Below are 57,671 nucleotides of genomic sequence, written 5' to 3' on the forward strand. Positions count from 1 at the left end.
TTTGTTATATATGAAATTGGTGTGCTTATGATTGCTTGAAAGGGGAAAAAACTTGTTAACTCTTTTAACCAATGGGGATATAAAGCAACAGGAATAAAAATACCACCAAAAATAATTAATAAGGCATCATAAAACTCCATTATACCCCAATAATTACCTGTGAAAATTGCTAGATAACTTATTAATTGTAAAATTAAAAAAGCTAAGATGTATGCATTTATATATGCTACCAAAAAAAGTAGCATTCTTTCAAATGTAATAATATTAAAATCTATTTGGAATAAAAACAATCTGCAAATTAATAAAGAAGGTAGTGCCAAAAATATTATTCTATATAAAAGTGTACCTAATTCATTAGCCATATTTATTAGAAACAAAGAAATGGGTTTAATTAACAATACAGTAATTCTACCATCTATTATTTTTGTTGCTAAAAATTGTACTGTACTGTGGCTTGGTAATGTCCTCAAAAGAATTGGAGTTAATACCACGTATAAAATTACTTCTATATTATTAGAGACATTAGGATTTTCATTTTCTATATTTATCCATATAAAGTATTGAATTAATATAATAATCCCTATTCCTATTAATTGAAATAAGGTATTTAATCTATAGTAATATTGTGTTTTGAATGCAGCCAAAAAGTAGCCAGAAATACTTTTAATCATACGCCAGAACCTCAAGATTATTTTTTAGAATACTTTCTAAATCAAGTTCTTTAAAAATTAAAGTAGCTTCACTATCGATCATTCTTACTATATCTTTAACTTGTTCATCATTATACTTACTTGAATTAAATATATATTCTACAGCATTAATTCTTGTATCTACCTTTTTAAATGATTTCGGCATATTTAAATCTATATTTTTTTTTTGATTTGAAATAAGTACCGATCTAAAACACTTAAATTCAGATAAAAATAAACTAGTTTTTCCATCATATTTCAAAATGCCCTGATCAATTAAAATAATTCGTTCACATACTTTTTCTATATCGTGTAAATCATGAGTGGTTAACATGATTGTAGTGTTTAAGTCTTTATTAATTTGAATAAGAAAATCCATCACATTTTTTTTAGTGCTGACATCTAATCCAAGAGTAGGTTCATCTAAATACACTAACTTTGGTTCATTAATAAAAGTAGCAACTAATTCTGCCCTCATCCTTTGTCCCAATGATAGTTGTCGGACAGGTTGTTTCAAATAATCAATATTAAGAAGGCTAATTAGATATTCTAACCACTGATCATTACTTTTAGTTTCAACATTATAAATTTTTTTTAAAATTTTAAATGATTCAAACAATGGTAAATCCCACCATAAATTTGTTTTTTGTCCCATTAGTACGCCTGTGTATTTTGCAATTTTCATTCTTTTCTTAAAAGGGTTTTCATTATTAATTACTACCTTTCCAGCTGTAGGTTCCATTAGCCCCGTTAATAATTTAATTGTAGTGGATTTTCCAGATCCATTGGGTCCAATATAACCTACAATTTCCCCTTTTTTTATGGTGAAATTTATATTTTGTAAAGCATCAACATACTTGTATCTAGGGTTTAAAAAATATTTTATTTTACTTTTCCATTCTTCCTCTCCAATTCTAACTTTATATTTATGGTATATCCCCTCAACCTTTATCATTACTACCCCTCCATACACTTAGACAATTGTATATTTCCTCAATATATCGCAGCCTTCCCTTCGATACCAATCTACCTTGATTAATATCATATTTTTCGCCATAAACCTTAGTTGAAAAAACTTCAGCAAAATCATCGAAATGGTTTTCTGCTCCATACTCTGTCGTACCTGTATCATTTCCACTATCACCTACAGGGTAATAAGAAATTCCTTGTTTATTCTCTAAATAATAACTTCCTGTTTTTTCAAATAAGATTTCAGATGCTTGAAAATTTAGTGCTGCATCATAAACATGTCCCATCTCATGTACAAAAGTTCCTTTTAAATAGTTCGATATATCATTGAATCTACCGCTAGAACCGTCTAAAGCAGAATTGAAAATAAATAAATAGATTATACTCTTATGAATGAAGGTGTATGCACTATCCATTCCACCATGGATTGGAACTTGTCTAATAATTAACTTTAAATTCGACTCCTTTAGATGTTTTTCTAAATAAGAATCGAAATCTTTGAATACTTCATTAATATCATAAATTGCTTCAAGTAAAACTCCCTTTTCAAAGTAAGTAAAATTTGATTCAAAAATAATATCTGCTAACATTTTAGTATTTCCTTATTAAAAAAACATTTGGTGTTCTTCAAGGCTTTTATCCATGTAATCAAGTGCTTTTTTTCCGAAACGCAATTCAATTTCTCTATTAGTTTTTAATGCAGAATAAATATCGTATCGTTCATTTTTACAAGTAAGTTTTTGCACTTCGAGTTTTTCTTTAATTTTCTCTTTGTCATCATTATTAGATATATAAAATTCTGGATAATCAATTTTACATAATCTCGAAGCCCAGCATTTGCTACAAGAACCTGAATTACAATATCCTTGGAAATTATCAATAATATTATTAATTCGTTCTTTACTAATTCCATATCTAAGATGACCTATTTTGTAATCTTCATGTTGATGTTCATAACTAGAATATATTGTCCCATCTGCTCCAATAGTTGTTATATGCATTCCTGGTGCCTCGTCCATACCAATTAATTTATTTAAAGTTGATTGTATAGTTTTAATTGGTCTCCATGTAACTGCCGAAAATGCTCTATGCAAAAAGTTAAACCCTGTTGAAAAGAAATAAAGAGACGAAGATTTTTTTTCTTCTTCTGAATAGGCATGCGTTTTCATAAATATTTTCCACAAATCATCTTTCGCTTCACATAGTTGTTCATAGTAATTAGAACCAATATCATTACCCGGCAATATCATATCAAAATCTAAATGTAAAGCTTGTGTTGCTGGTCCCCACTTTGTAAAAAAATCATATAGAAGAGGTATATTATATGGAGGGGTAATCACACAAACTATTCCAAAATGGGTGCTATAATATTCAGGATATGTTTCACTTACCCATTTTAATTTTTTGCTGACTATATCTAACGTTCCATTCCCATATTTATCTAACCTATATTTATCATGGTTTGGGCCATCTATTGAAACATTAATATAAAAACCCTTGTACTGACAAAAGTCCATCATTCTTGAATTTATTAAAGTACCATTAGTTGCAATTTGATACAGGATGTTATCAATATTAATCTTATACTTGATTGATATTTCATCAATATAATTCACAATATCTTTAATTAATTTAAAATTTAATAAAGGTTCTCCACCAAAAAAGTAAACCGCTCTTTGCTTTTCAATATTATTATTAGATAAAATAAATTTCTTCACTATTGGTTTTAAATCTTCAATATTTGCTTTCAATTTTCTATGAACACGTGTATCTTTATAAGCGCCTCCAAAATAACAATAAGTGCAACGTATATTGCATTCCTCTGTCGTATTTATCAATAAAACTTTCATTTCAAATTTCTCTATATTTCTTCTGAAATTAGGCTGTGTAAAAATATAACCTTCCCTATCAATGGGCGAAAACAAACCTTTTAATCTTTTGCAAGAAGTAACTATATCCGCTAGAGAACTTTCTTTAATATCTATTTTTTCTTTTAATGTGTACGGCTCTATGTCAAAACCGTATTCTAGAATTTGATATTCCAGATTATTTATCTCATGAATCATATTAGTAGATGTTATATAAACGAAGATTTTTTCATTAATTATGAATCTTTTGAATAGATGCAATTTATCATTTGAGATAAATCCTGTAACTTCATTTTCCCCACGAAGTTTAATAGTGAATATAGCGTCACTTTGCTTTGTAAATATTGGAGAATCAATCTCCTTAATTTGAAGAATTTGATTGTTATCTAACATTAATTATTCCTCCGTATAATATTAGAAATAAATCTTAAAATTATATTACTAACCATAGTTGCTGTTAATTGAAAATTGGAATTCAAGTTTGGAGAAAGCTCAACAAAGTCTACTCCTATCACCTTTACTGCATTTGCTATTTTCTCTAAAATAGCATTTAACTCTTTATCAGAAAATCCTTCTGGTACATAGGAGCCTGTATCAGGCATATATAGTGGGTCAAGGCAGTCGAAATCAATTGATACATAGTAAGGGTATGTTTTATCTAAGTTTTTAAGTATCTCATCTATTTTCTCTACTGTATCTTCATATGAAAAGGTACTAACCTTATTATGAGTAGGAGGACGATTTGGATTTCTAACCCCTAATTGGATAACTTCTTTAACTCGATTAGTATTAATTAATCTATTAACAATATTATTATGTAACAGTTCATATGATTTAACCTCAGAAAAATCATCATGAGCGTCTAATTGAATTACTCCAATTTTTTCATAGGGAATTGCTTCAATTATACTAGGAGTTATACTATGATCACCTCCTATAAAAACTGGTAACTTTGCCTTTTTAAAAATATAAGAAGCGGTATGTGAAATTTTAAACGCTGCATCTTCTCTAGATCCCGTATTTAAATCATATGGTTCTGCTACATTTCCAATATCCACAATTCTTTTTTTTACTATTAAGTCACTCTTTTTTGTCCAATCAAAGAATCCTGTGACACACAAATTATCATCATATTCCCAATCGATTGGCCAAGAATACGCTCTTAACCATATAGGGCCGAATCTTGTACCCGGCGTTGTCACTATACCTAAATCGTAAGGTATTCCAATTATTGCAGAGTCAAACACTATTGTATTATTATAAAATTCATCAAGTGAATATATAGGAAGGTTAAAAAAACCTTGTTGGAAGTCATTATAAGACTTCCTTAGGAAGTCTCTAGGTTTTTCAAAGTCTATAAAGCCTTGTTCATTTAAATATTTTATATATTCAGATTCATTACCACTTTTTATATTATCGATTAATTGCTGTTTAGAGATATTTTCAAGTTTTATTATTTTTCCATTCTCAATATTCCATAGTTTTAAGTAATTGAATTCTTCGATTACTAAAACTTCTTTTTTAAGAAACAAATTCCTCGCTCCTTATAAAATTATTCATTAGCTAAATAAAAAGCCACAATATATTTATCGCGGCTTTTTTGTTTACATACTCACTTACTTAAATCTTAGTTGGTAGTAGGATTTGGACGAGTATGTCTTTTTGCAAAACCTGCTTTTGTTCTAAGTGAATCAGGTAATACTTTTCTTTTTACCTCCTCAACTTTCACTTCAAAATCTTTTGTTTTTTTAGACTCTTGTTTCATTCTACTCACCTCCTTTCACGATATTTAGACTTACTTATATCTTTTCCAATTCAAATCTTTCTATGAAATCTAGAATATTGTGTTTATTTACATAATTTTCAGTTAATGCTATTGTTAAATCATTATTTATTACTTGATGCCACCAACACGATGGTATGATTAATAAATCTCCTTCTTCTTGAACAACTCTTTCATAATTGAATTTAGGAAACATGCTCAATATAGTTTCATCAAATAAGTCTAGGTTTGGAAACCTCTTTTTAGCTTCTATAATTTTCTCACTCTCGTCTGGCGATAAAAAAATCCACTCTTTTTCACCTGATAGTAACGCATTCCAACCATGCGTATTGTCTATATCAATATGTAATGGACTTCCACTCCCTTTTGGTCCCACATATATCCAACTATATTGTTTTTGTATTTTTGAACTGAAAAATTTTTGATTAAATAGATTAGTGATAAAATGAGGCTCATTATAATCATTAGATAACTCACTTGCTTCATACTGAAATTTCCAATTTAGATATAATTCAGGCATTGCCCTCTGATCAGCTGGAATCTCAGTAATATAACTAATATATTCTTTTAAACTTAGTTCATAAAATTGATTATTATAGGATGCATCTACTGTATATTCACCATACTGTTTTTTAAAAAAATCAAGATTCCATTTCTTAAACGCTTCCCATTTTGATGCATAATTTTTAACTAATAAAGGACGATTCATGTCTTCGAATTCACTTATATAGTCTATCTTTTCGATATCTTCCGTAATCCCTATCATTTCTTATTACCTCCTTTTGATTAAAATCTTCATCAAAAATACGAATGTTTTTTAAGCCTACAACTTCAAGTAAGTTATATATTGGATCCATTTTATAAATATAATTGTGTATTATACTATCAAGTCGTTTATACTCTCCGTTTATTTCTACGACACCCTTGAATTTAGTAAATCCAATATTATTTTTTAAATCAACCATTCCATTTCTAATAGCTATACCATACTTATCATTGCTCGCTACAAAGGAATCATTTATTGTTTTAAGATGATTAACTCCATCAGCAGTGCAAGTTACTACAGAGTATTCATTTTCAAAATCAACTTCCATTACATCTTTATTTACAAAAATGGTAGATTGATATTGGCCATGGCTTGGCTCAACCTTTAATACACCTCTATTAATTTTAAAGACATTCTACCCACCCTCTTTGAAAATAAATGTTATTTTTACAGTCAGTATAAAATGCCTTTTGCAAGATGAAAAGTGTCTATTTTTTGAATATTTTGTGAACAGAAATGATATATAAAATAATTTAACAATAAATAATATATACTATTTTTAAAAGTAATTTATTGTTTACAGGAGGTGATATCTTGAAAACGATTAATTATAAAAATCCTATTGTGGCAAGCTATCTATTTATCGGTGGAATATTTATAGTCTTAGGTTTTTCTCAAGGTTTAATCTTCTTTCTAATAGGGGCGCTTTCTGTTGTTGCTGGCATTAAAGAAAATAAAAAGGTTTCTTAATATTGCTGGAAATTAGCTTAAAGTTACTTTCTTATCCTCAAATCTAATTTTAATTTCATCTCTACTGTCGTACTTTTAAAAGCTGTTGCTATTTTCTGGTAGCCATTCGTTACAGACCTTGGGGTACCGGTAAAGGAAGATTTCATTCTATTAACACCTGATCAATCAGTACCCAATGGCACAAAAATTAGTTAAAGCACCCTATTTCCATTTTCACTGTCACTCTGCCATCCGTATAAAACATTTTATTTGATTGCACTGACAAATGGCTAAAGCTTGATAACTTCCTCTGCATATTAATAATAGTGTAAAGCTTAAAAAGCCTTTACAAAAACTCTCCTGTTTTGGGGTCACTTTCTTTAGGGAAGTGACTCTTTTCTATTTTTAGAATGTTAAAAATCGCCCACAATAACGTACGCTTTTTTTGTTCATTTCAATTATTGATGAAGTTGTGATAGACTTGAAGTTTAGTGCCTAGAGACATCTACAATTATTTGACCAATATCAAGTGATCAATAATAGAAAAGGATGATAACCCATTGATTAACGAACAACATACCAATAAATATATATACACATATGTCCATCATGTAGATGAATACGATTTATGTAGAATGGAGATGCGCTCTTTTTTCGGTGTAGATTCCTCATCATCAAACTATATGATAAGCAATCTAGAAGTTGACCCTAGTCGTAGTCCTTTTATACAAGATCGACTTGAAGTGCTGTTTGAAGACCATAGCATAGAAAATATAAAAAAATTAGTAAAGAATTTAATAGTAGGTGAAAAAACTTATAAGGTAGTTTGTTTAAATAATTTTGTTATAGGTCAAACAAAGAAAATTTCTCAGCCAGAGCGCCGAAGAATAGAACGCGAGCTAGGATTGTGTATCGAGGGAGACCCTGATCTAAATTATCCTGAAGTTATTTTTGGTCTTATTTTAATAGATGGAACATGGTATTTCGGTAAACATCTGAAAAGTGAGTCCATTTGGCGTAAACATTTACATAAACCAAATAGTTATTCAACAGCACTTAGTACAAGAGTTGCTCGCGCCGTTGCCAATATCGCCATCCCTCAGCCACAAAATATTCGTGCTATTGACCCTTGCTGTGGTATAGGTACGGTAATAGTAGAAGCTCTTTCTATGGGTATTGATATTGAAGGAAGAGATATCAATCATTTTGTTTGTAGCGGTTCTCGCGAAAATATAGCCTATTTTGGTTTACAAGGAAAGATTACTTTAGGTCCCATTTCAGAAGTAACAGAACACTATGATGTAGCTATTATTGATTTACCATATAATTTGTTTACGCATTCATCACGTGAAGATCAATATAATATACTTAAACATGCTCGTCGAATTGCGGATAGGGTAGTTGTCGTTACTATTGAAACAATTGATGATTTAATACATGATGCTGGTTTCACTATTGCCGATCGCTGCATTGCGAAAAAGCAGTCTTTCTTACGTCAGATTTTATTATGTCAATAAGGTCTTCTCTATCACAATAAATAATTAATAACCCATTGGGGCTGATTGGAATTTATTTCATCGGCCTGAATGGGATTTCAAAATAAACATCCCAATAACCTATCAAGTAAAAAGCACCTATTAGTCCTCACTAATAGGTGCTTGCTTGTTTACAATTTATTAAAAATAAGTATTATTTCTCGCCGCTTAATTCTACTAAAATTTTCGCTTGTGATTTATCGTTTGTTAAAGCTTCAAAGCCTTTTTCAACGATATCATCTAATTGAATACGGCCAGTAATAATTCCTTGAGGTTTTAATTGACCACTGCCCATTAAATCAACTGTTTGTTGGAATGATGTTGGTGTGTAAGCAATACTTGAAGTAATTTTCACACCTGTATTTGTTAAATGAATTGGATTCCATTCAATTGGACGAGCAAAGATTGATACAATAACCATAGTACCACGAGCTCTTGTTGCATCGATTGCTTGTTTAAATGTTGGCGCAACACCTGCAACTTCAAATGATACATCCACACCATCTGGAACGATTGCGCGAATTGCTTCTACACCATCTACTTCACCAGAGTTAATCACGTGCGTTGCACCAAGTTCTTTTGCTTTTTCAAGACGTGTTTCAGATAAATCTAATACGATAATTTTACTTGCACCAGCTGCTTTAGCTGCAATAGCCGTTAATAAGCCGATTGGGCCAGCACCAAAAATCGCCACAGTATCACCGAAACGTAAATTACCCTCTTTTACAGCTTGTACTGCTACAGCTGTCGGTTCAACAAGTGCACCATCTTCAAGTGTCATTGTTTCAGGTAGTAAATAAACATTGCTTTCAGGAGCATTTGCATAAGTAGTGAAGCCACCATCGCCATGTAAACCGATGAAGCTAAAACCATCATAAGCGTCCATATCTTCAGGTTTGTTACCGTGCGTTAATGTTGGGTTAATTGCTACGCGATCACCCACTTTAAACTTAGTAACGTTTGCACCTACTTTTTCAATAGTTCCTGCAAATTCATGCCCCATAATCAGTGGAGCGATTTCACCAGTTAATTCATCTTTTTCTTTTGTTGGAATAAAGACAGGACCTTCTTGATATTCATGTAAATCACTACCACAAATACCAGCCCAAGCTACACGAACAGTAACCTCGTTATCTTTAAGAGCTTTTAATTCTCTGTCCTCAATACGAATGTCTTTTTCTCCGTACCAAACTGCTGCTTTCATAATGTCATAACCTCCGATGGAATTTATGTCTATTTGTTACACCTTCATTCTATCACTAAAATAAAATGATACAAATATAATGACTCAAAAAAATTATAGTAATACGATTATTTTAGTATACAACTAAACTAAAACAATATATTGATTCTCTAAAACAAATAACACTATATATTGTATATTATAAACTATGGTATTTCCTTTATAGAAATATACATATTTTATTAGTATATTAATAAACGTTTCAAATATTAAAAAGTTTGCTGTTTAATTAGGGTGCATTTTGCAGTGAAAAGAAGATTAACAATATGAATTGTTATTAAGCTAATCTTTTGGGCTTAAGGGAATTAAAAAATAATGTTATGATAATCGAGGATTTAAGAAATGTCGTTTCCATCATTGTCGGGAGCGTTGGAAAGAATGAACACTCTCTTTCGAAATCTCGAATGAGAACGACATGAAATGGGATAGTTTACAGAGGAATAAGAATGCAAAAAATGTTTTCCTAATTGTCTTGCTTCTCTTTATCTTTTTTTATTTTTATCATAATCAAGGTAATGATGAAACCAACAAAAATAACAATCCAATTATCTATAGCAGAAAAAGAAAATATTTTAGATATTATAAAAAACCCTACTAAATATGCAGTAATTATAAATGAACCATAATCTGTAATAAACGAACCGAGATCTCTTCTTTTTTTCATAAGACTTCCCTTTCTTTAGTATCATTGCGTTGTAGTATATAAGAATAATTTTTCTATATTACACCTCCATATTTGGCATTGTTATTCTCACAGCTAATTCTACTATTGGTTTTGAAAAAGTACTCGGAATCATCGGACTTGGTAAATCTCCATCATGGTTTGCAAGTCCAAAAGATGCTTCTCCTACTTGAATCCAATCTAAGTCATCTGTACCTTGAATAACACCTATAAAATGATAATCTGCAGTATAAGTATCAAAGCCGTCTTCATTCGGAATAGCTCTCCAAACTTCTGCCTCTTTTGTAGGATCAACTCCGAATTGTTCAAAGAATTTCAAAACTTCTGGACTCGTATTTAGAATCTGCATCGCAAAAAGTTGACAATCCTCGCAACCACAATGAGCTTTTTCGGAAACTTTCGGCAAGTCTTTAAACAATTCAATCGTTTTTTCCTTGTCTATTTTTACAATACAATCATTTAATATAATTTCTTCCATAGTAACACCTCAATTATAAATTTTCATGTAAGCTACACCATATTACAAGCTTCAATGATTAGATAAAGCAATACAAGAAAGTAACTTCCTATCTTTACAGTGATATAATTTCTAACAATGTATAAACATTCCACAAACCTTTTTAATTCTAATGACCTTGTGTATTTTAAGAAAAAGAGCCCCCGATTGTTCGTATATCTAACAATCGGGGGCGTTTTTTAGTACTTTGTACTATATAATAGGCAATTTTCAGCTCATTACATTTACTTGATTTAATTGCTTAATATCTTGTTTACGATCCCACTCAAATGTAATTAAATCTTGACTATTTAAATTTTCAGCCATTAATGAAACGGCTGAAATTCGACTATTGTCATACAGTTTAAAGTAATAGTTTTTACTTTGTGCACACATAGCTGAGGTATAGATGGTATAATCCGTTTTCCCCTCATTTGTCAAAACAACACCTTTTGGGATATTTACAGAAGATAGAATATGGAACAAGTTTGTTACGCCTTCTGTTTCATTTTTGGCTTTTTCAGTATATTTTTTCCAGTATGCTACCCGAAGAAAACGTGCTGACGGCGTAAAATCACCTGGTAATCCTAAGCCCCCTGCCCCTTGCCCAAACGGTGTCAAATCCAAGTCTCCCATCATAATATCTTGTGGCGGATTTGGTGTGACACCAATGTAAGCTCTTAAATTTGTCTGATGCCATTCATAGCCAGGGCTATTCGTCATGACGCCAATCGTTTTTCGATGAATGGTAATGCCTGTTTTATCCGGTTCAATAACAATTGATTCACCAGAAGCATCTGTAAATGTATAGTGAAGTGGGGGTGCAAAGCCAAGTATTATATTGGCCTCATTCAATAATGTATAAGAAGTTAATTTTTCAATAACATCATCGACAGTTACACAATTTCCTAAAACTTGAGAAATTACATACACGGGATTGATGCCTCTTGTGCCTTTTTTAGGTTCGTCAGCATAAGTCGCAAATGTAGCATAGTAAAGCATTGCGCCCATTAATCCCTTTTCGTTTACCCCATCATAGAGAACTGGTGATGTAATGTCAGTGCTTCCCATTCCAACAAAAGCATATGAATTGTTAATGACTACATTTTCTTTCTCTAACAATCGAATGCCGTAATTACGTGGGACAATAATCACTTTACTATCTGGTTCCATTGTAAAATCCATTGTGCGAGCGAATAAACTTTTATCATCTGTTGTACGAATTGATAAGCTACTGCAACCTAACATAAAAAACACTCCCTTGAAAAAGTATTTTATAAAAATGTAACGGAATTATTTTTAAATCAACTAACGTATCTTCATAATAAAGAATTTACTTCACTTATCACGAGTACCATAATTAACTAAAAATAGATTTATTCCGCTTCCAAAACCATACTATCACTTCCATTAATGGAAATTCAAGGATAAATTTACGCCGTTTTTTGGCGGTCATACCACCTTTTTTTAAGACTGAAATTTCCAATCCCATGCAATAACGCCACATCGCGCCACATACACCGTCATTTTTTGGCGTTACTATTATTTTCTAATACTATGAAAGTAGTATTTTTAAAAAATCCACTGTCTAACAATTGACTTTCTAATAAAATTTATATTTTTATAGACATGCATTTTTTCACTAAACTGTCAAATTTGATATACGTTTACACATATAAAAGACCAAACTTACATTAATAAATATTGTAAGTTAGAAGATTTAAATAAATTTAAGAAAATAATCGAGGCGCGTGAAAAGGAATTGCATGGAGAATAAACAAAAAAGACCAGGTACTCACTTTCAATTGAGCGCCTGGTTATTTATTTTAAGACTTAAAAGTAATCATAATTTTTTAAAACATTTCTAAGGATTTATCTCTTAAGAGACTCGTCAGCACAGTGCCCCACAAGAAAATTACTCCATAAAAGAGTCTTTGTAATAAACCTGCTGGCAAAGGAAAGAAAAATAATAAAACTATTAGTATAAACAAAACTATAAGTATAAATAGAATAAAATAGGTCCACCGCTTCCCCTTAGTTAATGATTTTGCATAAATCCACAGTCCAAATAAAATGGTAATCATGCCGATTTGTGCTACTATAGAATGCCAAAATAAATCAATATCAGCCGGTATAAAACCGGATACGATATTTCCTAAAGCAAAAATGAGAATAAATACTGTTGCCAATTTGTTTAACCAGTTCTTCTTTAGGTATTGTGAAAGATATAACACTCCTATTGAAAATGTGAAGCCATTTACTATAAACAATACATTCATCCAAAAATGATAAGGGGAACAAATTTCGTGAGGGGCAATTGAATAAGTATACCTTCCACATGATGTCACTCCTAAATCACTCATCGCTTGTTGCATAATATTATATGGTACATATGAAGTCATAATAAAAATCGGTTCTATTACAAAATATAAAATCGTAACAACCCAACTTACTATTCCAACTTTTTTTGATATCTGTAACAAAATTTATCCCCCTTTATATAATTATATACATAATCACGAAATAAATTGCCCATTGAATAATCGTAAATGAGAGACTTCACTTTGAACAATTTGATTACTCAATTAAACAGTTTATATTTATCAAAAATAGCATATCAAAGATTTTACCCTTGTATATATAGATATGCTAATAAACCCCCAGATTTTAGACTTATGTTTGATTATGATAAATAAACACAAAAAGCCAAAGCTTAAAATTAATTGAGTACCTGGACTTTAAAATTAACGAATTACAACATTTGCAAAATATAAAATAACAAGCATGTTAAGAAGTAATAGTGAAAACAACAATCTGTTATACTTTCACTTTTTTTTTACCTTTAAGATTTATGTTATAAGTGAATTATGGAATTTAAATTAAATTTACTAAGCAAAATAGTAAACAAAAAAATAATTTATCGGGGGAAATGATAATGTTAATGAGAAGTGCAAAAGTAAAAGATTGTAACATTTTAAGCAACTTAGCCTATAAGTCAAAAGCCTACTGGGGATATACAGAAGATTTTCTACAACAATGTAAAAATGATTTGACTGTGACTAAAGACTACATAGAAGAAAATCCAGTTTATTTGATGATGGAGAGTGATAACAAGATAGTAGCATTTTATAGCTTTACAATTAATGATCGAAAATTAGATGCATTATTTATAGATCCTGATTTTATCGGTCAAGGCTTAGGTCGAATAATTTGGGACCATGTATTAAATAAAGCAGAAGAGTTGGGAATAAACGAATTTACTCTTGATAGTGAACCGAATGCAGAAGGTTTTTATTTAAAGATGGGAGCAAAGAACATTGGCTCTACTCCATCTACAGTGTTCCCTGACCGTCACCTTCCTCTAATGAAAGTTAAAGTGTTTTAAAATGCAATAATTTTATTAAGTAAGACCAAGACGGCAATCTTGGTCTTTTGATATTAAAAACACCCTCGTAACAAATTACTAAACAGCATTAAAATGTTGCTTCTTCATAGAGAAGCTGCTCTTTACATAAAAAGGTGAATAAATAATATTCAAAAAAATCACAAACATTGATTTAACAACATTCGCCAATATTTCGTGTATGTCCAAACTTTCATTTGGGAACGTTATTTTGAATTGCTTTTGTATAAAATTAATTAAATGAACAACAATAAGTAATTATTTTTTATTTTTTCGTTCTAATAGGATAGGTGCTATATTTAGTAAAATTGAAACAATGGTTAGAAACCATAACGTTTTTTCCATAGTCGGTACAACATCCAATAAAGCCGCCCAATCTTCAACTTTTACCCAATTAGATACAAGGCTATGTTCTGCACAGAGTGTCAATGCTGTAAATGATAACCCCATTGCCATCGCAAGTTTATAATCTTTACCTGTTGTATACCTATATAGATTTATAAAAGTTGCTATTATAGTAATAAGACCTAATATTATCCACATAATGATACCTCCCTTTTTCAATATAGACATAAATTGTATTTAAATGGTTCCCACTTCCTCGTTCGGGCGCAGTATTGGCTTAAATTACAACACCCCTATTAAAATGGAAGAAAGATTTTAAACAACTATTTGAAAAAGAGCACCACAAAGGCACTCTTCAAAGATTCGTTATTGCAGTTCAGTTGTTTCACACTTGCAAAAAGAAGCAGCAGATTAAACGATTCTCCGCACATGTATTACTTCACACTTATGTAAGTATTTTAATTGCCGAAGGTATTCCCGTTACCAAGATAGCCAAAATGATTGGAGATACTCCAGAAATGGTTATGAGAGCATATGCTCATTCGTTGGCTTATGAAGAACTAAAACATGAATGACATTTGGTTAATTCCTATTTTTTACCTTCATTTGGGGTACAAACGATATTTGTACCCCTCCACTCTTGCTATATAAGCTTTTAACAGTCTATCTAAATATATTATGTTCATATAAAAAATCATAGGAAAGATCGACAAATAAATATTCGTGTTCATTAATGGCAATGGAAAATGTTCGCGTAATTTCTCCTGTCTCGATATCTCGATACAGTTCTGAAATTTCCCCATTTTGATCATTTCGCATTTTAATAATCGTTTGTAGGAAATACGGTCGCCAACTCCAATTTTTATTAATTGCATTTGGCTGTAATTCCCATATCCCTTCTACACGCATCACGTTAGGCGTTAATTGGAAACCATCCTCATTACAGATATATAATCGGAAAGAGTAATGATCTAAAAGCTCTGCTAAATGTTCTAATTGTGAGATATTATCGCTAGAAGGCTTTACTCGATGAACAATCGCTTCTAACTCTTCTCTTAATTTCTTCAACTCGAAATATTGTGCCTGAAGCATCTTCTTTTCAGATGTTATAAATTGCTGACATTCCTCTTTAAAACGTTCCTTTAATATATCTTTCTCCACAAATGTTTTCGCAGCATTTGCTAAATAAGAACCTTGATAGAATCGTCCCCCGTTTTTCCAAGCAAATTGCAATTGGTAAACAGTTCCTATTCCTTCAAACAATAAGTTAGCCCCGATTTTATAAGCTAAGCTGCCAATTGCTGAAATCATATCAGATTGTGCAGACCATGAGTCATAATTCAAATCACGTATATTAACCTTTAAAATTTGAGGTGATAATAATGCGATATGTTCTAAATGACTTTCAGCACCTACTTCTTGCACAGCAATTTTCATACCGAATGTTGTAAAATAGCGAAGAGCGTGGTGCAATTTATTAATATCGCCTAAAAATCGATGCTCGGAAACAACTAAGACAATACGATGTAAATCTTCTTCCCCTATATATTGTTGAATAATATTAAAATGACTTTCACCGAAATCTTGCATTAACAAGTTCGGATTACTTGGAATATAAATATCAATATCGGGTGCTACTGTGTCTATCTGTGTTAATGCAGCGTGTAAAATTTTATGCTCCATATCAATCCGATATTCTTCTGGAATATCTTCATTATTCACAAAATCTTTTAAATTGATTTGTTGACCTTCTATTTGTAACTGTCCGGAAATTTCGTAGGCAATCACCGTATGCGCATCAGCGCTAAATATAGGTTGAAAATACCCATGTATTTGATCTAAATTAGTTAACACTTCAATTGCGTCCATTGTCGAAACCTCCATACTTGAATAATCTATCATTATTCAAAAATAACATTACAACTACAGTTCATTTAATGAAAAAGCTCTCTGACTGTATAATAGTTTGTTTATAGGAATTTCGCAACTTCACATGCCATATTTTTGTTATTCGTTTGTTAGTTTAGACCGTCACTAATTCTTTTTCCTGTTGTTTTTGTGCGATTGTCTCCGGTCTGCGTACCCAACTCAGTCCAAGTGTGCCTTCTCCTGCATGCACACCGACACAAGCACTCAATGGCAGAACGTGAAAAATAATAAAAGGATACGCTTTTTCTAGGGCTAATTTCCAATTCATCGCACCTTCTTCATTATTACAATGAATAACAGCTACCTCTGGAATATGATGTGAGTCTAAATCATTTATTAGAAGGTTTTCTACATATGCTTTTGCTTTTGCTAGTGCACGTACTTTTTCCTTCATGACAACTTTACCATTATCAAAAGAAATAACGACTTTTATATTTAATAGTTGGCTCAAAAACGCTTGCGTCCCTGACACACGGCCACTTTTATGCAATTGTGATAAGCTCGCTGGGATAAAGGACAGCTCGCTATGATCTGCAAGTTCATTGATTTTTTCAACGATTTGTTGTGGTGGGACGCCTTCTCGTTCTAATTGCTGCCCGAGTTCTATCATTTTCATCATTGGGAAAGAACCGATTTTAGAATCAACTGGATATACTTCAAATTGTGCTTGTTGTGCTGCTGTGAAAGCGCTTAAATAAGTGCCCGACAAATGTTGCGAAGTATGAATAGCAATAGCACAGTCATAGCCTTGCTGTTTTAACGATTTATATAACGCTACCACTTCACCAATGGCAGGTTGCGATGTCTTTGGATGTGTTTTAGTAGTACGAAGTTTGTCATAAAATTCATCATGTGTCATATCAACAGTTTCTCGTAATACGCCCTCTTCAAAAACAATATTGAGTGGTAACACGTGAATTTGATTGTCCTGTATGAATTTTTCATCTAACAATGCTGCTGTATCTGTAACCCATGCTATTTTCTTGTTCATTAAATGCCGTGCTCCCTGTCTATTGTAAAGTATTAATCCTTATAGCTTATGCAACTATACATAGACAGAACCGTGATGAATAGTGACATTTATCATAATTGCACAATTTTTTTACAGCGTTCGACATTTTTTCGACAAAATTCACAATAAAAAACCGTATCCTAAAAGTAAAAAATGTACACACTTCTAGGATACGGTTATTATTCGTTATTCATTCATAAAGAAATACCAGACTACTGCTGCAATCATTAACGATACAAGGACTGCAATTGTTACACGCAATGGCGAAATCGGTGCGTCTCCTCCAACACGACCTGTCTGACCATTCACCATAAATCGATAAATTTTCTCTTTATATCTAAAAGAAGAAAGCCATATCGGTAACATTAAATACTTATATGTAATGTCATCATGTGTTGTAGAAAATCGCACATTGGAGACAACATCTGCAAATTTTTCTATACGAATCTTTGCTGTAATTTCCGCTTCTAAATGATCGTGAATTTCTCTCTTTGCTTGGTTCCAGCCATCCTGTAAACCAATGCTATAGCGTTCTGAGAGAAATCCTGCTACATACTCCGGTTTATAGGATTTATTATTTAATAAGTTAAATGGCTCTATTTTTCGCATCATCTGACGATCATAGCGAGTTGTTGCACTAATTAAATAATCATCTATAAATTCCTGATAGAAACCACTGGTAGTATACCAATCTGTAACTGTACGCTGATTGCCATCCTTATCAGTGACCGTTCGATGCTTACCATAGCTTGCCGAATAGCGTGAGCTTGTTTTTGTATCAAACGTCCAATAAGGTAGATAAACACCTTTAAAAGCATCCGGCTTTGCACTAATTTTAGCAGCCTTTGGCGTAAACCATTTACTTTTAATCCACTTTTGAAAATTTTCGCCTGCTTGTTTATCTGTTACTTCAAATGTACATACGCCATTTGGTGCAAGTGTATTTGAAGCACTCGCTTCCATTACTTGATTTGAGCCACAATATGGACAGCTATCTGCTACTTGTAATGCATCATAAATCGTTTCAGCAGCACAAGCTTTACAAACAACCGTTTTTTTCTCTACGCCCCAGTTAAAGTTTCCTCGCTCTTCGGCCTTTGCAAAATCCATTTCTTGGGCCACTTTTTCTTGTTCCTTTTCCGGTTTGGCAATCTCGGTTTCAAAGCCACAATATGGACAAGTTAGCTTGCCTGTTGCGGGGTTAAACTCAATTGATGCACTGCATGATGGACATTCAGCATCGAATTCTAGCTTTGCCTCTTTGACGTTTTCCATTTCTTGCGTCGTCATCATCAGTCATCTCCTTACTTTAGATCATTATCATCGAAAACATCGCCACATTCAGGGCAAAATTTCGGAGGATTTGCAGGAGTTTCTGGCTGCCAACCGCATTTATCACAAGCATATTGCAATGCGCCAGACGGTTTTTTTGCCCCACATTCACTACAGAATTTACCTTTATTGATTGTGCCACATGAACATGGCCAGCCTTCTTCTACTGGCTTTGCTGCACCACAGTTTGAGCAAAACTTACCCGTATTCTCTTGTCCACATGAACATGTCCAAGCATTGGATGGGCTCGATTGTTGTGGCGTTGTTGCTTGTCTCTGTTTATTTTGCTCGCTCATTTGGAATAGTTGGCTTGCATTGACGCCACCCGCTTGTGTTGCCATATTCATCCCCATGAACCCAGCCATTGCACCGCTTTCATTGTGCGCAGCTGCAATCATCGCCTCTGCTTGTGCCCCAGTTAAATGCGCAGCCGCCATCCCAGGATCACGCATCACTGCATTGCGCTGTAGTTGTTTTATCATCGCTTCATCTTCTTCAGAAGCTTTTAATGAACTAATTCCAAATGATACGACTGCTAAACCACGTGTTGCCAACCATTTTTCTGATAACACTTTGTTAAGGGCATCTGCCAGCGCCACTGTATGCGCAGGGATTTCACTATAGCGCACGCCACTTGCCGAAATTTGAGCAAATGCTGGTTGTAATGCCGTCATAAGCTCTGTTTTCAATTGACTATCAATAGCATCACGTGTATACTCACGCTCTACATTTCCACAGACATTTGTATAAAATAATAATGGGTCTACTATTTTATAAGAATATTCACCATGACAACGAATGGTAATATCAATATCTAAGCCAATATTGCGGTCAATGACACGGAAAGGAATTGGCGCAGGTGTTCCGTACTTATTGCCAACGATTTCTTTTTTATTGAAATAATACACACGTTGATCTTTAGCAGGCTCTCCACCAAATGTGAAACGCTTTCCAATTAGCTTAAACGTTTCCGTAATGTTTGCTGACAGATCATCCCCATACATAATAGATGGCTCTGTAGATGTGTCATAGACATATTCACCAGATTCGGAAGAAAACTCCACTACCTTGCCTTGCTCAACAATCATCATACATTGCCCTTCATTAATGGCAATGATTGAACCATTACTAATCAGATTGTCGTTTCCTTTATTTGAGCCACGTTTCGAAGTGCGTTTAATACCTTTAGCAACCAAAACATCTGCTGATAAGGACTCACAGTAGAAATACTCACGCCATTGATCTTCTAATACACCTGCTAATGCCCCAATACCTGCTTTTAATAAACCCATTCTATTTCCCACCTTTAAATAAATACTTAATGTTATTTTATCATTAAAAATATTGCTCTTCCTATTGTACTACGCAAGAAAGGACAATTTGTTTCAAAATTTTTACTTGGGCATTAGGATGCTTATTACTTCCCTACTGAAAAACCGTCAAATAATTTTCCACCATATGGTGCAAGGCGAAGCCAAGCGAATTAATAATTTTCGCTAAAGGTCTTGCATAACTAATTTTTATAAGAGTTCGGGATATTCTTTATAATCATCATGCTATGATTAACTTTGCTCAACTACACATTTATTGCACATATAGTTTTAATTAATAGCAATAGAAAATGACCAAATTCAATATTAATAGAGAACTTGGTCATTTTTAAATGTTAAGTAAGTTAATCATATTTATATTTATTTGTTAAATATAACTTCCCCTGTATCTGCTAATTTAATAATTACAGGTCTTTTATCACCTATTCCTATTTCGATATATTTGTTATTCGTCACCTCTTTCACCAATGCAACATGATATTCCTCATAGCCTTCGTCATGAAGTTCTAATCCGTTGTCTGTGTCATAAAATGTATCAATTTCGCATAAACTGGTCTGATTATTATCCCAAGTTATTTCTATTTTAGGCTTTGAAGTACTATACTCAAGTAATTTTAAAACTACATTATCAATAATCATCTTATCTAGCTCCTCATTAGGCTGTCTTTTGATTTTTATCAAAAACGACAATATCTAAATCCGAGGTCTCTGTCGCCTCTCCCCGAATGACACTTCCAGCCAATAAAGCCCCATCGGAATGAGGGAAATGTTTTGTAATAAACTGAAGTGCTGCTTCGACTGCGTGATCCCTTTTTAAATAATCCAAATTGCCACCTCTTCCTGAAAATTACTGAATTATATAGAATATACTTTCTACACTTGCAGAAAATCTCCTGTTAAAGCGAATCAAATTTTTACAAAGGAATTTGTAATTAATAACAGATTGCTAAAATCATGTATAATATATATAGCACGATGAAAAATGGTGCTAATACCGTTGTATGGTTAATTTTCTAAACAGAAAGGAGCTATAACATGGACCAACAAGAGATTTTAACGATTATGAACTTAACGAAGAGTTATGGCAGCAAAGAAATTTTAAAAGGAATTGACTTACATGTGTCAAGAGGCGAAATTATTGGCTACATCGGTCCCAATGGCGCTGGCAAAAGTACAACTGTCAAAATTATATTGGGGATTGAAGGGGAATATAGTGGTGAAATTAAGCTATTTGGGGAGGATATTAAACAAAATAGCATTGATTATAAACGGAAAATTGGCTATGTGCCTGAAATAGCCGATGTTTATGATAATTTAACTGGCTATGAGTATTTGACTTTCATCGGCCAGCTTTACGGATTGCATTTAGATGTAGCGACCGCCAAATCTAAATCATTAATGGAATTGTTCGGTGTTGGAGAAGCCTATCATGCAAGAATATCTTCTTATTCAAAAGGCATGAGGCAAAAGCTATTAATTATCGCCAGCCTTATACATAATCCAGATTTACTGTTCTTGGATGAACCTATAAACGGCTTGGATGCGAATAGTGTCATGATTTTCAAAGAGATTTTAACGCAATTAGCAGCCCAAGGTAAAACGATATTTTATTCCTCCCATATCATGGATGTGGTCGAAAAAATCAGCAGTCGCATTATATTACTGAATGATGGAAAAATCGCTGCTGATGGAACATTTGCTCAACTACAAGCCGCTAATACGGCCGGAACGTTAGAGGGGATTTTCAACCAACTAACAGGTTTTCATAATCATAAAGAAATTGGTGAACAATTCGTAGCGGTTGTCCAGGAGGTGTAGTAATGAAAGATTTCAAAGTCCTGCAACTACTTGATAAAATGCAATTTATTTTTCGGAAAATGGGCATTGATTATTCGATTATGAGACAAATCCTCCATATTAAACTAACGATGGATGAACGTAAAGTACCAACCATCTTTAACCAAAATAAAAAAGATCAAAAAAATAGCTACTTCAAATCTTTATGGATTTACGCCCTTTATGGTCTTATACTCATTCCTTTTATGGGGTTTGGTGATAACTATCATTTTCAAATGAGCATTGCATACGGCATAGTTATCTTTATCGTGATGACTACTTTGATTTCCGATTTTTCTTCTGTACTACTTGATGTTCGTGACAGAAGCATCCTGTCAACGAAGCCGATCAATGCTAAAACGATAAATGCCGCTAAAATATTGCATATCCTTATTTATTTAACTTATTTAACAATTGCCTTAACGGCAATTCCCCTTTTAGTCAGCTTGTTTACACAAGGAATATTATTCTTTCTATTAACCGTATTGGCACTTATCTTCATCAATATTTTCATTGTCGTGCTTACAACTATTTTGTATATTGTGATTTTAAGATTTTTTGATGGAGAAAAGCTAAAGGACATCATTAATTATGTGCAAATTGGCTTATCCTTAGTGTTAATGATTGGTTATCAAGTGCTTATTCGCTCCTTTGAGTTTGTCAACCTTGAAATTGTCGTAACGTTCAAATGGTGGAGTATTTTCATCATCCCTATGTGGTTTGCCGCTCCTTATGAGCTTATCCTAAATGGGAATAACTCTTACTTCACGTTAGTAGGCTCTATCTTCTCCGTCTTTATACCACTTATATCAATAGGGCTCTATGTAAAGTTAATTCCAACCTTTGAGCGCAATTTACAAAAGTTATTAAGTACGAGTAAATCAAAGAAGGAAAAGAGAAGTCGTTTAAAAGATTATTTCTTATCTTTTATATGCCGAACAAGTGAGGAAAGGGCATTTTACCGTTTTGCCTCTCTTATGATGAAACAAGAACGGGATTTTAAATTAAAAGTGTATCCATCATTAGGCTTTTCTTTCGTGATACCATTTATTTTTATGTTTAATATGATGCGGTCAGATAATGTTGACTACTCGACTAGTATAAGCTATTTAAATATTTATTTTAGTATGCTGATTATTCCATCTGCTGTGATGATGTTAGGTCATTCCGCAAAATATAAAGCCGCTTGGATTTACAAAGTCTTTCCAATTAAGGACTATACAGACTTACAAAAGGGTAGTTTAAAAGCCTTTTTAATAAAGCTATATATTCCGCTGTATATCGTTCTTAGCATCGTATTTTGCTTTATTTATGGCACGAGAATCATTCCAGATTTATTGATTGTTTTAGTAGCAAGCTGTTTGTACACAATCATTTGCTACATCGGCTTTGAAAGCAAAATTCCTTTTACGAAGCCCTTTGACGAAATCGGTGATGGGCAGAGTTGGAAGGCCTTAATATTATTTATTCCATTAGGTATACTTGCATTTATACACTATCTACTGGCAACAAGCATTTCTTATAGTACTTTTATTTATTTCTTTGTACTTGTCATTGTCAATTTCATTTCTTGGAAATTCTTGTTTAAACGAGCTAAGTAATACTTCAAAGAGATAGGCATTGCTTATATAACTAGTAAAAATCCACTTTGCTTATAATGGCTCAGTGGATTTTTTACAATTCGTTTTTACAAATCGTGGCTCATCACGATTAATTCCCCTTTTATTCCCATCACTCTTACACCTTTATCTGTATAACCACACTTCTTATATAGTCCCTGTGCCGCCTCATTCCTTACATTAACTGCCAACACAATTTCATTCACGTCACGATAATGCTGTTTTACAAAGTCAGGTAATAACATTAAAGCTTTTTTTGCATAGCCTTTCCCTTGATGTCGATAATCTGTAGAAAAAGCTCTTATTAAAATAGCATGATCATTTTCACAATATGGCTTTACACCCTCTTTTCGATGTAACACAAAGAAAACTACAAGCATCCCATCCTCAATTGCTAAAATGGCATATCGATTGACATCCTCTTTAGAAAGCGCAATACATTCTTGCGGTGTTCCTGTAAATTCAAGTTGTTCAGCTGTTAATTGATACTGGTCAATTAACGCGTTAAAGCGATTATCGTATATGTATAGTTGCATAATTTTCCCCATCCCCCGTGCAGAACGTTTGTTCTGATTATAACAATGTGACAAATTTTATGCAAGATAAAAAAATTTGATGGATTTAACATGATAAAAAGAAAAAAGACAGCACCAGTTATTATTCTGGTCCTGCCTTTGGCTTTCTTCAATTCAATTAACGTAAACATAAAGCTTCTGATATTATTTTGTTGCAACTGCAATTTCTTTATATTTGGCATCCCAAGCAGGGTCAATTTTACTTAAAGAAACAGGTCGTAACGATTCTTTATGCGCTAGAATATGTACGGACTGTGCTATTGCAGCAATCGTGCCATCTTCATGTAAAATTTCATAACCATATGTTGTACGGAGACGATCGTGTTTCTCTACCCAAGTACGCACTGTTGCCACCTGTCCATAGTGCATAGCAGCCTTATAGGAAATAGATAGATCCATTACTGGCGACACATACCCTTCCTTCTCTAATGCTGCGTACTCAAATCCCGCATCGCTCACTAACTGCGTACGTCCAATCTCCATCCAAATGATATAGTTGGCATGGTAGACAACGCCCATTTGGTCTGTCTCCGCATAGCGAATCTCAATCTGTTTTTCACTCACAAACATTTTCTTCACCTCGTCCTACATTATAGCGTAAAAATGCTGATTTGGCGGGGTTTAGGCTTTGGGGATGAAAAATAAATAAAAATATAAATTTACAAAATGTAGATAATTAATATTAATATTGGATTTAGTAAAAAATGGTGATATCCGTTTTCACCCTATGTACCCCACTTATTTGGGGTACATATTGGGGTACACTGGGGTACAAAAAAATATAAAATAATATAACACTGGGCAGGTGCTAAGTAAAAAAAAGTCACTCAAAAAATTCGAGTGACTTTTTGTTTTCTTAAAATTTAATATAGAACTTTATCAAAAGTGGCTCGACAACCAAAAGAAAAAGTTAGAAAACAAGTAGCTAGAGCTATTAAAATAGAAAGGTGAAAAAAGTATGTTTATTTCATCTTATGATATCCATATTAATGAAATTATCCACCCTAATATAGCTCTACCCAATCATTATAACCATCACTTAAAATAACGAAGATTTCTAATTAATAATCTTAATTACTTAAATTGTAATTGATTATTATATCCAATGCGCTTTCTTTATTTATATCATTATTATGGTGTTGTGGACATATTCTCTAAAAACTCTTTAATCTCTTTTAGAGAACTATTTGACAGTAAATAGATAGTGTAAAGGTCTTTTGAATTCATAATTCTTCCCGAATCATTTGAAATCCATAGAAAAAAAGATTCATCTTCAAGATTAAACGTATACTGGGGATACTCAACATATGATATTCCTTCTTGCTTAGTCATACCTCTAATTGCTTTGTTGAAAACAGCTGATTTTTCTGATCCCTTTCAATCTATAAACTTTATTATAGATTGAAACCTGGAAATTCCTTGTATACTGTTATTGATTGGTATCAATAATAAAGAATTAGGTCGCTCTGTGACCATGTTTTTTCAACTCCATAATTTCCAATATTTTTTTGCAAATTTGCAACATATATGTTGACTAAATTTAGCTAAGTAGTCTAAAATGGAGTTAACTAGAAGGGCTTGGTCATTTCGAAGGCTTACGTTTTACGTGAGCTACTCACGTAGGAATGACGGGGCCCATTTTTTTATGCTTAGATAGATATTGCTTGTTCTCAACTTTATTACCAGGAGCAAATTTCCAGTGCCTATAAGAGTGTTTCCACAAATTCGCTATATCACCTTGCTTTCCAGTTGTTTCCCCTATGTTGAAATTAGGATATATTTCCCTTATATGAGCATTTATATGTTTGTATAACTTTTCTTTGGCAATTGTTCGTTTTCCTCGGTTTCTTTTACCCTCTGGTTTTGCTTTATGTTTCTCGTTTAATCTAAATTCCATTGAACCTAAAATAAGATCTAAACACTGAAGGATAATGTGGTGATGCGATACTGCCTCTGCTATATCATCTTTACTATGGATAAATAATTTAGCATCTTTAAAGAAATCTTGATATTGCAAATTAAAAATATAGTCTTTAAATTTTTGATTCTTTTCTTTAGTATCAGGTAATTGATCAAAGAAAGGTTAAATAGAGATGGGTTCTTTTGTGGAATTCGAGTATTTCAATCCAAAAGCATGTTTAAAAAACTGATAGTACAATAAAAAGTATTCATTATCCCTTTGCTCTTTTGTTAAACCGACAGGAATAAAGGCATTATGTGTAAACATAATTCTGATTTTAATTTTATCTTGTTTTATGAGACCAAATACCGTATCTACTAAAGACTTATATTTTTCCAAATAATTAGCCGTTACCTTCTGCCACTTTACTTCACCATTTATATTCAATTCAGAAATTTTATTTTCCAAAACTGTTTTTACTTCTTGTAAATGAATAGATCTTACTAATGCGCCACCGTAAAAATTACTGTAGTATTCTCCGTTTTTTACTGATTCATCACAATAAATAATGTATTGCATACTTTATCACCCTCATTCGACTTTTTGCGCAACAATTAGATAATATTAGTTTCCATATTTATTATTGATTTTTTCATACTATACTTATATACATACTTTAAAATTCATTAAATGTATTAATAGACTGAAAGGTATTTATTTATATTATACCTATCTATTGGATAAATGACTAAAAAAGCAATAAAAAATACACTAGATAATAATTAGACAAAATAAACCCAAGCACAAAATTAATTAAGTGCCTGGGTATACATATCATTTACTACGTCTTTGTTGAATCGTAATATACAATCCTATTAATCGATCCGTAGTCATCGCACCACTTTGTAAATCCTTCAAATGTGAGGCTTGAATAATACCATCCTTCACCGCCTGTGCAATGAAGTTTTCTGTTTCAGTTCTCATCGCTGGCGAACCTGGATTCCAAATTGTATTAGCCACCTTAATCTCCTCCTTCCTGTCTTCCACAATTAATTGGACTTTCAATTTACTGTTGCTTGGCACAATTACTTGTCCTTCTAATTTGTACCCTCTAGGCATCTTCCAATTGGCCTTCACTTCGAAATGTGGTCGGTCAATTCTACGTGCCCAATCACCGCCCCACGTAATGCCCAACTTACGAGCTATTGCCCCTATTTTTGTTAATGTATCTACATCGTATAAGGGTTTCGGGGGAGCCACGGCAATGTCCCACGCTAAACGTGAAGTATGATTACTCTTCAGCGTCCACGTTACAATTTTCCCTGGTCTTGTTCTACCTTGTGCATATAGATAATTTTGCCGTGCTTGCGATCGGTATGTTTCCGTAACAAAGATATTTTTGATTCCCTCTTTATAGCACTCTTGAAAGAGCAATCTGCAGGCCGTTTGCGCCACTGGTAATAGTTCACCTAAATCTCGGCATGTTGTTGTGACACTCATTGTTTATCATCCTTTTTTTCATCGTTATCGATTTGTAACTGCTTAAAAGCACTCGTTAAAAACTTTGGTACTTTCAAACCTAACTTTCCAAGATTTTCAATCATACTGATTCCTTCCATCCCGATTAGAAAAAGAATCATGGCATTGCGCATAAAGTTCCCACTCTCGGTTGCCAAGTCCAGTTGCACTGCAGCAATGACCATTAAAATCATCGCCACTTTTTTAAACAGTCCGATTAAGGCTTTTCTGCTTTCAACGTTTTTCACAACAAAAGCAACCATAACGCCTAAAATATAATCGATCGCCATAAAGATAGTGAGTGCTTTAATTAAATGGTCAATCCCACCAACAAAATAGGCGACCCCTGCCACGGAGCCGCCTACGAGTGATGTATATAATGTGTCGGTTTTCATTGGTACCTTCCTTTTTTCCATAATAAAAGCCCTCCACAGATGATTGTAGAAGGCTTAAAATCTATTGTAATTTTACTTATTTTGAAACGATCAAGCATTTAAGTCTGTTATTGAAGGGATAGTAATTTCCTTAACACATGAAACTGGTGATAAATTAATCACACATTGCACAATAGATACAATATCTTGTACAGGTATACGTGTACCTTCATATAAATCAATTGCCTTTTCTGCACCTTCTTCATAAGGTACTTCTGCTGCTAGCTCCCCTGGATTAATACAAGTGACAGGAATTTTATCTCCTCTCAAATGTTCACGTAGAGCATTTGTAATGCCTCGTAAGCCGAATTTAGATGCAACAAATGAAACCTGTGAACTATTTGTATGTTCTAAGCCTGCCGTTGAACCAATTAAAATGACTTTTCCATTTTTAGCTTGTCTTAAGTTTGGTAGAAGCGCTTGAATATACGTAATAGTAGAAGTTAGATTTATATTGATTAAGTTGGAAATATCTTCGATTTCATCCTTATCAAATGTATAGTCATCTTCGAAACCACGCTTTTCCCATACGCCAACATTATATATTAATACATCTATTGCAATGTCTTTTAAGGTTTCCTTTAAAGCAGAGATTTGTTGTTGACTTGATAAATCTATGGAGAGCCATTTGCGATTTACACCATCATTAATATCCAAACTTTCTGGTCGTGTTCTTGACACCATCCATACTGTATCTCCCTCTATGGGTAGACCCTTTACAAAGGCGTCACCAAGCCCTTGACTTGCTCCAAAAATAATAAAGTCTTTACTCATCCAATCTTCCTCTCCAATAACTATCTTTTGATTATTTAAGATAGAAAACAATATAACAATTAAATCTATTATATTTACAATATTGATTATTTATCTTCATTCTTTTGACTGAAATTCATAAATTTACTATCATTTTCTTGTTCTAGTTTGCTATACACCACTTGGCGCAAATTCGATAGATTTGGTACTTGATTACGTTTATGTGGACGTGCTAGCACATAGTTATACCAGATAGCTACTAGTCCACTACGTTCATTAAACATTTTGTTCACCTCCTGACATTTGTTTTTCTATTAATGTAGAAAGCTCCATTATGGCCTTTTCTTGGCTAGCTAATCGTTGCTCTTGATTCGCTATATACGTTGACATCTCCCTCATACTGCTCAAAAGTAGTTGGTTTTCTTGTTCTAAACGTGCAGCCTTTTCTTCTGCTGTGTCTTCGTCACCGAACTTTTTCATTTCACCCATTGTGCCATCTGGATTACGTACTTTATATTGAAATGCCATTAGTCCACCGCCCCTGTTATCAGATGTATTTTGTAATTAGATGCCAAGTCCGTTCGCGTTGGCGTAATTTTTAACACAATTCGTTGTTTGGCTTCCATTCCTTTATGCTCAAAAGTGTCCTCCACGACACCTTGTTTGGCTGTAATGGGTGCTGTATTCACCGGTGATAACACCGTGTATTGTTCTGCTTCACCCTTTGCCGTCATGGATAGTTCCACCTTAATATTGAGCTCCTTATCACGTTGAATAAACAATAAAACGCCCTTTGCAGATCCGCTTGGCGGCTCGATTTGGTAACGAGCAACGGATTGTAAAATAGGCGTTTTCACTTCTTTTTTATTCAGTTTAATCGTTTTACTCGTCTTGGCTCCGTAATTATCTACGACCTCAAGAACAATCGTATTTTCACCAGTTATTAATTGTGCTAGCTTTACATCAAACTCCCACGCACCGCCTGTACCACTGTAAATTTCCACTGGTTCACCTGCATTAATACGCCTTGTCACTTTCACCGTGGCATTTGCATCGTCATCCGATGCTTTACCGGATATTTTGAATGTATCGGTATCAATGACACCCGAAGGCACGACCGCATCCACTGATAGCAAAGGGGCTCTATTCGGCACAACTGAAAATCTACGTTCTATTTTAGCAGAAATCCCTTTTTCGGTATCCTCAGCCCATACAACCAGTTTTTGAACGCCTTGCGATAGTGTGCCCGTAATAGCTGAATTACCGTTATAAAGCTTGCCACCTTTAAAAGTTAACTGCTTTGATAGTGTGAATCTTTGCTGGCTTACGTTTGTCGCTAACACCTTACGAGGTTCATCATTGATTTGATAATAAACCGTAACGGATTGGTCTGCATCAGGATCAAAGGCTGTTCCTTCAATAGTCAATGTGTCATTTTCATACAATCTCACGTTGCCAGATGGACTCCGTAACGACACAGTGGGTGCTACATTGTGTTCGATTGTCAATACGTCTGAATGGATATAATCGGAATACACATTGCTTGTATTTTTTGCTCGCACACGTAGTTCTAATGTTTTATGTGTTTGATTTGTACTTATCTGCAAACTACGTGTAAGTGTGTTGTTGTATGGAAGTGGTGTCCAATCGTCTGTGCTGTTGTATCGGTAATCTACTTCATAAAGTGCGAGATTAGCAGCGCGAGACGCACCAAATGTGATGTTCACCGTCTCGTTTGGTTTGAACTTTTTGCCTTGTATTGGGGATGTAAATGGACCAGGCGGTGCAATGGCTTGATTCACACGGCTACCTCTGACATACCAATAACCATCACTATGTTTTTTGTTCGTTGGATACGCTGTTTCCTCCGCTACAATTCCTGATTGAACTAAACCGCCTAAAGATGTCTGATATTTATTCCAATAATATTTTGGTTTTGTTACGGTATAAACACCACTTGTCCGATAGTTAGATTCTAAATTTCTAGCATCGACTGCTTTTACTCTAAATTGAATCCTTGAAGCAGTGGGGATGGTATACGAAAAACGATTGGTTGTCGGTGTACCGATTTGTACCCATGAGCCATTGTTTATTGCTACCTGTAGGATGTACCGAGAAAAATCATTATTTACATCAGAAGATGCTCCCCATGCGATGGCTTTGACATCACCAATTTCTAAAGTTCCAGAAGGTTGTGTAAAGACCCCTGGCTGTGTTGGTGCTATGTTTACCCTTGCTCTTCTCACATACCAATAACCGTCTGTATGTCGTCCGTTTGCCGGATATATTCCTGCGTTTGCAGGAACGTTTGATTGAATGAGTGAACCCCTACTATAACTTGTTGATGAAGTAGAATTGCTAGTAGACTTTTCAGACATCGTTACATTTTGAGGCGCACCAGACAAGTTACCTCCATATCCAATTGAATGTATGGTAAACCTCTGCACACTTCTCCCATTCAATCTATACCCAACATCACCCACAGACAGAGGAACACTATATCCTATTTGATTGGAAACGCTGTATTCGTTCCTAAATTCGTTAAACGTGTAGTTTCTGTATAAGTTGTTAAATGTTTGTGGTGTCCAAGAAGACTCCCTACTCCAAGGTTGTTCTTGCCATCTAGTTGTTGATTCCACTGTAAATACATCATAATAATATTGAGCCAACCTTAAAGCACCTCCACTAATTCAACGTTGTAGGTCCGCCAATCACCAAAACGCATTTCAGCCTTCACATAATCCATCTCAACATTACTACGCGCTACTTTTGCACCTTTTTTGTATGTTGTTGCAAGTGCTGATACCTTAATCATGTCTGTACCTACTTCTGTTATCATCACATCTTCACTATGTTCATCATCGTAGATTGTCACTTGTGTCAATGCAGTAAAGCCTTTCACACTCGCAACTTTTAAAGCAGTTGCGTCCTTTTCCACTGCCTCGATAATTTCTGTCATTGTTTTATCTAACTTGATTTTGTTTGTGTTGCCGTCCAGTGTATCGGCGAATGTACCAGAGTTACCTGGTACACGGCCGTCGAGTTCCATTTGGATTTGTAGACGTCTTATATTTGTTTGAAGTGCTATTATATATTCTCTATTTCGTTCAATATTTGAGTCTAGATGATTCATTACTTTTTCACTGTGAACAGTTCCTTGCTGCAATGGTTTCCAAACAGGCAATCTTGTTATACGGTCTATTTTTTGTTGTCCTGTGTCTTTATCTATTTCTGGAATAAAGTCTCCATTTTCATCAATAGCGAGAATATGATCTAAAAAGTTTATTCTTTCATAATTTTCAATAGCCATTATGCGCCACCTCCCTCAACGGTAATCGGTATATCAAACACATACATAAATCCTGTATGTTCTTTATAAAAGTTGGTGGGACCATCTACTAAAATTTCACCTTGATTATCTAAAAGCGCTGCATAAGTTACATGGCCATGATAATCATTTAAATAAAACATCACACGTAAGGTATTTCCTAATCGCTCTGTTCTAAATATTTCTATATTCCTTTCAGTTCCATCAATTAAAAAACGCCCCTTTCTTACATGTGAAAGAAGCGTTTGAAACAGTAAGTTTATTAGTCTTTCATGTACTTGCACATTATCACCTCATTCAATAACAAAATGCCATACCTGTTACTGGATAAATAACTTCATAACCATATGTTTTAGTTGGCATATGAATCTTAGATTCACTATTAACACCAACACCATTATCAGATGTAATGGACTGATTAGTCTTAGGATAGGAAACAGGATAAACATGTTGTCGAGCACCAACCCTAATCCTTGGTACTTCGAACACATACCTATATAAGCTTTGCAAATGTGCTGGCTTAACTTCCTCTACTGCTGTGAATAACCCACTATCTATTGATCCACTTGTATGAGGTATTCTTATAATAAATGCATACTCTCCAGGTACATCAATAACTGAAGCATTTCGATTTTCTACAAACGTATTCACGATTGTTTCCATCCGCTTTTTAGTTACTGGAAAATATTCATTCATTTTAAGTATTACGTTACGCCTACGTTGTTCAATTGTTTGAGTGTCAGTTGGCTTGATTCTAAATATAGACTCCCAATAAGGTAATGCCCAGGTAGCATTATTAATACGCGTTTCTGTACTTACCTTATTAATAAATTGAAGTACTTCTTCCATTATCATCCCATTTGCATTGAATATAGATAACTGATATTCATCGTTATACATCGGAGTTACGGCTCGTAACATCCTTTTTCCTGTTTCCGTTTGGATATAATTTTCACGATCCACTGTTGACCACCTCGCCGATGACCGCTCTCTGTCCCACGGTTAATACGATATTATCCGTTTGACTGTTGAGGTTTAGCTCTTGATAATCAAGCACACCTTCTGTTTCGATTAACGATGCGCCAACTTCTGTTGTACGAACAATCATGGCATTTAATAAACCACGATTCATATTGTTTTTAGCTCGTTCAAGTGTCAAAGTAGGGTCTGCTCCTTCTTCAAAGTAAATACGTGCCGTTATATTAATCACAACAGGCTCAATAGTTCCAACTGTCACGATAGCGCCAATAGGAGCTTTACCTTCACCCAACCCTTCGAATTCTTCTGGATCGATATACTCTTTAACACGTCTCATTAATTCATCATTAGCAAATTGATTATTTGCATCAGTTATCAATACTCGAACTGTTCGTGGACCTTTCCATAGAGGTTGGACAATTACATTACCAACACCATCTACCTCTTTCGCCCAACGCTCATAATCACGTCTAGCACCACTTAGCGGAGCTAATGCAATACGGTTTAATATACGTTCTCGAAGTGATTCATCACTTTCAGCTTCTGTTCCACCAGTTATCGGTTCAAGATTAATAATATTATCAACCTCATAACCTCGTTGAATCGTTACAACTGTTCGTGCTGCTGTATTACCTATATTTCCACTTTCAATCGCTTCAATTCTTACAATAGCCTCACCATTATTAATTACTACATTTTCGGTAGTTTTGTACTCTTTCGCACTTTCCGTATCATCACCCAATGTATAAACAATTGTTCCTGTTGGTATAACCTGTCCTTCTTTTTTACTCTTTAATTTGACTTTACCACTGGCGTTTGTTCCACCCCGCCTAAAAATATGATAGGGAGCACCATGCCATTCAAGAAACTTACCAGTAGCAAACTGTGGAAACATCATTTGCAATGTGATAGATAAATGAAATTGTGTGATTTCAGTCGCTATAATCGCAGTAGGCTTTGTATGATCGAAAAACATTTGTCCCTCGGAAGTGTCTATGCCAGTTGGGGCTTTACTTAATGCCATCTGTGTGAAATATTCTTCTGTTGCATTCTTCAAAAACTCCGGCATGATAAAATCAGTTGATTCTACCACTTAAATAGCCTCCCTTCTGCACTGTCACTGTATCAATTCCGTAGACACTTTCTACATCAAATGTTATATAACACTCATCTACTCTCCATTCAAATCTAAAATTTGTTACATTGACTGTTCGATTATCTACATGCAAAGCTTCTTTAATGGATCTTCTTATTTCACTTTCCGTTATACTGCGGGGGTAGTTTTGACGCAAGATTTTTAAAAATTCAACACCGAAATCCGTACTATATGCTTCATGGGCATATCTTTCTGTCGCCACACACTTAATTACCCAAAAAATATAAGCGTCCTTTGCATCGCAACGCTTAGTCTTTCCGCTTCCCGTCACAAATGTTTCCCTTGCATTGTAATCATACGTATATGATTCAACTTCTTGTAACACTTCTTCTTCCACATCAAACATAACATCTTCGACATCCCAAACAGGATAACTCATTATATTAACCTCCCTACTATAACGAATTGATTGCCGTCATTTGCAGGGACAATAAACAACCTGTCACCATCTTTATATTGCGGTTTCATTTCTGTTTGATTATCAACTACCAAATGGAACTCTGAATATGGAATTGGGGTAGGCAGTGCATCGATTAAGACAGAACCTCCAGAAAATGTGCCAACGACTGGAAATCTAAAAACTGTTGATTCCATTGCTTTCCCAGCTGCACCTAAAAGCTCTTGCACAATCAAATCTGTATACATTTGTGAACTCATGTCTACGCCTCCAATTCTAGTGTCATAGTTTTATTGACATAATCCCTTGAGATTGCTACAACATAACGTCTAATAGGAACTTGTGCATCATTTTTTATACCACCGATTGTACCTACTGCAACATCTACTGCGTCACCAACGCGAATCCACGGAATGTCCACGTGATCTTTAATCGTTTGATTTTTTTGTGGCTTCCCCTGCTCTTTTAAAATATTTTTAGCTGCAGTATTTGCTTCTGCAGGTGTGTTGTAATCAGAGCTATAAATAATTTTAGTATGGGTACCAAATGCAGTATCTCCTGTAACAGTTGTTTGCAATGGTGGCATTTTATCGCCTTTTACGACTCCATACACTTTCACAACCGTGACAAAATCATTAGATATGGTGTGAACGTCAGTGCCATCCTGCGCAGCCCTACTGTCTAGTACATAAATTTTTTGATTGCTACCACGTGTAACGATTTCAAATTTCCCTTTTGTATTGCGAATAACCGTCTTAACTCCTGTTTTCTGCTCTGACTTTTCTTTGTATTCCAGAATTTTAGTAGTTGCTTGGGATTTGACCATTTCTTTACTTAACATGCCACCTATACCTTCAAATTTGCCAACAGGCATACCAATTCCCGACAGTATTGTTTTGATTCTGCCGTCCGCTGTGCCGTCTGGAAAGTAGTAAATTATATCGTTTCCAACTAGTAGCTGATTGCTGTTTGAAACAGTGCTGTTTATCGTAAAATCAGAAGCATTAGTCTGCCAGGTTGTGAATGTACCACGGTAAACTTCCGTCCAATCTGTATCCTCATCTTTTGCTTCAATCATCATTCTGCGTGCCAAATATAAATCTTCATGAATCCATAATCCGTCTATCTTTTCATTTTTAACATGTAGATCAACCGTATCAACTAAGCCTTCATCAGTACTTGTAAATGTGGCCGTTTCAATCAAATCTGTTATATCTTTTCGTTTTCCATTCGGAGGAAAAAGCCAAAAGCGATATTGAACAAAATCTGTGTTGTAGGTCTTCACTTCAACCACCCTGATGGAATCACCAATTTTTCACCTGGATAAATTAAATTAGGGTCTTTGCTCTTTAAAGTAGATTTATTGAGATTATATAACTCAGTCCAATCAGCAACTTTACCTGTATAACTTCTAGCTATTTTTGATAAACTATCATTTTTTTTCACAACATAGGTTTTTGCTAACGGTGTTGTAGGTCGCTTTTTTTGTTCAGTAGACGTTTTGGTTGCGTCATATACCTTGATGTCAAAGTCACGCCATTCAGTAAATTCAACAGTATATCGTATCATTCTCCCTCCACCACTATAATCAATTGAGAAATTATTAAGATATACCATTTCATTAATAGTGGTTTCTGATACAATTAAGCGCAATTTTTTATTGTATGGTTGGCGACTTTCTTGCCAATCTCTAAGCAATTCTTCAAACTCAAAGGGAGTTATATCAGAATACATAGGTATATCAAAGCCTTCATCTGGAATAAGACCAGAAAGAGGGTATTGATAAGCATTCCTTCCCTTTGGTCGTGGCTTGTCACCACTTACAATGGTATCGAAGCCTTTTTCAACAGTTGAACCAGATAAACTTAATTCATTTGGTGTCATAGGTAATGTGATTTCTTTCTTATTTTGGTCATCTATAATTTTTACAAGGTATGATTCCATCACGTCACCACCTATCGTTTAGCCAGTGCAGCTACTATCTTTTCGTACAGTACAGGAATGATGGTATTTAATATTTCTTCTGCAGACATGTTGTTACCTTGTCCTACTGTGATGTCTCCTATGTTAAATGTTAGACTGTTTCCTCCACTATTAAAGCTGTTAGATGCCGATTTCGCCACACTTTTAGATGTACTTCTATTTGATGTATTATCATCAAACATGCCTAATGCTTCGCCTGTCTGTTGCCACAATGCTTTTGAGCGTGAAGAACCATCCCATGGAATCATTGCTTCTGGAACGCCAGCTTCAGCTACTAAACCAAGATGAGGTTTTGTAGCAATACCTCCTCTAGCATATGGAACAGGAGATCCATAAGGTGATTTATTAGAAGTTTTTGTAGGCCTTTTATTAGCTTTGTTACGACCTAATTGAAAACCACTCTTTATTTCTCCCCAAGTATTGGAAGCCCAAGATTGTACTTGGCTCCACTTGCTAGACCACCATTCAGCACTAAATAGCGTTGCGGCCGCATTGCTTTTCGCTTTTTCCCAAACATCTGAAAAACCAGCTGTTGTTTCTGAAGCCCAATTTTTCACACTGACCCACTTACCATTCCACCATTGACCATTAAATAGAGTTTCCGCCGCATTGTTTTTCGTCTTCTCCCATGCGTCTGAAAACCCATCTATTGTTTCAGATGTCCAATTTTTCACATTTCCCCATTTACTGTTCCACCATTCGCCACTAAACAAAGTTGATTCTAACTTACCCCAAACAAATCCTGCTTGTTCACCCCACCAACCTGCGTTAAAAATAGTTCTTCCGGTAATTTCTTTTATGGATTGCCACTTACTAGACCACCATTCGCCATTAAATAAGGAGTCTTCAAAAAATTTATAAAACTCATCGCCACCAAGTCCACCGATGATCGATCCAATGATTCCACCACCGATTGTGCCAAGTGGACCAAGGAATGATCCAACAGCCGCTCCTGCTGCACCTCCTGCAGCTGCTCCAGCCCATCCTGCACCGATTTGAGGTAATGCTGAAAAATCAATACCGTCTTCACCAACTAGATTTAACAAAGATAATGCTCTTAGTGGTCCACCTAGTTTGCCTAGTAATTTCAAAGGACCGCCACCGCCACCAGGTGCTTGACTCATAAATCCAAGCTTACCGCTTCTGCGTTGTCTTTTATTTTCTTTTTTCTCAGCACGTGCCGCAGGTTTATTCTCCTTTTCTTCGGCACGAGCCATACGACGCTTAATTCTGCGTTGATTACTTTCTTCGAATTTTGCCTGCCTTTTAGCACCACGTTCATCTGATTTTTTTGACCAATCGTTGAACTTTTTACCTTGTCCAATTACGGCTTTTCCGCCTTTGTATATTGCTTTTCCTGGGTTATAAATAAGTTTTTTGCCTAGATATGCCGCTCCGGCTGTTGTAGCAAGCGCACCTAATGCTGACTTACCTGTTTCTAAACTAAAAACATCCTCTTCCATGTTCTTTAAAAGTTCTTTCCATGATGTAGTGAATAATTGTGCCCCACCTTGAATACCAAGCTTAATACCCTCAACAATACCGGAACCAATAGTCTTTCCAATCTCTATTGCCACTCCACTTCCTGTATCCTGCCACCATTCCATTAACTTCGGTTTGATAGTTTGATTCATATAAGCACTTACATCACTGGAAATAAAGGATATTTTCCCTTTCAAGTCCAGATTCATAAAGTCGGGGTTTTCTAAGTAGCGTCTTTGAATATACCCAAATCCTTTTTCAAGTGTAGAAAATATCCCTTCCGATAAATCTTCTCCATGTCCCATCGCTACAGATTTCCAACGTGCCCATTTTTCTTGATTATCTGCTAACCATTGGTTTATGGCATCAAGACGTGGTTTCATAGGCTCCAAAAAACCTGTACCGATTGAGCGCATAAACGAACCACGATAACCTCTTAATGTAGCGAGTACACCCGCTGCTGTTTTAGATAATTTTTCTGCTCCGCCCTTGAATTCTTTTTCAAGTTTGTCGAGTAATTTTTCCCAACCACCCATTTCATCCATGTCTTTTTTAGTTATTTTTAATCTAAAACCTTCTAGCATCGCGTTATTACCCACTTTGGAGCTAGCGATAGCTTGCATTGCATCTTCTACAGTTCGACCTGGCGTTAAAGCTGCCATGTCTGAAGCAATGCCAAGTAAACGTTTAGATTTAGCAATATCTTTATCTGATATAGAAACTGCTTGCGTGAGTGCGGGGAACAACTCTGGTGAACTAAATGGCGTATAATCCGCAAATTCACCCATCCATTTTGTAAGTTCCTTCGCTTGTTTAACATTTCCATCGAGCCAATGCTGCATTGACACTTCATATTGTTCCCATCTCATCGCCGCTCCGACTGTAGAATCACTTAAGTTTTTTATACCGACATAAGACAAACCAATTGTTATCAGAGTTGGAATAGACGTAACCATATTCTTGACACCGTGCAATATCCCAGTAGCACGATCAACAGCATAAACGGTAAGCCTAATAATTGGATCACGTCGGAAACCATCCCATGTACCATGCACACGATTAAGTACACGAGTTGCATTATCTTTGACTGCTACCTCAACAGTTGCTTTAGCACGTTGCAAAGCCTTCATTTTGCTACCGAACGATTCAAATACTTTGATTGTGCGTTGAAACCGTTTTTCTGTTTGCTCTGCCGATTTCCCTACTTCTTGAACACCTTTAGATGCATCTTTAGCAGATTTAGCAACACCATCATGCGACTTATCAACCTTTTTAGAACTATTGGAAAGATCATCTTGTGCTTTGGCACTGTCTTTCGCTTTCTTTTTGATTTCATCTAAAGATTTACTCGCTCTATCCAATTGTTGACTGTACTCGTCTATAGCTACAATTGGAATTTCCACACGGTATGCTTCCACCTTTTGCATTCAATTGCCCTCCTTTTTGGATTATTTGCCACCGAATATTTTGGAAATCATCTTTATACGGTCAGCATCAGAATTACGGTCTTCTTTAACAGCTTGGATAATACTTTGATAACAAAAATTCCGGACGGTATCACTCTTTGAGAGGATTTCGTCCGGAGTTCGTCCAGTTCTTGTAAATATTTCGTGCAGGAGAGTTAATTCGCCCCCTGCGTTTATTAGTTTTTTAGTGTTTCACCTAGTTTTAAATCATTGTCTCGACCTGAAATGCGTTCGATATAGCTTGCAATTTCCTCAATTTCCCCTGCTTTAAGAACTTTAATCACAGTTTGATAGCCAATTGTTCCAAAGCGTTTTTTCACTTCTGGGCTACTCCAAAATTCTTTCTTATGCTCCGATGTAGTAGCTTCGAAAATAATCATTGCCAAGAAGTTTTCTGTCTTGAAATCTACCATTTTCCGCAAGCCCTTTTTCTCTTCGAAAACTTGGTTCATTTTTTCAAGTCTATCAAACTCTTTAATAGGTAATGGTACTACATCAAAAGTAAAGAAATCTGTTCCATTTCGGCTTACAGTAATCGGATAGATTTTACTTTCTACGTCTTTGGAGGCAGCGAATAGCCCATCTAGACCTCCAATATTATTTTCCTTCTTAATTTCATCAATTAAGCCTTCTTCATATTGTAAAACCTCTTGGCGTTCTTGTTCTGTCATTGATACTTCTTTCATTGCTATTCCTCCCTAAAAAATAAAGAGGTTTCCCTCTCTTTGGTCGCTTTACTATGCTGTGTGTCCATAAAGTACGCCTGTGAACGTCAAACTATCACGTCTTCCTGGGTGCTTCAAGCCGCTAAGGATTTGAGCAACACGTCCGTCATTTACGACTGCTTCTGTAAATTCTACAAATGCTGTATACCCCGTGGTAATACCCATTACAAGAGCTTGACCAGCGGGCTGAAAATCATCTGTATTAAAACTGATGCGTAGCTTCCACTCTTCAACTGATAACAACGGGTTCCCTTCTTGGTCAAACAGCATCCCGTCCATCCCTGTCAAAATATGACGTGGATCATCTGGATTACCGCTACCCGATTTTAATTCTTCTTGTAAGCGTGGTGGTAAGTTCACTCGGAATGAAAATGATCTTTTTAATATCTGTCCAGAAGTAACGGATGCAATATCCAAGTCACCTTCTGGCATACAACCTTCCATTACATAACGACCATTACTAGCCATTAACTATTGCCCCCTTTAATATTTAAATTCTGCAGTATTGTAGACTTTTTCGAGTGAATCAAGGTCAACGATGTCCTTGAACACAAACCAAGCCGAATCACCTTTTGCTGGACGTTCAGGGTCAACAATCATCTTACCGCTCGATAGTGCACCATCACGAATCATTTGCTGAATCGTAGAATCACCCAGTTGACAGATAAAAGCTCTTGTATCTTCCGAATTATCCACCCCAGGCCGAATCGTTTTATCTATTTTGTGCAGTATTTCCTCAATCAAATAGAAACGAGTTTTCACACGGCGGATTTTTTTCCAACCAGCATCTTCATCCTCCGATAATGATACTAGCGTATTGATACCTCGTTCAATTTGAACGAAGCCTTGTGGATTGTATGAGAGTGTCATTAAACCATTTTCATTAGCTTCGCCATATTCTGCATTGGTTGGTTCTCCAATCAGTTCAACTGATCCATCAATAATTCCAAAGGTTGCGCCAGTTTTGTATGATGTGGAAGTAACCATACCAGCGATACGTGCGGCAATTAATGGACCTTTTAGGTCTACTTCTGCCGTTTTCGCACCGTTTCCAATAAGATGGGTTAGAAAACTATTATAAGTTTTCGCTTCTGCAATACTCGCCTCAACCGATGCTTCTGGGTCTTCTGTTGCTAAGAACAACAACGAACGCCCTCCCTCTTCTAATCTACGACGAATGAATGAATTAGCAGCTGCTTTAATACCCTTATCCGTTGTATCTAGGAATAATGCATCCCAAAAACGTTTGTTGATAGTTTCGAAATTCGAAACGTAGTTTTCTGCCGTTGTTGTAGGATTTTTGCCACCCGTAACATTAGCTGTAATGCCAATTGGAATAGTAGTCGTATCACCACTTACAAACTTTAAGTATTTACTTTTTGCAATTGATTCTTTCAATGCTTCTACTTCATTTGCTGACGTCTCCACTGTATGACTTTCTAGTCTGTGGCCATCTTCCATGATGATAAAATCTTTTGATTTACCGTCAATAGATTCACGTGTGATGACTGTATACTCTCTATCTGTTTCATACAACGTTTGGAATACGAGTGTCTTAGTGTCTTCTTCTGCTTTAATTGTGATTGTCCCTTTCGCTCCGCCATTTCCAACACGCAACACCCAAACATATGTCGCTCCACCTAAAAATGCTTGACGTATAGCTTCAGCTCCTACACCTGTACCGACAACCTCTTTTAAATTGTCCATTTGCGAGCGTTCAACGCGAAATGGCTTATTTAACTCTCCCCAATTGAGCTGGGTAACTGTTGCACAAACACCTAGTTGCACTGCACGTGGTTCTGAGCCCCCTGCATTAATCCAACGGACAAATATACCCGGTCTTGGCTTGTTTTCTCCTAAACGCCATAGTAAACCAATCATTTTTGCTCCACCTTCCTTTCTTTAAATTCATTAATAGCTTTTAAAACTTGGCTTCTCGAATATTTTTTATCCTTCATTTCAGCCATTGCGCCTATAAGCACATACTGACTTACTCCGAAAGCAGACGGCTGTTGCATGATTTCTTCACGCGGGAACATCGATTCTTCCTTTAGTGGTGTTGATTTTTTCGATTCAACTTTACTTCCCGTCATAATGCCATTCTCCTTTCACTTTCCCATCACTTACATAAGCATTTTTAAGCATTGGATATTGTTTAATATCAAGGACACCATATCGGACATTCAACATTATTTGTCCCTCTGCAAAAGGGTTATAGCCATCATTAGAAGAAACATCTCTAAATAACATTACAGACCCGTCAGACAATTCTGTATGACCTCCTGCCATTAGTTTACGAACAATTATTTCTGTTGCTTGTTGACGCACTTCTAACGATGGGCTAATAATATGACCTCGCAATTGTGCATTAATAAAACCTCCCCAACGTCTCGACTCAACGTTTAACACTTGTGCTTGTCGCCAATAAACTGCTGGTTTAGCATCGGACGGTAACCACTCTTTTGGATTAGTTTGATAGTCAAAATGTCTGTTCGTCCATTTGACCATACCGTCAATTGGGTCTGGATTTATTTCTGAATGGGTACGCCAATTAAGTGCCACAACACTAAAATTCATAGACTTTGTATAAGCATCCCAATCTTCAATAATCATGTCCTCTGTGCCTGTACCTGTATATTGCAAATAGTAAGGTACTTGATCCACAACAATGATTGCGTAATTGATGGCTTGTAAAATTTCCTTTATCAGATTATCCAAATCGGTCAATGACGCACGTTCGACATATGGCCATACTTCAAATGTTGTATTTTTATGGTCAAACGAATTTGATTCATTACTGATTCCTTCACGGACAACTAAAAAAGGCTTCGGAATATTATTATCCGCAGCCCCTGGTTCCCACACTTCACCATTAACACTTACTACACATTGAACTAATAGATCACGTATTACATCACGTATTGTCTTAATCATGGCGACCAATACTCCTTTATAGCTTGCTCAACTTTATCCTTCTTCGCTTCTACCGCATTCATAAGGACCGGATTCTTTTTGATTCCCTTAACGCTTTTTGCGAATATGTCATTACCGTTCATCTTAAAGTGCAAAGCTTGTGCCTTAACTGGCACGATTGGACTTTTTTTCGGTCCATAAATACCTGTACCTGTTTCATGATAAGCTCCAACCTTTGAACCATGTGCTACGTAAATCACAAATTCGTTACCTACACCATCCACGCCACCGTGAATAGCTCTTCTTGTGTTTCCTGTTCGGTCAGTCCATGATGCCTTTGCTTTAGCTTCTGAAACTATATCATTTGCGATAGCTTGACCAAGTGTGTGCATACCTGCTTGTTTTCGTTTAATCTCGTCCCGTATACGTTCAAGTGACATTAAATCACCCTCTCTATCAAGACCTGTTTTCCAACTTTACAACCATGAATAGATTTATTATTTACTAGTTTCACTTCATATTTTTGACCATCATGATAAAATGTATCTTTTAGTTCTGTACTTGCTTGAATATCAGCATCCCAAGAAGCTAATAAACGATAATAACGGTCAATCTGGCGTTCTCCAATTGTTTCTACCATTCTATTTTCAGAACCACCCACAGCGTAAATACGTACTATTTGGGGCTCTAGTGTTTCGTTAATGTTAACGATTTTTCCGTTTTCTCGAATTTGACCTTTGCGCTGTATGATGATGCTAGACGGATTTTGCATAATGTTCCATGCCGTGTGACTACGACGCATTGTTACTATAGGATTCATAAAATCTTTGGCGCCTTAAAAGAAAGCACAAAAGAGCCGCCATCATAGCCGCCCTCGCATTCATTTTCAAATTGTTCCGCTAGCTCTAACATCTGATTACGCATATTGACGTAATAACTGTACAAATCATTTAGCGCTGTCATTTCGTATTTTTCGTCACCATCTGAGTACGATTTTACGCCCCCCATATCCTTTTGAATACGAGTAGCCTTAAGCATCCAAATGTGTGCAGCCATTCGGTAAATATTTGGAAACGATCGATACATTTTGAAATATTGCTCATCTGTAAACATTAAGGCTTCGCATTCTGTATCATCCACTAAGAGCCGTAACTCATCAATGTCTAGTTGTTGTTTCTCACAACTCACATTTACCGCCCCTTTCTTTAATCACGACCAGGTAAAATGATTTTTTGAACGTTTTCTTCAATAGCTGCGAATACACCGCGGAATGTATAACCAACCATTGTGTCTTCAATTAATCGTGTAATATCACCACCGCCAAATTCTATGCGTAATGGCACTTTGACAAGTTCTTTGAATCCACGCTTCGGACGAATTAAAAATGCTTCACCTGGTTTAACACCGTCAAATGTATATTCCGTATCACCGACTGTTTCTGTATCGCCATCATAATAAATGATTGTGTCGATACCAGAAATGGCGCGATAGTTGGTTGCCATGATAGTAGCACCTTGTAAAGCTTCTTCAATTCGAAATTGGTCTGTTGAGTTAGCCAGCAGGATATTAGCGGGGCGTTTAGCTGTGCGTGCATCAACTATTGCTTGCTTTAACGTTTCGCGCATTGAAAGGTAGAGGTTAGCTGTACCAACCGTACCATTCGAACCGTCAGATTTGATGTACTTAGGCTTGGTAGTATGCGTGTCTTTGTATTTAAACTGTGCAATTGGCGCTAAATGAAGGTGGTTAAGTAAGATGTTGTGTGCTCGTCCAAACGCACGATTAAAAATGTCAATTAGATACACTTCATTAAACAATTCTGTTTCCTTTGTCCATTGGAAACCTCCTGTGTATCCTATTAAGCGTGCAACTGGTCCTTCTTCCGCGTTCAATGCACCGAACTTAACTTCTTCACCTTCCAAATGCTCTAAAAATACTATACTCCCATAATTAGCCCACTTCGCTTCTAGCAGACGTGGAAAATTCGGATTTGTCATAGTGTCATAGATAGGATTGTAAAGGAGAGGCACTTCTTCACGGCCTAACTCCACGTCAAGGACTGTCTTTTGCGCAAGTGTACGCTTGATGTCAGTTGAAATAATCATCTCACCCGATAGATTATCAAGTTGGATATGGTCAGCTTGTCCTCCCTCTACCGTACGTTTAATTGTTTCTGTTTTTCCATTAAATACATATGGGATGTTACGTGTTTCACTTCGTTGTCGGCTTGCTTGTAGCATTGAGCCTTTTGAAATAACATTTACCATGTATTATTGTCCTCCCTCATTGATAAGTTCTATTACATGTTGCTGTGGGGCTAATAGTATCCATATAGCTCCTCCAGATGTTTTTGTACGCGTCACTTTACCAATAAAGTATGGTGTATCGGTTTGAACAACCTTTTTCGCATCATCGTCCCAATAAACAACTGTACCAACTTTGTAATCTGCTCCTTCATCAATCTGCTTTGTTTCATATTGTGCTTGCTCAATAGTTAGTGTAATTTCATCACCAGCTACGCCTTCACGCTTACCTGTATCTCCAGTATCTTTGTCTTTTATGGCTGTTACCATTCCAAAAAAACCTTGTGCGTATGCCAATTCGTGGACTGCAACGGCTCCATCTGCAATGACTTTGACAGAATCACCGTCAGCAACTTTCCCACGCTTGCCAGTATGTCTTACCGTTGGGTATGGACGTAATTCTTTCATTTTGTTCCCTCCTTAAAATGACGCACGGGTTACACGTGCATTCTTAATTTGATTTTGTTGCTTGTCATCTTTCATTTCACCAGTCAGTACTGTACTGCCAGTAGATTCATAACCACTTAACAATGTTTTGACAGCGACATCCTCTAAAAACTTATCCATTTCAGCAGAAAGTACTTTTTCATCACCTTTGAATTGTTGGCAATGAACAGCCCATAATTTCCCGAGTGGCGTCTTTTCATCCAGGAAGTTTTTAACAGCGCTCTCATTGTTGATTTTCTTTCCAATCATTTCACCAATAATCCGCTTGGATTGTACTTGTTCGTATTTTTTAGCTTTTGCTTTCAAGTCCTTCACAACTTGAATTGCATCCATTTCACCGCTAACGTTCAGTTCCTTCAAAACACCATCCATTTGTGCATGTTGCTTTTTAAATGAATCGTCCATTTCACCAGCTAATTGCACTGCACTTACACCCAATGCATCAACAATCATTTTAGGTGTGATCTGCTTTGTTCCGTACATCTTTTTAATTTGTACCAATACTTCTTCTGGTTTCACTTCAATTCCTCCTTTGTCTTCATCTACATTAACCCCATGCATTTCACCCACAGCCACAATACGTGTAGGCATTCCCATACGGTCTAATGGTGTCCAATCAATTGATAGTGGATCATAGCCTACAACATGTGTACTACCATTCGATTCCGCTAAGTGTGCTTCACCAAATACCGACACTTGTTTCACCACATTTCCACGGATCCATCGTTTCAATTTGACTGCAGATGCATCTACAACACCACGAAAATAGGCTGCATCTTCTGTCATTTTCGCTCCCACCCAATGCGTAACAGGGTCAGGAAATTCGTTTGGTACATCTTCGGGCTTTTGGTGTCCAAGGAAGCCGTGTAGCGTGCGCTCATTAACAGCATCCACAATGTCCTTCAATGCCTCATGCGTGTAATACCAACCACGCTTTGATTGCGATACAGGGATTTCAACAACAACTTCTAGCGGGTCATCATCACCTTTTTTTAATGCTTCAATGTCCACTGCACTTGAAACAGCAATATCCTTTACCTCCATTTCACCTGTGATACGTGCCACAAGTTGAGCTAATTCTTTAAGTTTTTTCGACAATCAGTTCACCTCCTCTCATCGAAATAAATTTATAGTTAGCTTTCAATTGTCATCTGCCAGCCGAATATACAGTCTTAAACCATAACTCAATGTCCGGTTGTGATTTAGGATTCAACGTCCACTCTTTGACACGCCTAGCGTATTGAACAATGTCCTCTACAACTTGCTGTAAATCACATAAGCAATTAGGATGTGCTGGATAGTCTGGTAATTCCTCAGCCCTGTACACTCCAATACCTAAATCAGTAACTCGTTCAGCATTGGCAATGCACACTTTACAAGCCACTCCTGCATTAGATAACCGCCATCGGATACCCTTGGAAAATGGCGCTTCTTCTGCAGTTCGCTTCTCTGCCTGTCCATAAGCATCTGCCATTTCTGTCCTTGCAAGGCGCAAAGCTTCGTATGATAAATTTTCTGGTAACATATCACCAATGCGCTCCATCATATTTGGATACTCGACAACCATTGTCTTTTTTCCCGCTTTTACATACCGTTGCATTCGTTTAGCAACCTCCACAGGATGCTTGCCCTCTTGAATACCTTCGATTGCTATTTTGGAAAGTGCTTGATTAATTTTTTTAGAAGTCATCCATATTCTCTCTGACAGATTTAAACCTTTTATTTTTCGATTAACAACTGCATTGACTGCCCTTTCATTGGCTCGTTGTTGTGTTACTAGAAATGGTTTAATTGGGATACGATTCTTATTTAGTACTGCGATTGTAATTAATAAATACTGCAATGTTCCTGCTTGGAGACCTTTTTCTATTGCTTGTACAAAAAACGTATTTAGTTCTTTTGCCAGTTCATCATCAAATTGCAAAATGTACTGCAAGAATTGTTCTTCTAAGTTGTCTAACCCCTTATTTTGAAAAATTAGCTCCATCACTTCATGGACTCTTTCAATCGATTCTTCAAGAATATGATTCAACGATTGTTCCTGCCGCAATAATTCTTCAATTAACATAGCTCGGGCCAGCAATTCCGTTCGTTTGGAGTTAATCATCCATCACTCACGTCCAATCCTAATTCTTTTAATTGCTTCAATATATCCTGATACTCTTTACTTACATTCTCGTAATCTGGCATCCGCATTTTTTCAGCAATCGTCTTATCAATTCGCTCTTTCTCCCCAACACCTTCTTCTGGATCATAAGGCTTCATTGTATGAACAAATTTTGACAAGAAATCAACCGCTGATTCTTTACTCATCAATTCAGCTGCTACTGCTGTTGTAATAGCCGTCACTACGTTCACAAGCTCTTTGCTTATTTCTTCATTTGTACGATAGTCAACGTTATCCCAAACAATGTCAGTTGCGAATGTATCAGGTTTCTTATAGCCTTCCATTCCACTTGAAAAATACAACACCATACGTGCCAACCTTTGCCACGCCTGTGTCATTTGCTCACGCTTCCGCTCAATTGATCTGATTAATATCGGCATTTGCTCCTGTACCGATGACAAAGAGGATGGTGTATGTACACCAAAAACAAATTCTGGTGTTTCTGATGCATCCACAATGTTATAAAATGTTAGCTTCAATAAATCCTTAGCTGCACCAGTAGGGTTTGAAGGCTCTATGAATTCGGCTTTTTCTGCTGGGTCAAAAATAAAAATTTCCCTTCCTGTTAAATCCACTTCTTCCTGTGGTTTAGCAGTTGGGAAATTGACTTTTTTGAACTTATTCACGTCTTTTACATAAAGCCCTAACTTCGGTGTTGAGTGCATCTTACTCCCCTGCATAGCATGAATCATGATGTCATGATACACCTTTAGATAGGGCTCAATAGGCTCTAACTCCGAATTTCCGTATAAAGAGTGAGAGTATGCATTTTTGAAATGCTGAATTGGAATAAACGACAAACCTGTAGGAGTGCGACCTTCTTTCACAGTTGATGGTAACAAACCAGATATCAACTTCAATTCTGTATATCCTACCGTGTGAACTTGTTGAACCTCCGCAGAGTTTTCATTTCCTAATTCATCAGTCCACTTTATCGTTTGGGTAACTGTGTATTTAATCGGATTATGCGTTATTGGGTCAACTTCAATGTCGACCGCCTTCGCATCAATAAAGGTTAATTTAACAAATAATTGTTTTTCTGGATGCAACACCACTTCGTATGGTGCTTCTTTTGATACATATACGTAACAATCACCGTCACGAAGAAACTCAATAATCGTTCGAATGAAGTTCGACTTGTTTTCTTCTTGGAACGTATCAAGTACTACCTGTGCGTTCGGATCCGTGGACGAAAACATGGGAATACCCATGAATGCTGCTCGATTGTTGATGACCACCCTAGCAAATCCTGCACCTAATTTGTAACCTTCTTGCGTATTTTCATAGAGTGCCCGCGCCATATCATAATCGACCTTTGAAGTATCTAATTGATAACGCCCTGTGATAACCCCTTTGATTCTGCCAAACAGACCGATAGTAGATGTCCTCATTTTTGACATTTCACCAGTTACAACATATCGAATCCGCTCCATAATGCTCGGTTTGTAATTAACCATATAGTTTCCCCCCAATCGCTACGCCGCTGTATTCTTCTTCAATTTCTGTATTTGCAAATGCTAAGGCTAAACCGTCGGCTCTGTCTGGAGATGGAAGCCCTCTACGTTTCATATCTTCTTTCCGTTCTAGTTTAATTTTTCCTTTAGATGTAACGCGATACTTCCTAGACGTCAATTGAGCTATAAGTTCATCATCGTTAGGAATTTCAATATCTTCTAGTAACTCTTTGATTACAGCCCATGATTCTGTTCCCCAATCATCGTATGATTCGCTGTTATTTGCTCTTGCGCCGTTACTACAACGATTGATTGTTATGTTATATCCTTCTTCAAGAACGACTTCATTCAATCGATCAGTAACACCGCCCCCTACACCGTCATCATCCACGTTAATCGTGCAATGCAACTTGCTATATTCACGCATTAGTTCACGTGCTTTTTTAATCGCTTCACCTGCTGTCTTCATCGTGTCTTGACCTTGAAAACGCTCGAATCCAAGAACTTTCTTTCCAATCCGTGCAAATATAGTCGTTTCATCACTACCAAACCTCGCAACGTCTACCCCAATAGAAAGAACAGCGCTATATGGGATATCCAAATTCCCATCATCATCAACATACACTACTCGTCTTGTTGCTTTTTCCACTTCAAACAACGATATGAATGCATCTGGCTCCCCTTTAGGAAACTCGCCAAAAATTCGGACTCTTGCTACATCACTGTCCCTACCGTATTTCCGTAATAGGGATGCAATGTTATCCTTATTCGTCCGTTTACTATCATAAGACGATACTTTTAATGTTTGATAATCTATTCTGTCACGATGATGAGAATCATAAAAAACCCCACTCGTTCGTGTAGGGTTTCCGCACATTAATAATTTATTTTCCGCACCAGATAGCGTACCTAGAATAGCTTCCATAATGGAATCTGCTACCCCAGATGCTTCATCAACTACAAATAGCATGAAATCTTCATGAAATCCTTGGATGTTTTCCGGTTTTGTTGCAGTTCGGGCTGTTGCAAACCATCGTTCTTCATTACCTATCATATAGACTTTGGTTTTCGTCCACTTTAAGAAGTTATTAACGAGTGTTCCTTCAAGCCACTTTGCAATTTCCGCCCAAAGAACGTCGTGTAGCTGTTGTTTTGTAGGTGCTGTACATATTACTTTAGGATTCGGTCGACAACATAGAAACCAAATGACGGACCACGCTTCAAGTGCCGTTTTTCCAACACCTTGCCCAGAACGAACACTCACTTTCGGTTTGGTTGCCAATGCAGCCAGAGTTTCACTTTGCCACTCATCTGGATTGACTTGCAAAATGTCTTGTACAAATGCTACTGGATCATCCCAATAAACGTCTATAAGATTAACTAGTAAGTTGCCATGTTTATTACTCATTTACATTCACCTTACGCTTTTCAGCCACCTCATTAAGTGCGGCCACCCAGTCTTCTGCACTTTGGTTTTTATCGCCACCCTTTAAGTTTTCGATTTCAACTTTTGTCTTTTTCACATGAAGCTTCATCTGTTTTAACTTCCATTGTTGTTCACTATTCGATTTTTCAATATCATGTTTTTGTTTAATCGCTCTCACAAGTTGACTCGTGACTCTTGTTAGTGCTTCCTCAAGATTGAGTATGTCATCCATTTTACGAAAAATCGTTTCTTCAACCTCAACAGTAACCATGCGTTCTTTTGCTATTGTGACAGTTTGACCATCCGCACCAGTTGCAGCTTCTTTCACTTTCCTCAATTGTTGCAACTCACGCCTCTGCTTTTCCGTAAGACCTTGTTCAATTGCTTTAATTCGTTTCATCATTCTACGTTGCCGTATGGTTAGTTCACGAACGTTTCTATCAATCTGGAATAACGGGTCAGTTTCAATAGTGCCATATAGCTCCCGTTCCTCTTCATCTAGGTAGTCCCACATGAGAGATTCATATTCGCCTGTCGTTACAGCGTTTTTGTTACCTTGAGGAGCCGAGCCTCCTCTGTTACCTTTTGCATTTTGATTGTTGAGGGGGGCTCCTCCTGTATTGCCTACAGCATTTTGATTGCCTCTAGGTGCGCCTTTTTTGGTATGCATACTTTTTTCGTTTGGTGTGCATACTTTTTCATTAGCATTGTCCATACCTCGCCATTTGCGTTGTTGCCAACTCTTGACGGTGTTAATGGACACGTTGTACTTAGCAGCGATGTCTTTTTGCTTCATGCCGCTTTTATAATCTTGATAAGCTAATTGATATTTTTCAGCCATGTTACATTAACACCACCCCCATCAATTGAGTTGAGTTTGTTTTTATCAATCGTCTTTTTGTAAGTCGATGTCTAGCTCGATTAGTTTTTTTAAATCATCTACAGTCGAAACTTTGATTTGACCGTCTTTGAAGTCTTTTACCCATTGAGCTATCCCTGCTTGTACGATATTTCTATAACGTTCTTTTGATTCATTAATACTTTCAGCCATGCTTATTTCATGTTCCAGTAGCAAGTCATCTTCTTTTATAGATACAGAACATTTGTTTGTATTTTTCATTGCCTCATCATAACCCTTCACTTATAATGAAAGTGAGATAGCGAGTGGGCTAAAACCGTGAACGGTATGTCGCTATCTCTGCCATGATGTGGCATGGTTTTGTAGAAAAGATGAGTGTTAGCGCACTCGTCTTTTCTTTTTTATTTTTTAGGCTTAGGATATGGCTTATTTAAATGCAAGATCTTCTTACGGATTTTTTTGTTTAATGGCATAAGATACTTGTGTTTACCAGTAGTCATATATATTTGGGCATTTGAATCAACATTTTTTCTAAGCCATTCAATACGTTGACTTCCTTTCCCATATTTTGAGTAGATAGACTTTGGATGAACTTTTTTACCGTGAATAATAAAGTAATGTTCACCGTCCGTTTTGCCTTGGTAAATCCAATTAGTTGCTTGATATATGCCTCCATGGTGATTTTGTTCAGTATCTGCATAACTAACTATCAATTCAATATTTGGCGACTGCATTTTTAAGAATTTGATTGCTCTCGCTAATATCTCTGATACAAATGATTTATGATGGTTGAGAGCAACCCTTGTCAGCTCACAACATTCTTTTTGCGTAAGTCCATAAGGTGAACCAATCTTGCCATTTGCCCCTCTACTAAAAATCACAACACCAATGAACTTTCCATCTTCCCATGCGCCAACTTTCACTAATTTCCCTGCAGGTAGGCATTTACTATAATGAAAATTTTCGCATGCGAATTTAGCCGCTTCATGTGTAGCCCATGCAATTTTTAATGTAGTCATTCATGTTCAAACTCCTCATGGCAGTGTGGACATGTAATAAGCTTAGAAGTTAATACTCCTAGGTCGCCTTGATCGTCCTCTGTACCTTCATCAAAGTTTGGAACTTCAATATCGCCAATCATGTGTTTTAGGTCCACCTCATCAAATCCTGTTAATTGCAAATCAATGTCACTATCTTGTAGTTCTTGTAATAATGCAATTAATGCATCCTCATCCCAATCGCCACTAATTTTATTAAGGGCTATATTCAATGCCTTTTCTTGCGATGGCTCCAAGTTCACTACTGAAACATCTAATTCTTGAAAACCCTCAGCTACTAAAATTTTAAAGCGTTGATGACCACCTACCAGATTCCCTGTTTTTTCGTTCCAAATTAAAGGATCTATATAACCAAATTCTTTAATAGAACGCTTTAGACTTTCATATTCGACATCACCTGGTTGTAAATCTACACGTGGATTGTATGGTGCTGGATTTATCTTGTTTACAGGTATACAAATTATCTTCAAAATGACCACTCCCTTTTCATTCGTATATGCCTACCACCATCTATAACGGAAACCTCGAAAGCCATTGATATTTTGAATATTTTCTTGCTGTAAATCATCCATAAAAATAAGGCAGCCACTCCATGTGCGATTAGTCACCTCACATGTAGCAGTTGCCTTTTCTTCAATTCGTATAACCCTCATTGATGATTCAATCCATCCATTCTTCACGAAGTACATTCTATCCCCTATGTTCAATCGCTTAGGTCGCCTTGATAGTTGCCAGAACTGTTCATATCCGCCTTGTTTGTATACACCGGTTTCTCTATCGTCATTTTTATATTCCCACTTTGGAATCGTTACTACGATGTCCAATGGCATCACCTCATTGTGTTAGTTGCTTTGTGAAACCTATATAAGGCGCCAAAATATTAGTACATATGTTTATATTCAATCTGTATACTTTTTTTATTACAATAAATTATGCTCTACAATTAAATTATTAATACTATTCTGTCAGCCTGAAATACTACTTATTTTTAATATAATTAACATGATTAACAATGAAGTTTTTTATATCATCAATAGTTACATCAAAACCCTTATTTAATAATTCATCTCTAATTACTAATAATGATGAAGAAGGGTATTTAATTAAAGCTTGCCTAATTTCTTCTTCAATTAGTTTATTTGTATATAACTTTTTAAAACTCTCTATTGTTTCATTTTTAATTTTTTCACCGTGTGCAATTAAATCTTCATAAGAATAACTTTCTTTTGTTTCACTCATATCAGTATTTACTGATTTATCAACTTTATCAGCAACATCGTCAAACGTATTTTTTTGATTTAACAAAATATTGGTCATATTATCTAACTTTTTATTAGAATCTTGCCTCATTGATTCCAAAGTTTGCTTATTATCGGTATCTTGTTTAAATGCAAAGAATATCGCAACTAACGCTAAAGCGATTGATACAGCACTGGAAATGATACTAAAATTTGTTTCTACCTTTATGTTTTTTGCGAAAATAGTTGCAATCAATAATATTATAATACCGATTAAAACAAATAATAACCAAAACCAATCTCGATTAGTCCACTTTTTAAACATATAAAAAACCTCCCACTCCATTATAATCTGGAAGGTATTACTTTGGAACGATTTTCTATAAACTCCTTTCTCAAATCCACACCAAATTCAGTCCTCTATTTGCATTTCACATTCTCCATTTGGCAGTTTGATGCAGGTTTCTAAGCAAAATAAAACCCCTCGAATCCGCTCAAGGGGGTTATACATTCGTCTATTATTCTATTGTGGTAAATGTCGAATTAGCTCACTTCTAGCAACCGTGGTAGAGCTACACCACGTTAATTATTGTAATCGAATTGTATTTTTTAGTGCATTTCCGTGCACGTTTAGTAAGTTTGACTGATCAAAATGTAAAGTGGACGAAGTTCATACGATAACCATTCCATATCAAAAGAAGATTCGAATTGATACAATTACTGAAAACAAAAACACTCCCATATAGAACCAACCATAAACTTTTGTCTCGCTTTGAAATTTTTTAATTCCTAGAATTAACATCACTAAGCCTATGAAGAATACCAATAAGAAATTCCAGTGGTAATCATGTGTGATAATCCCATACGTTGAGAGAGACAATATTATGACTGTAAAAACAATTTGAAAAATTGTCAGCATAACTTCCCACTCCTCTGTTTTATATTAATCATACAACAAATAAACATTGGTGGGAATGAATTACAATTTAAGCCCTTATATTAAATAAGATACCTAATCTCTTAAAAAATATGGGCCGGCCATGTATGTCTTGCCCCGAACAAGTTTATGGGGCGCGGGTCGGTCGTCGGTCTGTCTTTCCCTAATATTTAGGATTATATAAAAACCAAGGGAGGAAACCTTTACCGCACCGAACCTACCTCCGAGTTTACAATATTAATTTTTAAATACCTAATCTATAACGAATGTAACGTATATAACGTTTGTAACATCTATCACATTTGTAACATGTCCTCATATTGTGCAGTTACTGCTGAATATTATTCACTTTAATCATCGACTTTTGTGTTTAATGGCAAAAGTAAGAGGAGTGTCTCGTTAAAAGTAGTTTGTTTATCTTTAATAGGTGTGAAAAACTGTACATCGATATTTTCAACAATTGGTAATGCTATTTTTATTTTAGAAGAACCTTCGTCCGTTGGTGAAAGTAATATTTCACGCTTATCTAAAGGATTTTTATTTCTACTTATAAATCCTTTAGCTTCCAGTGTTCTTGCAACATCAGAAACCATCATTATGTTTGAATTTGTAAAATCAGCGAGTATTTTTTGAGTCACTACCTCTCTATTTGTATGGAGATAATCACACGCAGCTAATAAGACAAATTGCGCATGAGTGAGATCTATCCTGTTAAGCTCTTTTGTAACCATTCTCTGCCAAGCTTGTGTCACTTGCCATAATAAAAAACCCGAACTTTCTTTTGGGTCGTTAAACCTTGATTTCCATTCCATGAAAATTCACTCCCATAGCATTTGCAATTGTCATAAAATCTTGTTGCTCTATTTCAAAATGCCCTCTACGAAACAACAAACCTATATTGACATTGTCATGTATGAATTTCAACCTTGATTTGATATTTGCAAGACTTATATTTTGGCACGGTTGATATTCTATGTCCATTCTATATGGAATGAAATTTTGAGCCATTTCGAATCTATAAACAATCCCTGATTTAACAGCTCCGATAGCAGTAAAAGATTGAAGTGGCTTTCCATCTGGATATTTGGTTTTTGGCGAATAATAAATTAACCAATCTCCTTCTTTCATTCTCTTTAAAGGCGCATATTTCCCATGACAAAGTTGTGCAAATCCACCTTGTTCACCTATTCTAACATGTTCCTCAGACACAACCCCCACCCAGAATTTTCGGTTCATAATATGCGCCCTCTAGCAAGCATATCTAGATTGGACATACTATTCGGGATTCCTTGAGTAATCAGAGGACCAATTTTATTACCCATCTTTTCTGAATTAGGTCCTAAAATGACTACTCCATGTGTAACCCTTGTTTTTGAATTATGAATCTCAATTCGATGATTAAAATCTATTTGAATTCCTATTTGTTCAAGAACTGTAGTGTTGGAGAAAAATTCATTTTCTTTTACTTCTGTAAGTTTAAAAGGTAATGGTTCCTGTCCTATTAGTGCCAAATATCCTGTTCCACCTTTTTCAAATGGTCCATCTAACATTACATCAATTATTTCCTTGTCCCATTCTTTCCATTCTGAAATATTTCTATATAACTTCCAGATTAACTCTGGTTTTGCCTCAGTAATAATTGAATTCTCATATTTCCACACAATTATTCCCCCATATTCAATAATAGTAAGTGCACTTATCAATAATAGTAAGTGCACTTACTATTATTGTCAAGGAGATTCATGTTTTCTCAAAAACAGCTTATAATTTATAGAATAATCCTCATTTTTTTCTACTCAGTACAATATTGCATTTGTTCACCTTCCTTGCTGAATAATATCTTTCGAAGGGACACAAGCCCCTACATCATGCAATCATCTGTTTTACGATGTTATCTTTAATGCGCTTAATACTAGTTGCTGATAATGCCATGTGTTGACCTATCCAACGTTGTGATTTACCGTCTAGCATCCAATTCAACACTTGAACCTCTCTGTCACCAGCAACTCTTTCAATTAACTTTTGCACCTCTAGCAGCTTCTTCTCATACTCCGCAACACGTTTAATATTTTTCGAACGTCTAATAGCTTCCTGCATAATCGGATCACCTACACCGCCTGCAGCCTTTGATAGTGTAGCCTCAATTCCGTATTGCGCCGTTTTTGCCCCAATAACCATTTCTGCTCGCATTTCTTTGATGGCGTTAACCATCCAGTGGTAGTCTGTAATCATTGAATCTAAAGCATCTGGTGTAATCGTTAGTGTTCTTTCTTTTAACATAGGTTTGCCCTCCTAAGTTGTGTTATAATTCTTTATACTGACAAGCCTAAAAGGGCATAAACCTATTTGAGCTGTAGCGTCTGCAAACGCTGCGGCTTTTTTCTAAAAAAGGAATGATGCTATGAATCAATTGATCCAGTATATCAGCTACATGCCAAGCTTGTAGGGAGTGCCCTAGTATCCCTTGACCTCTCTGCAAGCTTGGGTTTCTCAAGGGAGCTGATATTTATGAAAAACCGTTCAAAATCCTATGTTCGCCATCAAAGAGGGCGAATAATTCGAAAGAAATGGGCTATTTTAAAAAATGTTATGTTACTAGAAAGCGAA

General features: G+C 35.7%; 68 protein-coding genes and 1 pseudogene (1 of these 69 running past the window's edge). 6 read left to right on the forward strand and 63 right to left on the reverse strand.

The window, feature by feature from the left end:
* From C9J37_RS19575 to C9J37_RS19605, 8 genes are all read right to left on the reverse strand, one after another.
* The coding region (locus C9J37_RS19575; RefSeq protein ID WP_153063504.1) for an ABC-2 family transporter protein at positions 1-671 on the reverse strand (671 nt) is incomplete at its 3' end.
* Positions 664-1,644 carry an ABC transporter ATP-binding protein gene (locus C9J37_RS19580; protein WP_107896710.1) on the reverse strand — a complete coding sequence of 327 codons (981 nt, stop codon included), beginning with the start codon at positions 1,642-1,644 and terminating at the stop codon, positions 664-666. The genes C9J37_RS19580 and C9J37_RS19575, both read right to left, overlap by 8 nt.
* Positions 1,631-2,248, reverse strand: coding sequence for a hypothetical protein (locus C9J37_RS19585; protein ID WP_107896711.1), 618 nt, complete (start codon positions 2,246-2,248; stop codon positions 1,631-1,633). The genes C9J37_RS19580 and C9J37_RS19585 overlap by 14 nt, the downstream gene beginning before the upstream one ends.
* Before the next feature lie 15 nt (positions 2,249-2,263).
* Complete coding sequence (locus tag C9J37_RS19590) at positions 2,264-3,919, reverse strand: radical SAM protein (protein WP_107896712.1); 1,656 nt, start codon at positions 3,917-3,919, stop codon at positions 2,264-2,266.
* Complete coding sequence (locus tag C9J37_RS19595; protein WP_107896713.1) at positions 3,919-5,058, reverse strand: arginase family protein; 1,140 nt, start codon at positions 5,056-5,058, stop codon at positions 3,919-3,921. The genes C9J37_RS19590 and C9J37_RS19595 overlap by 1 nt, the downstream gene beginning before the upstream one ends.
* A gap of 95 nt (positions 5,059-5,153) precedes the next feature.
* Positions 5,154-5,291 (reverse strand): hypothetical protein, encoded by a 138-nt coding sequence (locus C9J37_RS28415; protein ID WP_167397371.1) that lies wholly within the window; start codon positions 5,289-5,291, stop codon positions 5,154-5,156.
* Positions 5,292-5,325: 34 nt separating this feature from the next.
* Complete coding sequence (locus C9J37_RS19600; RefSeq protein ID WP_107896714.1) at positions 5,326-6,075, reverse strand: cupin-like domain-containing protein; 750 nt, start codon at positions 6,073-6,075, stop codon at positions 5,326-5,328.
* On the reverse strand, positions 6,029-6,403 hold the full coding sequence (locus tag C9J37_RS19605; protein ID WP_107896715.1) for a hypothetical protein: 375 nt from the start codon (positions 6,401-6,403) through the stop codon (positions 6,029-6,031). Before C9J37_RS19605 ends, C9J37_RS19600 begins: the two co-directional genes overlap by 47 nt.
* A gap of 266 nt (positions 6,404-6,669) precedes the next feature.
* Here C9J37_RS19605 and C9J37_RS28420 point away from each other — a divergent pair, with 266 nt between their 5' ends.
* A complete protein-coding gene (locus tag C9J37_RS28420; RefSeq protein WP_167397300.1) occupies positions 6,670-6,825 on the forward strand; it encodes a hypothetical protein in 156 nt (51 codons plus the stop codon).
* Positions 6,826-7,364: 539 nt separating this feature from the next.
* Positions 7,365-8,321, forward strand: a complete 957-nt coding sequence (locus C9J37_RS19615) for a TRM11 family SAM-dependent methyltransferase (protein WP_407656262.1) — start codon at positions 7,365-7,367, stop codon at positions 8,319-8,321.
* A 172-nt stretch (positions 8,322-8,493) separates the two neighbouring features.
* On the opposite strand, the gene C9J37_RS19620 is transcribed toward C9J37_RS19615, so the two are convergent.
* From C9J37_RS19620 to C9J37_RS19640, 5 genes are all read right to left on the reverse strand, one after another.
* A complete protein-coding gene (locus tag C9J37_RS19620) occupies positions 8,494-9,543 on the reverse strand; it encodes a 2,3-butanediol dehydrogenase (protein WP_024361837.1) in 1,050 nt (349 codons plus the stop codon).
* A gap of 502 nt (positions 9,544-10,045) precedes the next feature.
* The gene (locus C9J37_RS19625; protein ID WP_025219425.1) at positions 10,046-10,246 is read right to left on the reverse strand and encodes a hypothetical protein; all 201 of its coding nucleotides are present in this window, start codon (positions 10,244-10,246) and stop codon (positions 10,046-10,048) included.
* Positions 10,247-10,304: 58 nt separating this feature from the next.
* A complete protein-coding gene (locus C9J37_RS19630) occupies positions 10,305-10,742 on the reverse strand; it encodes a hypothetical protein (RefSeq protein ID WP_107896716.1) in 438 nt (145 codons plus the stop codon).
* Positions 10,743-10,991: 249 nt separating this feature from the next.
* A complete protein-coding gene (locus tag C9J37_RS19635) occupies positions 10,992-12,008 on the reverse strand; it encodes a bile salt hydrolase (RefSeq protein ID WP_024361838.1) in 1,017 nt (338 codons plus the stop codon).
* Between the two features lie 605 nt (positions 12,009-12,613).
* Complete coding sequence (locus C9J37_RS19640) at positions 12,614-13,246, reverse strand: DUF998 domain-containing protein (RefSeq protein ID WP_107896717.1); 633 nt, start codon at positions 13,244-13,246, stop codon at positions 12,614-12,616.
* Positions 13,247-13,695: 449 nt separating this feature from the next.
* Here C9J37_RS19640 and C9J37_RS19645 point away from each other — a divergent pair, with 449 nt between their 5' ends.
* Positions 13,696-14,145: a GNAT family N-acetyltransferase gene (locus C9J37_RS19645; protein ID WP_107896718.1), complete on the forward strand. Its 450-nt coding sequence runs from the start codon at positions 13,696-13,698 to the stop codon at positions 14,143-14,145.
* A gap of 276 nt (positions 14,146-14,421) precedes the next feature.
* On the opposite strand, the gene C9J37_RS19650 is transcribed toward C9J37_RS19645, so the two are convergent.
* The 7 genes and pseudogenes from C9J37_RS19650 to C9J37_RS19685 form a co-directional block, all read right to left on the reverse strand.
* On the reverse strand, positions 14,422-14,706 hold the full coding sequence (locus C9J37_RS19650) for a hypothetical protein (RefSeq protein ID WP_107896719.1): 285 nt from the start codon (positions 14,704-14,706) through the stop codon (positions 14,422-14,424).
* Between the two features lie 465 nt (positions 14,707-15,171).
* Entirely contained in the window at positions 15,172-16,377 is a 1,206-nt protein-coding gene (locus C9J37_RS19660) for an EAL-associated domain-containing protein (protein WP_024361843.1), read from the reverse strand.
* Positions 16,378-16,531: 154 nt separating this feature from the next.
* Complete coding sequence (locus C9J37_RS19665; RefSeq protein WP_107896721.1) at positions 16,532-17,428, reverse strand: fatty acid kinase binding subunit FakB; 897 nt, start codon at positions 17,426-17,428, stop codon at positions 16,532-16,534.
* A 207-nt stretch (positions 17,429-17,635) separates the two neighbouring features.
* Entirely contained in the window at positions 17,636-18,739 is a 1,104-nt protein-coding gene (locus C9J37_RS19670; RefSeq protein WP_107896798.1) for a TFIIB-type zinc ribbon-containing protein, read from the reverse strand.
* Positions 18,740-18,753: 14 nt separating this feature from the next.
* The gene (locus tag C9J37_RS19675; protein ID WP_107896722.1) at positions 18,754-20,073 is read right to left on the reverse strand and encodes an SPFH domain-containing protein; all 1,320 of its coding nucleotides are present in this window, start codon (positions 20,071-20,073) and stop codon (positions 18,754-18,756) included.
* A gap of 399 nt (positions 20,074-20,472) precedes the next feature.
* A complete protein-coding gene (locus C9J37_RS19680) occupies positions 20,473-20,751 on the reverse strand; it encodes a YxxD family cognate immunity protein YxxD (RefSeq protein WP_025219419.1) in 279 nt (92 codons plus the stop codon).
* Between the two features lie 31 nt (positions 20,752-20,782).
* Positions 20,783-20,938 (reverse strand): annotated as a pseudogene (locus C9J37_RS19685) (nucleotidyltransferase domain-containing protein); the annotation flags it as partial.
* A 209-nt stretch (positions 20,939-21,147) separates the two neighbouring features.
* Here C9J37_RS19685 and C9J37_RS19690 point away from each other — a divergent pair.
* Together C9J37_RS19690 and C9J37_RS19695 are read left to right on the forward strand one after the other, a co-directional pair.
* Positions 21,148-21,930 (forward strand): ABC transporter ATP-binding protein, encoded by a 783-nt coding sequence (locus tag C9J37_RS19690; RefSeq protein ID WP_107896724.1) that lies wholly within the window; start codon positions 21,148-21,150, stop codon positions 21,928-21,930.
* Positions 21,931-21,932: 2 nt separating this feature from the next.
* Positions 21,933-23,549 (forward strand): hypothetical protein, encoded by a 1,617-nt coding sequence (locus C9J37_RS19695; protein ID WP_107896725.1) that lies wholly within the window; start codon positions 21,933-21,935, stop codon positions 23,547-23,549.
* An 86-nt stretch (positions 23,550-23,635) separates the two neighbouring features.
* Here C9J37_RS19695 and C9J37_RS19700 read toward each other — a convergent pair whose 3' ends face one another.
* The 43 genes from C9J37_RS19700 to C9J37_RS19910 form a co-directional block, all read right to left on the reverse strand.
* Positions 23,636-24,103 (reverse strand): GNAT family N-acetyltransferase, encoded by a 468-nt coding sequence (locus C9J37_RS19700; RefSeq protein WP_107896726.1) that lies wholly within the window; start codon positions 24,101-24,103, stop codon positions 23,636-23,638.
* A gap of 183 nt (positions 24,104-24,286) precedes the next feature.
* Positions 24,287-24,712, reverse strand: coding sequence for an acyl-CoA thioesterase (locus C9J37_RS19705; protein WP_107896727.1), 426 nt, complete (start codon positions 24,710-24,712; stop codon positions 24,287-24,289).
* A 1,045-nt stretch (positions 24,713-25,757) separates the two neighbouring features.
* Positions 25,758-26,159 carry a hypothetical protein gene (locus C9J37_RS29080; RefSeq protein ID WP_235617181.1) on the reverse strand — a complete coding sequence of 134 codons (402 nt, stop codon included), beginning with the start codon at positions 26,157-26,159 and terminating at the stop codon, positions 25,758-25,760.
* A gap of 66 nt (positions 26,160-26,225) precedes the next feature.
* Positions 26,226-26,621 carry a hypothetical protein gene (locus tag C9J37_RS29085; protein WP_235617182.1) on the reverse strand — a complete coding sequence of 132 codons (396 nt, stop codon included), beginning with the start codon at positions 26,619-26,621 and terminating at the stop codon, positions 26,226-26,228.
* Positions 26,622-26,876: 255 nt separating this feature from the next.
* Positions 26,877-27,542: a M15 family metallopeptidase gene (locus C9J37_RS19715; RefSeq protein WP_107896728.1), complete on the reverse strand. Its 666-nt coding sequence runs from the start codon at positions 27,540-27,542 to the stop codon at positions 26,877-26,879.
* Positions 27,539-27,976, reverse strand: coding sequence for a phage holin family protein (locus C9J37_RS19720; RefSeq protein ID WP_107896729.1), 438 nt, complete (start codon positions 27,974-27,976; stop codon positions 27,539-27,541). Before C9J37_RS19720 ends, C9J37_RS19715 begins: the two co-directional genes overlap by 4 nt.
* Positions 27,977-28,045: 69 nt before the next feature.
* Complete coding sequence (locus C9J37_RS19725) at positions 28,046-28,768, reverse strand: SDR family oxidoreductase (RefSeq protein ID WP_107896730.1); 723 nt, start codon at positions 28,766-28,768, stop codon at positions 28,046-28,048.
* 86 nt (positions 28,769-28,854) lie between these two features.
* Positions 28,855-29,031, reverse strand: a complete 177-nt coding sequence (locus tag C9J37_RS28425; RefSeq protein WP_167397372.1) for a hypothetical protein — start codon at positions 29,029-29,031, stop codon at positions 28,855-28,857.
* On the reverse strand, positions 29,024-29,275 hold the full coding sequence (locus C9J37_RS19730; RefSeq protein ID WP_107896731.1) for a hypothetical protein: 252 nt from the start codon (positions 29,273-29,275) through the stop codon (positions 29,024-29,026). Before C9J37_RS19730 ends, C9J37_RS28425 begins: the two co-directional genes overlap by 8 nt.
* A complete protein-coding gene (locus C9J37_RS19735) occupies positions 29,275-31,416 on the reverse strand; it encodes a hypothetical protein (RefSeq protein WP_137067699.1) in 2,142 nt (713 codons plus the stop codon). Before C9J37_RS19735 ends, C9J37_RS19730 begins: the two co-directional genes overlap by 1 nt.
* Before the next feature lie 2 nt (positions 31,417-31,418).
* Positions 31,419-32,057 carry a hypothetical protein gene (locus tag C9J37_RS19740; protein WP_107896733.1) on the reverse strand — a complete coding sequence of 213 codons (639 nt, stop codon included), beginning with the start codon at positions 32,055-32,057 and terminating at the stop codon, positions 31,419-31,421.
* Entirely contained in the window at positions 32,057-32,359 is a 303-nt protein-coding gene (locus tag C9J37_RS19745) for a hypothetical protein (protein ID WP_107896734.1), read from the reverse strand. The genes C9J37_RS19740 and C9J37_RS19745 overlap by 1 nt, the downstream gene beginning before the upstream one ends.
* 13 nt (positions 32,360-32,372) lie before the next feature.
* Positions 32,373-33,038: a putative phage tail protein gene (locus C9J37_RS19750; protein WP_107896735.1), complete on the reverse strand. Its 666-nt coding sequence runs from the start codon at positions 33,036-33,038 to the stop codon at positions 32,373-32,375.
* A complete protein-coding gene (locus C9J37_RS19755; protein WP_107896736.1) occupies positions 33,028-34,146 on the reverse strand; it encodes a baseplate J/gp47 family protein in 1,119 nt (372 codons plus the stop codon). Before C9J37_RS19755 ends, C9J37_RS19750 begins: the two co-directional genes overlap by 11 nt.
* Positions 34,130-34,588, reverse strand: a complete 459-nt coding sequence (locus C9J37_RS19760; protein WP_107896737.1) for a DUF2634 domain-containing protein — start codon at positions 34,586-34,588, stop codon at positions 34,130-34,132. Before C9J37_RS19760 ends, C9J37_RS19755 begins: the two co-directional genes overlap by 17 nt.
* On the reverse strand, positions 34,588-34,866 hold the full coding sequence (locus C9J37_RS19765; protein WP_107896738.1) for a hypothetical protein: 279 nt from the start codon (positions 34,864-34,866) through the stop codon (positions 34,588-34,590). The genes C9J37_RS19760 and C9J37_RS19765 overlap by 1 nt, the downstream gene beginning before the upstream one ends.
* A 2-nt stretch (positions 34,867-34,868) precedes the next feature.
* Positions 34,869-35,891, reverse strand: a complete 1,023-nt coding sequence (locus C9J37_RS19770) for an XkdQ/YqbQ family protein (RefSeq protein ID WP_107896739.1) — start codon at positions 35,889-35,891, stop codon at positions 34,869-34,871.
* Complete coding sequence (locus C9J37_RS19775; protein ID WP_107896740.1) at positions 35,888-36,550, reverse strand: LysM peptidoglycan-binding domain-containing protein; 663 nt, start codon at positions 36,548-36,550, stop codon at positions 35,888-35,890. The genes C9J37_RS19770 and C9J37_RS19775 overlap by 4 nt, the downstream gene beginning before the upstream one ends.
* 11 nt (positions 36,551-36,561) lie before the next feature.
* A complete protein-coding gene (locus C9J37_RS19780; RefSeq protein ID WP_107896741.1) occupies positions 36,562-39,498 on the reverse strand; it encodes a hypothetical protein in 2,937 nt (978 codons plus the stop codon).
* 215 nt (positions 39,499-39,713) lie between these two features.
* Positions 39,714-40,223 carry a phage tail assembly chaperone gene (locus tag C9J37_RS19785; RefSeq protein WP_107896742.1) on the reverse strand — a complete coding sequence of 170 codons (510 nt, stop codon included), beginning with the start codon at positions 40,221-40,223 and terminating at the stop codon, positions 39,714-39,716.
* A 51-nt stretch (positions 40,224-40,274) separates the two neighbouring features.
* Entirely contained in the window at positions 40,275-40,730 is a 456-nt protein-coding gene (locus C9J37_RS19790; RefSeq protein WP_107896743.1) for an endoglucanase, read from the reverse strand.
* Positions 40,731-40,745: 15 nt separating this feature from the next.
* Complete coding sequence (locus C9J37_RS19795) at positions 40,746-42,143, reverse strand: phage tail sheath subtilisin-like domain-containing protein (RefSeq protein WP_107896744.1); 1,398 nt, start codon at positions 42,141-42,143, stop codon at positions 40,746-40,748.
* Positions 42,140-42,355: a YqzN/YkzM domain-containing protein gene (locus tag C9J37_RS19800; RefSeq protein ID WP_107896745.1), complete on the reverse strand. Its 216-nt coding sequence runs from the start codon at positions 42,353-42,355 to the stop codon at positions 42,140-42,142. The genes C9J37_RS19795 and C9J37_RS19800 overlap by 4 nt, the downstream gene beginning before the upstream one ends.
* Complete coding sequence (locus C9J37_RS19805; protein WP_107896746.1) at positions 42,342-43,196, reverse strand: hypothetical protein; 855 nt, start codon at positions 43,194-43,196, stop codon at positions 42,342-42,344. The genes C9J37_RS19800 and C9J37_RS19805 overlap by 14 nt, the downstream gene beginning before the upstream one ends.
* Positions 43,193-43,615, reverse strand: a complete 423-nt coding sequence (locus C9J37_RS19810; RefSeq protein ID WP_107896747.1) for a hypothetical protein — start codon at positions 43,613-43,615, stop codon at positions 43,193-43,195. Before C9J37_RS19810 ends, C9J37_RS19805 begins: the two co-directional genes overlap by 4 nt.
* Positions 43,615-43,995 (reverse strand): hypothetical protein, encoded by a 381-nt coding sequence (locus C9J37_RS19815; protein ID WP_107896748.1) that lies wholly within the window; start codon positions 43,993-43,995, stop codon positions 43,615-43,617. The genes C9J37_RS19810 and C9J37_RS19815 overlap by 1 nt, the downstream gene beginning before the upstream one ends.
* A complete protein-coding gene (locus tag C9J37_RS19820) occupies positions 43,992-44,363 on the reverse strand; it encodes a hypothetical protein (RefSeq protein WP_107896749.1) in 372 nt (123 codons plus the stop codon). Before C9J37_RS19820 ends, C9J37_RS19815 begins: the two co-directional genes overlap by 4 nt.
* Positions 44,364-44,380: 17 nt before the next feature.
* Complete coding sequence (locus tag C9J37_RS19825; RefSeq protein ID WP_107896750.1) at positions 44,381-45,442, reverse strand: hypothetical protein; 1,062 nt, start codon at positions 45,440-45,442, stop codon at positions 44,381-44,383.
* Between the two features lie 3 nt (positions 45,443-45,445).
* A complete protein-coding gene (locus C9J37_RS19830) occupies positions 45,446-45,886 on the reverse strand; it encodes a capsid cement protein (protein WP_107896751.1) in 441 nt (146 codons plus the stop codon).
* Between the two features lie 12 nt (positions 45,887-45,898).
* The gene (locus C9J37_RS19835) at positions 45,899-47,023 is read right to left on the reverse strand and encodes a hypothetical protein (RefSeq protein ID WP_107896752.1); all 1,125 of its coding nucleotides are present in this window, start codon (positions 47,021-47,023) and stop codon (positions 45,899-45,901) included.
* A 49-nt stretch (positions 47,024-47,072) separates the two neighbouring features.
* A complete protein-coding gene (locus C9J37_RS19840) occupies positions 47,073-48,032 on the reverse strand; it encodes a structural protein (protein ID WP_107896753.1) in 960 nt (319 codons plus the stop codon).
* Positions 48,029-49,549: a phage portal protein gene (locus C9J37_RS19845; protein ID WP_107896754.1), complete on the reverse strand. Its 1,521-nt coding sequence runs from the start codon at positions 49,547-49,549 to the stop codon at positions 48,029-48,031. Before C9J37_RS19845 ends, C9J37_RS19840 begins: the two co-directional genes overlap by 4 nt.
* Positions 49,542-50,954 (reverse strand): DEAD/DEAH box helicase family protein, encoded by a 1,413-nt coding sequence (locus C9J37_RS19850; RefSeq protein ID WP_107896755.1) that lies wholly within the window; start codon positions 50,952-50,954, stop codon positions 49,542-49,544. The genes C9J37_RS19845 and C9J37_RS19850 overlap by 8 nt, the downstream gene beginning before the upstream one ends.
* Positions 50,947-51,813 (reverse strand): phage terminase small subunit, encoded by an 867-nt coding sequence (gene terS / locus C9J37_RS19855; protein ID WP_107896756.1) that lies wholly within the window; start codon positions 51,811-51,813, stop codon positions 50,947-50,949. The genes C9J37_RS19850 and terS overlap by 8 nt, the downstream gene beginning before the upstream one ends.
* A gap of 45 nt (positions 51,814-51,858) precedes the next feature.
* Complete coding sequence (locus C9J37_RS19865; RefSeq protein ID WP_107896757.1) at positions 51,859-52,092, reverse strand: hypothetical protein; 234 nt, start codon at positions 52,090-52,092, stop codon at positions 51,859-51,861.
* Between the two features lie 140 nt (positions 52,093-52,232).
* A complete protein-coding gene (locus C9J37_RS19870) occupies positions 52,233-52,850 on the reverse strand; it encodes a Mom family adenine methylcarbamoylation protein (RefSeq protein WP_107896758.1) in 618 nt (205 codons plus the stop codon).
* A complete protein-coding gene (locus C9J37_RS19875; protein WP_107896759.1) occupies positions 52,847-53,359 on the reverse strand; it encodes a ParB N-terminal domain-containing protein in 513 nt (170 codons plus the stop codon). The genes C9J37_RS19870 and C9J37_RS19875 overlap by 4 nt, the downstream gene beginning before the upstream one ends.
* Positions 53,360-53,389: 30 nt before the next feature.
* Positions 53,390-53,713: a hypothetical protein gene (locus C9J37_RS19880; protein ID WP_107896760.1), complete on the reverse strand. Its 324-nt coding sequence runs from the start codon at positions 53,711-53,713 to the stop codon at positions 53,390-53,392.
* Between the two features lie 154 nt (positions 53,714-53,867).
* Positions 53,868-54,452 (reverse strand): hypothetical protein, encoded by a 585-nt coding sequence (locus C9J37_RS19885; protein WP_107896761.1) that lies wholly within the window; start codon positions 54,450-54,452, stop codon positions 53,868-53,870.
* A gap of 962 nt (positions 54,453-55,414) precedes the next feature.
* A complete protein-coding gene (locus C9J37_RS19895) occupies positions 55,415-55,876 on the reverse strand; it encodes a MarR family winged helix-turn-helix transcriptional regulator (RefSeq protein WP_107896763.1) in 462 nt (153 codons plus the stop codon).
* Complete coding sequence (locus C9J37_RS19900; protein WP_107896764.1) at positions 55,854-56,300, reverse strand: EVE domain-containing protein; 447 nt, start codon at positions 56,298-56,300, stop codon at positions 55,854-55,856. Before C9J37_RS19900 ends, C9J37_RS19895 begins: the two co-directional genes overlap by 23 nt.
* Entirely contained in the window at positions 56,297-56,725 is a 429-nt protein-coding gene (locus tag C9J37_RS19905) for an SRPBCC family protein (RefSeq protein WP_107896765.1), read from the reverse strand. The genes C9J37_RS19900 and C9J37_RS19905 overlap by 4 nt, the downstream gene beginning before the upstream one ends.
* A gap of 205 nt (positions 56,726-56,930) precedes the next feature.
* Positions 56,931-57,344 (reverse strand): LuxR C-terminal-related transcriptional regulator, encoded by a 414-nt coding sequence (locus tag C9J37_RS19910; protein ID WP_107896766.1) that lies wholly within the window; start codon positions 57,342-57,344, stop codon positions 56,931-56,933.
* A gap of 228 nt (positions 57,345-57,572) precedes the next feature.
* On the opposite strand from C9J37_RS19910, the gene C9J37_RS19915 reads away from it, so the two are divergent.
* Positions 57,573-57,671: the 5' end (the start) of a hypothetical protein gene (locus tag C9J37_RS19915; RefSeq protein ID WP_107896767.1), read on the forward strand. 192 nt of this gene lie beyond the right edge of the window; only the first 99 of its 291 coding nucleotides appear in the window; it begins with the start codon at positions 57,573-57,575; its stop codon lies off the right edge, out of view.

The organism is Lysinibacillus mangiferihumi, from assembly GCF_003049665.1.
In the GTDB taxonomy this organism is placed as follows: Bacteria; Bacillota; Bacilli; order Bacillales_A; family Planococcaceae; genus Lysinibacillus; species Lysinibacillus mangiferihumi.

Coding starts and splice junctions, on each gene's coding strand:
- C9J37_RS19850 (WP_107896755.1), bottom strand. CDS start 50,954: ATGAGTAATAAACATGGCAACTTACTAGTTAATCTTATAGACGTTTAT.
- C9J37_RS19700 (WP_107896726.1), bottom strand. CDS start 24,103: ATGCAACTATACATATACGATAATCGCTTTAACGCGTTAATTGACCAG.
- C9J37_RS19895 (WP_107896763.1), bottom strand. CDS start 55,876: ATGGAATGGAAATCAAGGTTTAACGACCCAAAAGAAAGTTCGGGTTTT.
- C9J37_RS28415 (WP_167397371.1), bottom strand. CDS start 5,291: ATGAAACAAGAGTCTAAAAAAACAAAAGATTTTGAAGTGAAAGTTGAG.
- C9J37_RS19620 (WP_024361837.1), bottom strand. CDS start 9,543: ATGAAAGCAGCAGTTTGGTACGGAGAAAAAGACATTCGTATTGAGGAC.
- C9J37_RS19650 (WP_107896719.1), bottom strand. CDS start 14,706: ATGTGGATAATATTAGGTCTTATTACTATAATAGCAACTTTTATAAAT.
- C9J37_RS19785 (WP_107896742.1), bottom strand. CDS start 40,223: ATGAAAGAAGTATCAATGACAGAACAAGAACGCCAAGAGGTTTTACAA.
- C9J37_RS19790 (WP_107896743.1), bottom strand. CDS start 40,730: ATGGCTAGTAATGGTCGTTATGTAATGGAAGGTTGTATGCCAGAAGGT.
- C9J37_RS19865 (WP_107896757.1), bottom strand. CDS start 52,092: ATGAAAAATACAAACAAATGTTCTGTATCTATAAAAGAAGATGACTTG.
- C9J37_RS19680 (WP_025219419.1), bottom strand. CDS start 20,751: ATGATTATTGATAATGTAGTTTTAAAATTACTTGAGTATAGTACTTCA.
- C9J37_RS19625 (WP_025219425.1), bottom strand. CDS start 10,246: ATGAAAAAAAGAAGAGATCTCGGTTCGTTTATTACAGATTATGGTTCA.
- C9J37_RS19665 (WP_107896721.1), bottom strand. CDS start 17,428: ATGAACAAGAAAATAGCATGGGTTACAGATACAGCAGCATTGTTAGAT.
- C9J37_RS19780 (WP_107896741.1), bottom strand. CDS start 39,498: ATGCAAAAGGTGGAAGCATACCGTGTGGAAATTCCAATTGTAGCTATA.
- C9J37_RS19870 (WP_107896758.1), bottom strand. CDS start 52,850: ATGACTACATTAAAAATTGCATGGGCTACACATGAAGCGGCTAAATTC.
- C9J37_RS19585 (WP_107896711.1), bottom strand. CDS start 2,248: ATGTTAGCAGATATTATTTTTGAATCAAATTTTACTTACTTTGAAAAG.
- C9J37_RS19830 (WP_107896751.1), bottom strand. CDS start 45,886: ATGAAAGAATTACGTCCATACCCAACGGTAAGACATACTGGCAAGCGT.
- C9J37_RS19775 (WP_107896740.1), bottom strand. CDS start 36,550: ATGGAATCATACCTTGTAAAAATTATAGATGACCAAAATAAGAAAGAA.
- C9J37_RS19885 (WP_107896761.1), bottom strand. CDS start 54,452: ATGTTTAAAAAGTGGACTAATCGAGATTGGTTTTGGTTATTATTTGTT.
- C9J37_RS19840 (WP_107896753.1), bottom strand. CDS start 48,032: ATGATTAACTCCAAACGAACGGAATTGCTGGCCCGAGCTATGTTAATT.
- C9J37_RS19725 (WP_107896730.1), bottom strand. CDS start 28,768: ATGAGTAAAGACTTTATTATTTTTGGAGCAAGTCAAGGGCTTGGTGAC.
- C9J37_RS28425 (WP_167397372.1), bottom strand. CDS start 29,031: ATGTTTAATGAACGTAGTGGACTAGTAGCTATCTGGTATAACTATGTG.
- C9J37_RS19765 (WP_107896738.1), bottom strand. CDS start 34,866: ATGAGTTCACAAATGTATACAGATTTGATTGTGCAAGAGCTTTTAGGT.
- C9J37_RS19795 (WP_107896744.1), bottom strand. CDS start 42,143: ATGATTGGTTTACTATGGCGTTTAGGAGAAAACAAGCCAAGACCGGGT.
- C9J37_RS19730 (WP_107896731.1), bottom strand. CDS start 29,275: ATGGCATTTCAATATAAAGTACGTAATCCAGATGGCACAATGGGTGAA.
- C9J37_RS19675 (WP_107896722.1), bottom strand. CDS start 20,073: ATGGGTTTATTAAAAGCAGGTATTGGGGCATTAGCAGGTGTATTAGAA.
- C9J37_RS19810 (WP_107896747.1), bottom strand. CDS start 43,615: ATGTCACTTGAACGTATACGGGACGAGATTAAACGAAAACAAGCAGGT.
- C9J37_RS19845 (WP_107896754.1), bottom strand. CDS start 49,549: ATGGTTAATTACAAACCGAGCATTATGGAGCGGATTCGATATGTTGTA.
- C9J37_RS19805 (WP_107896746.1), bottom strand. CDS start 43,196: ATGATTAAGACAATACGTGATGTAATACGTGATCTATTAGTTCAATGT.
- C9J37_RS19705 (WP_107896727.1), bottom strand. CDS start 24,712: ATGTTTGTGAGTGAAAAACAGATTGAGATTCGCTATGCGGAGACAGAC.
- C9J37_RS19605 (WP_107896715.1), bottom strand. CDS start 6,403: ATGGAAGTTGATTTTGAAAATGAATACTCTGTAGTAACTTGCACTGCT.
- C9J37_RS19660 (WP_024361843.1), bottom strand. CDS start 16,377: ATGGACGCAATTGAAGTGTTAACTAATTTAGATCAAATACATGGGTAT.
- C9J37_RS19740 (WP_107896733.1), bottom strand. CDS start 32,057: ATGGCTATTGAAAATTATGAAAGAATAAACTTTTTAGATCATATTCTC.
- terS (WP_107896756.1), bottom strand. CDS start 51,813: ATGGCTGAAAAATATCAATTAGCTTATCAAGATTATAAAAGCGGCATG.
- C9J37_RS29085 (WP_235617182.1), bottom strand. CDS start 26,621: ATGCAATACATTATTTATTGTGATGAATCAGTAAAAAACGGAGAATAC.
- C9J37_RS19635 (WP_024361838.1), bottom strand. CDS start 12,008: ATGTTAGGTTGCAGTAGCTTATCAATTCGTACAACAGATGATAAAAGT.
- C9J37_RS19900 (WP_107896764.1), bottom strand. CDS start 56,300: ATGAACCGAAAATTCTGGGTGGGGGTTGTGTCTGAGGAACATGTTAGA.
- C9J37_RS19630 (WP_107896716.1), bottom strand. CDS start 10,742: ATGGAAGAAATTATATTAAATGATTGTATTGTAAAAATAGACAAGGAA.
- C9J37_RS19600 (WP_107896714.1), bottom strand. CDS start 6,075: ATGATAGGGATTACGGAAGATATCGAAAAGATAGACTATATAAGTGAA.
- C9J37_RS19590 (WP_107896712.1), bottom strand. CDS start 3,919: ATGTTAGATAACAATCAAATTCTTCAAATTAAGGAGATTGATTCTCCA.
- C9J37_RS19645 (WP_107896718.1), top strand. CDS start 13,696: ATGTTAATGAGAAGTGCAAAAGTAAAAGATTGTAACATTTTAAGCAAC.
- C9J37_RS19825 (WP_107896750.1), bottom strand. CDS start 45,442: ATGGTAAATGTTATTTCAAAAGGCTCAATGCTACAAGCAAGCCGACAA.
- C9J37_RS19800 (WP_107896745.1), bottom strand. CDS start 42,355: ATGACGGGAAGTAAAGTTGAATCGAAAAAATCAACACCACTAAAGGAA.
- C9J37_RS19910 (WP_107896766.1), bottom strand. CDS start 57,344: ATGTTAAAAGAAAGAACACTAACGATTACACCAGATGCTTTAGATTCA.
- C9J37_RS19670 (WP_107896798.1), bottom strand. CDS start 18,739: ATGACGACGCAAGAAATGGAAAACGTCAAAGAGGCAAAGCTAGAATTC.
- C9J37_RS19715 (WP_107896728.1), bottom strand. CDS start 27,542: ATGAGTGTCACAACAACATGCCGAGATTTAGGTGAACTATTACCAGTG.
- C9J37_RS19580 (WP_107896710.1), bottom strand. CDS start 1,644: ATGATAAAGGTTGAGGGGATATACCATAAATATAAAGTTAGAATTGGA.
- C9J37_RS19720 (WP_107896729.1), bottom strand. CDS start 27,976: ATGGAAAAAAGGAAGGTACCAATGAAAACCGACACATTATATACATCA.
- C9J37_RS19695 (WP_107896725.1), top strand. CDS start 21,933: ATGAAAGATTTCAAAGTCCTGCAACTACTTGATAAAATGCAATTTATT.
- C9J37_RS19760 (WP_107896737.1), bottom strand. CDS start 34,588: ATGAGTTATCCTGTTTGGGATGTCGAAGATGTTATGTTTGATGTGGAA.
- C9J37_RS19690 (WP_107896724.1), top strand. CDS start 21,148: ATGGACCAACAAGAGATTTTAACGATTATGAACTTAACGAAGAGTTAT.
- C9J37_RS19815 (WP_107896748.1), bottom strand. CDS start 43,995: ATGAATCCTATAGTAACAATGCGTCGTAGTCACACGGCATGGAACATT.